Genomic DNA, 41888 nt, shown 5'->3' with positions numbered 1-41888 from the left:
TTCCATTAGGAGTCTTCCTCCTTATGGTTTAGGCTCTCCTTGTCGCAAGCGACATCCAAGAATATCTAAGAATATTTTAGAAAATATAAAGGTCGTTAGGGTATAAACGAACTCATTCTGTTTCCTAAGAAGCCACTACAAGCTCGTGCTCCCCTCCTTGGGAGGGGTCGGGGGAGGTTTCCATTAGGAGTCTTCCTCCTTATGGTTTAGGCCTCCTCGTCGCAAGCGACATCCAAGAATATCGGAGAAAATCTTAGAATATATAAGGGTTATCAGCTTATAAACGAATTCATTTTGTTTCCTAAGAAGACGCTCCAAGCTCGTGCTCCCCTCCTTGGGAGGGGCTGGGGGAGGTCTCCCAACCCCTTAACCCCTTTGTAAATAAAAATCCGACGACGGCGAACTCTATTTCCACTTCGTTCTTTTTCTTTTTCTTCGTCTTTTTCTTTATCTTGTTCTTAGTTCTTGTTCTTTAGAGAATTTAATATATTGATTTCCAATAAGTTAAAATGCAAAAGTTCCTTAATTAACATTTATTTCTTCGTTGTTTAAGGAATTTTCACTCGGAAGTTAAAACTAAACAGAGTGGATTTTCAGCCATTAACGCACCTCTTTTTGTTTATATTTTTCATTGTTTACAGGCATTCTGTTCCATAGGTAGGCAGCCATTGTTTACAAACCAACATGACTGTTCCCTGCAACTTGACTGATTTCATGCGCCAATCTGCGTCAGATGACCGCATGATTTGACGCAAAATGCAAGGCAATCTGCATCAAGTCAGCGCGTGATTTGGCCTTGTCAGCTGATGACCTGTTGCCCGACAACAAAGAACCCGACCCACCAGGACGGGTGAGTCGGGTTCTATGTTTTATCTGCATCGTATCAATCAGTCACCATATCCGGGTGTCTGCTCCAACAAGGTGTTGGTTGAAAGCGTCGTTTCATCAATAGGCCAGAGCAGTCGGGTATTGTTGGCTGTGGAATACTTCACGGCTTTATTGAACAGACGGATGTCGTGCCAGCGCTTTCCTTCGAACAGGAATTCACGCATACGCTCTTTCAGAACGGCCTCTTCTGCATTCTCATCACCGCCCACAAAGGTGTTATTGGCAAAGAAAGTGGTCAGAGCGGGAGTGCCACCCGTGCTGATTTCATTGGGATATTGCACCTCGGGATGAGCATTGAAATAGGCTGCACCATATGCACGGCTGCGGATTTGGTTGATTTCTGTTGCGGGATTTTGTCCCAACAGCACTTTGGCTTCGGCTATTCCCAACAGACATTCGGCATAGCGGTAAATGGGCTGGTCGTCATACCACGATGTTGATGAGCCACCGGGAAGCAGCGTTCCATGGAACTTATTGCAGATGTTGCCCACATAGGTCGTACCGTCAGTGGCATAGACATCGGCCAATGAGCCTGCTCTGCGCTTGTCGTTTCCGTTAAGATAGAGTTTTGTCCACAGCTGTTTGTCAAGCGGGAAGCGCATGACACCGGTGCCGAGGCTCAGGTTGAGATATTCAGACTGGCTGAATTGAATGGCATTCCCATCGGCATCGTGCAGTCGGTAGGCACTCACATTCTGCTTGTTCATCACCAAAGAGGTGTAGAGACCGTTCCACAATGTGGTCTCATTTTCGCGGTTGTGCAGGGCAAAGATGATTTCCTTGTTACCTTTCTTATTATATGCAAACACATCACTGAAGTTGTCGAGCAAGGCAACATCCGCGTGAGACTGCACTTCCTGATAGGCAGTTAAGGCCGTCTGATAGTCGGCAGTGCCTCCTCCCATCTGCTTTCCGCTCCACAAATACACTTCACCCTTAAGCATCTTGGTGGCTGCGAGCGACCAATACATGCGTCCGTCCTTGAAGGAATAGTCGTTGTTATAGGCAGTTTCAGAAGCCTGGATATCGGCTTTGATCTGCTTCATCACGTCAGCCGCAGGGTCTTGCTTGCGTGCAACCTTACTCAAATCGACCGTTTTGCCCTCCGTGTGCTGCAGATAGACAATCACATCTCCGTAGGTTCGGAGCAACTGGAAATAGAAGAAAGCGCGCAAACCGTGACTACTTGCAAGATATTTGTTCTTCTGCGCTTCGGTCAGATAGCCTGCTTCGTTCACTTTGTCAATCATCAGATTGATCTGATTGATGCCCGTATAGAGTCCTCCGTAGTTTCCAATTACGGCACTGCTCTTTTCAAGAGTGTTGTTCCAGAGGCGCTCATAGCCCTGCGGAGCCTCACCGCTGAAGGCTGTTCCGGTGTAGATGTTGCTGCGCAGCTCGCCCCAGATGATATATCTGTTGGCATAACTTCTCACCCATGAGTAGAGACCTTGATTGAAAGTCTGCACCTGGTCGGCATTCTTCCAGTAATTGGAGTCGGTGATACTGCTTGTGGGTTCCAGATCCATGCAGCCCGCGAGTGAAAGACTGATCACGGTGGCTGCTATATAAGAAAATATCTTTTTCATTGTGAATTGCTTTGTTTGATTAGAAAGTAATGTTGAGTCCAAAGATCAAAGTGCGTGGAGAGGGATAACGGCCATAGTCGAAACCGTCTGACGGTTCAGGCGAAGCACCGTCATATCCGGTGATATAGAAAAGGTTCTGACCTGTCAGATACACGCTGGCATTGCTCATCTGAAGTGCTTTGGTCCATTGCTTCGGCAGATTATAACTGAGGGTAATCTCACGCAAAGCCATGTAGTCGGCCTTTTCATAGAAGATAGAATTGCCACGCCAGATATTGTGTTTGTTCAGCTGGTCAGCGTAAGTGAAGACCGGATATTTGGAGTTCGGATTGTCTTCACTCCACATATCCTTCACCTTGTCAATGAGATTGAACTGTCCTTGGAACTGTCCCATGGAGCGAGCCTTGAGGTCATTGTAGATGGTATGGCCCAAAGCATAGTCGAAACGCGCATACAAAGAGAGGTTTTTGTAAGAGAGTGTGGTCGACCATCCACCTGTCACAGTGGGTCGCAGATTGCCCACCACCTTGCGGTCGAGCGTATTAATGATGCCGTCTCCATTGATGTCCTCCCAGCAAACATCTCCCGGTTCGATGGCTTTCCAGCCTGCTGAGTTCTTATAGAGCACACCTGTCTGTGGATTTACTTCGTCGGCAAGGCCTGGCCCGTATAGTTTTGCAACGTTGTCAATACGCTTGTTGGCATGCTGGCGTATGTCGTCCCAGTCGCGGAAGATGTGATCCTGCTTATAACTGTAGAGATCTCCGAGCTTTCCTCCTTCGCGATAACCGCCAATCCACTTTGTAGGTGTGTGGCCATTGGCATCAACCTTACCTGCAGCAACTTCCACTCCTTCGAGCTGGTTGAACGGACGTTCGCTCTTAGGCAACTTGATAATCGTGTTCTTGACGGTTGAGAGATTGAACGAAAGGTCCCAACGGAACCCGTTTCTCAAATGGACTGGTGTGGCACGCACTTCCATTTCAAATCCTTGGTTGCGCAGTTTTCCCAAGTTGGTCTGGATAGATTTGAAGCCAAGATACGAGGGAAGGTTCACACTTTGCAGCAGGTTGCTGGTGTTGCGCACATAGTAATCGAGAATGAAAGACAAGCGGTTCTTGAAGAATCCAAGGTCAAGACCGGCCTCAAAGGTGTGACTCTGTTCCCATTTCAGGGCAGTGTTCACCAACGAGCGGTCGTAGAAAGCCGTGTTCCCGTTGTAGTTTGTCAGTTGATCATACACACCATAGATATAGAAATCACCGATACCGCTCACGTTTCCATTGCTACCGTAGCTGATACGAGGCTTGATGTTGCTGATGACCTTCGACAGTTTGGAAGCTTTCCAGAAGTCTTCTTCCATCATGTTCCAGCCTAATGACACTCCAGGGAAGAAGCCCCAGCGGTTGTCTTTCAGTTTGGAGTTGCCGTCATAGCGGAAAGTAAATGAGAGCAGATACTTCTGCATGTAGTCGTAGTTGAAGCGTCCGAAGAGCGATTCTATGCGGTTGCGCGACTTGTATGAACCCGGGTTGTCATCCTTGTCGGCACCGGCATTGAGCGTAGGAATGTCATCTGTGGGCGAATTCTTGGTTGAAGCCCACAGCTTATAGTAGTTGTAGTCATAGTATTCACCACCGAACATCAGGTCAACATTGTGCTTGTCGGCAAACGTGTTGCGGTAGTTCAGAAAGGCATTCAGCTGTGTCTGCGTGTCTTTCATCAGATATCCGTACGAACGGCGCGTGGTGTTGATCTTGTTGGGATTGCTCTGCGTGTAGAAAGCTTTGTTGAAATTCTCCACCTGGTCTAACGTATGGTAGAGCGAAGCATTGGTGGTCAAGGTGAGATGTTTCGGTATCAGCGTCAGATCAAAGCCTATATTGTAGGTCTCTGCACGGTATCCGTTGCTCGAAGTGAGCTTGTCGTTCCAATACAGATAGTTGCCGTCTGAAGAGCTCCAACCTGGTGCCGGACTGCCATCTTTCAGGTAAGGGTTCCATGTCGGACGCTGAGAACGTGTGCGATAGAACAGAGATGACCACGAGTCTACATAGCTCTTAGGTCTCGTTCGCCATGTGTACTGTGCGCCGGCACGGACTTTCAGCCAGGGCTTGATTTGGTAATCACCCTTCACACTGCCCGTGAAACGCTTGTAAGACGTGTTGCGCACCACACCATCTTCATGATAATAACCCAAGGAGGCTACGAAAGAACCGAAGTTGTTGCCACCCGAGAAATTGAGATAATGGTCTTGTGTCGTGGTCTGGTCATGGAAAATAGCCTTTTCCAAGAGTCCGCTGTAGTCTTTGAACATCAGCTGTCGCTTGGGCGAGTCACTGAAGTAGGGGTCGTCCATGAGCTGCCAGCCCTCCTCTTCCAGCAGCTTCTTATGGTCGGGATTAGCTGCATCGTAGTATAACACATCCGTGCGTGGGGTGAAATTCGTGTAACCATAGCCCGAATAGCCATTCTGGGCATCTACATTTGCCGGTGTCCCGTGCCCTTTCATTGACGTTGCATAGCGTTTCATTCCCAAGCGGTTATAATAGATGTAATCGCGGGCATTCATGAAATCATAGTCATCACGCCGGAAGTTCACACCTACTTTCATGCGGTAGTTGATAGTCGATGTGCCGCGTTTTGCCTGTTTTGTGGTGATGAGAATAACGCCTCCGTTGGCCCTTGCACCGTAAATGGCTGTTGATGCGGCATCTTTCAGCACTTCCATCGACTCAATGTCCGAGGGATTGACCTCTGAAAGCGTACGCTCAACACCGTCAACGATGATCAAGGCTGGTGCACTTCCCGTAATCGAAGCACCACCGCGCAGAGTGATGGAGGGATCAGTTCCGGGCTGCCCCGAACCATTGAACACCTGCAAACCCGTCACACTGCCCTGCAGGGCACTGCCGGCATTGGCGAAAGCTGCAGCATCAAGCACCTTGCTGTCCATTTTTGAGATAGCCGTAGTCAGCGTTGCACGCTTCTGCTGTCCGCCATAACCCGTTATGACGACTTCGTTCAGCGCCTGCGACTGCTCTTTCATTTTCACCTTGAGAGGTTGTCCGTTCCATTTCACTTCCTGCGAATCCATGCCGATGTAGCTCAATATGAGCACACTTCCACGGTTCACATTCGGCAAAGTAAAATGTCCGTCGAAATCAGTCACCACACGGTTGTTCGTGCCTTTCACCAGGATTGTGGCACCAATGACAGGCTCTCCCTGCTCATCGGTGACCGTACCTGTGCACTGACTGTTTTGCTGTGTGTACTGAGTCGACAACTCATTTGCAGCCCATCCCTGCGTGGGCATGACAAGCGATGCGCCTAACCATAGCGCAAAGCTGATAGGTCTTTGGTGTAGAATCATTTGTATCAGTTACTTAAATGAATATATGGTTTGGTAGAAATAACTTTCATAGTATCGTGTTTTATGGCTCACTGCATGCTGACCTACGGCAGCATTCCACGTTTTCTCCTCTGAAGTATCACCCTCATTGCCACAGTTGGGAAGACAGAAAAAGTCAAGCGTCTTTCCTGCAAGATATCTTTATTCATATGTCCGCAGTGTTTTTGATTGTATAGATTTACGGCGTAAATATACAAAAAAAATCCAAATGCACCTAAGAAAATAAGGAAAATCGATAAAACTTGAATGAAATCGCCACGCAATCTGCGTCAAGTCAGCGTGTGATTTGCATCAAGTTACGTTGTAATATGACGCAGATTGCGTGGTGAAGTGACTGAGATTGATTTGGTTTCCAAAGCTAATGGAAACTAAGAGAACACAAATGAAAACGCATGAAATACCATTCCACATTTCCATTTTTGGCAAAATACATCGATAAAAGATACCATTTATGTGCAGATAATACAGCTATCTCTATATATTCTCCGAAATTCTAAGCTATATCTCAAAACGGTTATGAGTCATAAATCAATGTAAGATTAAAAAGAATATCAAGTAGTCTTGTGCTTGTTCGTTGATGCTCGCCCTCTGAAAAACATTGAATAATTTTCAAATATCATTGCTCTAAAATTTGGTTATGTCATGATAGATGCTTATCTTTGCACGTGAATTCGGGATGTAGCGCAGTTGGTAGCGCACACGTCTGGGGGGCGCGAGGTCGCCAGTTCGAGTCTGGTCATCCCGACAGAACAAATGCAAAGGAGTTGATAATCAACTCCTTTTGCTTTTTCTTTGGCCGAAGTCGGTAACATCGGTTCAGTCGAAATATGGGACAATAGATATTTAGTGGCGATTTCTTATGTTGTTTTCAAAGTTTTTATTTCCTTTGCAACATGTAAAACAATAAACTCTTTCAATTGTCTTTCATCGTTTTGTCTCAGGCGGTATCGAACTGCTTCATTATTATAGATACCGAACAAAATACTGCGAAGTTTCGTATTCACTTGGATGAAAAGGGGGATGTATGCTTTCTGCTTACAACTTATATAAACTCCATATCCTAAGCCTTTTACTCCCCTCTCCTTGGAGAGGGGCAGGGGGAGAGACCTTGTTTCTTTCTTATTTCTTAGCTGAGGGGTTGCAGTTTCTGCTTCCCTACAACCACAACACAGCCTCATTCCCCTCATTAAACAGCAGATCGAGGATGCTCATATTGGGTTGAAAGCCGTGTTTCTGCTGATAAACTTGATAGTAGGGGCGGGCAATAAAGTCGTTGTCAAGGCCTGGATGCTTGGGGCGAATGGCGTCGCGGAAGTCGTCGGTGAGGCTGTTCAGTTCGGCGTTTTCTGTGCAAGTATCTATCGGTTGAAATGCAGTTGTGAGCTGTATTTGTGGTCGAATGTCGAGCAGTTCTGTCATTTTCTCCGTGATAGCCATGTTAAAGTCGATGAGAAATGTCCACTTCTGTTCAAAGAATGGGCGCAAATCGTCCTCATAGTACATGAAGAAAGGACTTTCACCATAGGCCGAGCAGAGGGCATGCCAATGGATATGACGCCAGTTCCCGTGGTCAGAGATGCGGATATCCTGCATGGGCGTCTTCGAAAGTTGGTTGCCTTCGGGACATGAAACGGGTATAGAGAGTGCCTGCAGACCGTTGGTTGTCGGTATGACACAACGGTTACGATAGGTCTGTTTGACGAAGTTGTCGTGCTGTTCGATAAGGCATTGGTCATAGCGATGTAGCTTCTGATACCATTGAACAGGGCCAAAATAGGTGGAAGAAAGCAGGGCTGTTTTCAACATCTGAGCGAGTTTGAAAGTTAAAAAGAGGCAGTCTTGTCAGAAAGGCAGGTAGAAAAGGCGAGAAGCCGGCCCTATAATATCGTGGTAGGGCACGAGGGTTTGACCACTTCCTGTGCTGACCAAATAGGCATAACAATGCTCACAAAGGCATTTGTCGCAGCACACCATGGGGATAACGAAGCGCTTTTGGGCAATCGTCAAAGTGTCTCCGGGCAAGGCTCTGATGCGTCCTAAATGCTTTTCTTTCGTGCCGAAGACGATGAGTTGGCCCCGTTTATAGTTGCCATGTGCCAACATGTTCACCATCACTCGGTCGCCCTGGCGCAGCACGGAGGCTGCCGGGACACGGTAAATGGCGAAGGCAAAGGAGCGCACGACAATGACTAAAAACAGTGCAATCCCAAGACTGAGAAGCCAAGCACGTAGTTGTTGCATCATAAACGCCCCTTTCTGCACCGCCAACCTCATGGGAGGCAACAGGCGAAAAGGGGCATTCTTTACTTATTTTCTATTTGATGTTATCGACAAAATTAAAGAGACGACTCCAGCGAATGCCGCTGAAACCGGGATGATCAGGGTTGTGACTCCACCAGATGAATATCGGCTTGCCCACGATATGGTCTTCAGGAACGAAGCCCCAATAGCGGGAATCCGCGCTGTTATGACGGTTGTCGCCCATCATCCAGTAGTAATCCATCTTGAAAGTATAGCTGTGGGCAAGTCGTCCATTGATATAGATTTGTCCGTCTTTCACCTTCAAATCGTTGTGCTCATAGGCACGAATGGGACGCTCATAGACGGCGATATTCTTCATGTTGAGCTTCACTGTGGCTCCCTTCTTCGGTATCCACACGGGGCCATAGTTGTCGCGAGTCCAGCCCGTATAGGCGTTGAGAGGGTAGAGGTCGCCTGTCTGTGCATCGGTATTCAGGCGAATGTCAGCCACGATGTCCTTGCGGGCAGCAAGCTTTTTGGCTGCTTTCTGTGTCAAAGGCAAGTAGCCATATTGGTTAAGACTGGCCATATCCTCATTTGAAATGCCGAGTTCGTCCATCAGTTCCGTAGGCATCTGCCCCTTGAGTTTCACGTAGTAACTGTATTGAACGTTATCAGGTTCCTTGTTTGCCTTGCCATTCAGATAGACAATGCGGTTCTTGATCTGCAGCGTCTGACCTGGAAGACCGACGCAACGCTTCACATAATTCTCTCTGCGGTCAGTCGGACGGGTGATGATTTCACCGTATTCAACAGGATTGTCTTTCATGTATTTACGTCCCATGGCCATGACACTTTCGAGATAATCACGCTGTGCAACGGGGTTCATTGCCTTCAAATCGGGCTGTTCCATGCCCTGCGAAGCAAGCAGACTCTTGCCGATATAGGAGCAAAGGGCATAATAGTCCTGATCTTTATAGGTGTCGGCAGAGCAGAGCGTATCACCTGCGGGATAGTTGAAAACAACGATATCATTGAGCTTAACATGGCCTAATCCCTTCACGCGTCGATAGTCCCAATGAGGCCATTCAATATAGCTCTTGGTGTTGATGATCGGAAGTGTGTGCTGTGTCAGCGGCATGCTGAGCGGTGTTTCGGGGATGCGTGGCCCGTAACTCACCTTGCTCACAAAGAGATAATCGCCTGTCAACAGACTCTTTTCGAGTGAACTTGAAGGGATGACGAAGTTCTGAAAGAAGAACAGATTGATGAAATAAACGGCTACCAAGGCAAAGACGAGAGCATCAACCCAGCCCATGATGAAGCGTGTTGGACCTTCAGCGTCTTTCCACCACTGCCATTTGATCTTCTTAGAGATATAGACATCGTAAATAAAAGGCACCACAATCAGTCCCCACCAGCTGCCAACCCAGAAGAGAAACAGCAGGTAACAGAGGGTGACAGCAATGAATTTTCCCCATTGAACGCGTGGGTTAATCTTGGCTTTTTCCTTATCTATCATTGTATTCAGAATTTAAATAGATCGCTGGTAGTCAGCAATCCTGTATGATCTTTTGTGTATTCAGCGGCTAAGACAGCACCCAAGGCAAACCCTTTTCGGCTGTGTGCGTCGTGTGTTATCGTGATTTTGTCAGCTTCACTGTCGTAGCTGATGCTGTGAATGCCCGGTACTTCATCGCGTCGGATACTTGCAATAGGCAGTTCGTTGGCTGCAACGGCATTGCTTCCTTCCTCACTTCCGTCGGCATGATGCTGCAAACCTTTCACCCATTTGTCTTTTCTGTCGAGGTTTTCGATAATCTCTTCGGCCAGCGTTATGGCTGTTCCGGACGGTGCATCAAGCTTATGAACGTGGTGAATCTCCTCCATTGCAACGTCATATTGAGGAAATTGGTTCATAATCTTAGCCAAATAGCGGTTTACGGCGCTGAAAATGGCCACGCCAATCGAGAAGTTACTGGCCCAGAAAAGGGTCTGCTTGCCGTCTTTGGTCAGTGCTTCAACGTCGGCTTTATGGTCTTTCATCCATCCCGTTGAACCGCTGACAACTTTCACATTGTGGCTGAAAGCCTTGAGATAGTTGCCATATGCCGCCGTTGGATTGGTGAATTCGATGGCTACATCAGCGTTGATAAAGGCATCAGAGTCGAAGTCTTGCTGGTTGTCGGCATCGATTTTGCATACAATTTCGTGGCCACGTTGCAGGGCAATATCTTCAATCATGTGTCCCATTTTGCCGTAGCCAATCAATGCTATTTTCATTGTCTTATTGTGTTAAATGTTTCTTTTCACATTGTTATATATGGGGGCAAAGTTACTAATTTATCTGCTGATTTTATAAGTATTTGACGCATAATCTGTTGAAAAGTCTATTGTTTTATCAGTTTTTTTGTATTTTTGTAGAAAATATAGCTGCACTCGGCAAATTATGAAATCATTCACTTTGCGCTCGTTTGCAATATTTTTGAGAACATATAGTGCCACAAGATTATCATGGAATTGCTTTTGCATTACGTATGGAAACATAAGATGTTCCCATTGAAACCACTGAAAACAGTCGATGGAATGGCTGTGGAAGTGATTGATTCCGGCCTGCATAATCACGATGCAGGGCCTGATTTCTTCAATGCAAAGGTAAAGATTGGAGGCACACTATGGGTGGGAAACGTTGAGATTCACGACAAGGCAAGTGATTGGTTCGCCCATAAACACGACTTAGATGAATGCTATAACAACGTGATTCTGCATGTCTGCGGATGCGTTGACACTGTAGTAACAACGCAGAAAGGTGACCGTTTGCCTCAAATGGAACTCGAAATTCCTCCTTATGTCATGCAGCATTATCATGAATTATTGGCCTCCGACCAGTATCCTCCATGTTATAAAATCATACCGGAGCTAAGCCGTTTGATGCTCACTTCATGGCTCACGGCCTTGCAAACCGAGCGTTTGGAGCAGAAAACGGAGGCCATAAAGCAACGTGTAAAAGCTTGCGATGGCTCGTGGGAAGCAGCTTATTTCGTCACATTGGCACGCAACTATGGTTTCGGAATCAATGGTGAAGCTTTCGAACAGTGGGCATTAAGTCTGCCATTGCAGGTCATAGCACACCACCGCGACAATCTTTTTCAGATTGAAGCCCTGTTCCTTGGGCAGGCAGGACTGTTGAATATCGACGCCGTTTCTATGCGCCACCGCGATGAAGTGCTTGAGGAGGGTTACTTCTCCAAGTTGCAACGCGAATATATCTACCTTCAACACAAGTTTAATCTCAAGCCCATTGACTTTCATCTCTGGCGCTTTCTGAGACTGAGACCGCAGAATTTTCCTCATATCCGCATTGTACAGTTGGCCCAACTCTATGCCAAGCAGCAAGCAGGATTAAGCCAATTGCTTGACTGCACGACAGTGAAAGCCGCAATGGAATGCCTCCGAAGCAGTGTAACGCTTTATTGGCAGACGCATTACAGCTTTGGCATTTCGAGCGAATTCAGCGAAAAACAACTCTCCACTTCTTCGCTCCAACTGTTGATTATCAATACCGTTGTGCCGATATTATTTGCTTATGGGCGCCACGTCAGCAAGGAAACACTCTGTGAAAGGGCCTTTGATTTCCTCGAACAGCTGCGACCTGAGAACAACCATATCGTCAGAATGTGGCGCGACTGCGGTCTGCAGGTGATGCATGCCGGTGACTCTCAAGGACTGATACAACTGAAAAATGAATACTGTGACAAAAAGAATTGCCTGCAATGCAGGATTGGTTATAAATACTTAAAGCAGAAACTATGAGTAAATACATCTTTGAAACGCGCATGGAAGTGCGCGACTACGAATGTGATATCGAAGGTATTGTGAACAATGCCAACTATCTTCACTACACCGAACACACCAGACACTGCTTCTTGAAGCATGCAGGGCTGAGCTTTGCACAGATGCATGAGAAAGGAGTTGATGCTGTTGTAGCCCGTATGCAGTTGGCTTATAAGACGCCACTCCGCTGTGATGACGAGTTCATCTCACGCATGGGACTGCGCAAGGAGGGTGTGCGCTATGTTTTTAATCACGACATCTTCCGTGCTAACGACGAGCGACTTTGTTTCCATGCTGACGTAGAATTGGTCTGTTTAATCAATGGACGACTCGGCAACAGCGAAGACTACGACCGCGCCTTTGCCCCTTATTGGCAGACCGAAGAACAGAAATAACCTTGCCATGACAGCCCAACAGGAACAACTCAACACTCTGATTCTATCGCGCATCGGTTTCTATAACCTTGCAGGAATACTCGAAGTCTATCGTCGGGTGGGTGCCGCTACGCCTGTTATCGAACAGCATCGCGACATCAGGAGCCTCATTCCTGAGGCTTCACAGCGTCTTGTTGAGGCTTTTCAAGACATCAGTGCTCTGCAGAAATGGGCCGAAGCCGAACTCGAGTGGGCTGAAAACAACGGCGTGCAGGTGCTTTGTTTAGGCGACGAACGCTATCCCCGACGTCTCAGCGAATGCTGCGATGCACCGCTTGTGCTGTTCTATCAAGGCACGGCCGACCTCAACTGTCCACGCATTATCAATGTTGTGGGCACGCGACGCAGTACACTTTACGGGCAAGATCTTATCCGAAGGTTCGTCACCGACCTGAGAAAGCTTTGCCCCGACACGCTTATTGTGAGCGGACTTGCTTATGGTATCGACATCAATGCACATCGGCAGGCACTCGACAATGGCTTTGAAACCGTGGCTGTTCTGGCCCACGGACTCGACACACTCTATCCCCATGCGCATCGGGACACCGCGAAACAGATGCTCAATCAAGGTGGACTGCTCACGGAATATGCCACACATACCAATGCCGACAAACAGAACTTCGTGCGCCGTAACCGTATTGTTGCAGGCATGAGCGACGCCTGCATTGTCGTTGAAAGTGCCTCTCATGGTGGCGCACTCATCACGGCACGCCTCGCTACAGAGTACAATCGGGATGTCTTTGCCTTTCCCGGAGCTGTCGGAGCTGCCTATAGTGAGGGCTGCAACAACCTCATCCGCGACAATAAGGCAGCGCTCATCACGTCGGCTTTCGACTTCGTCAATGCCATGGGATGGCAGGACAATATGCTCAACCGCGCCCGAAACGAGGGCATAGAACGCCAACTTTTTCCCGAACTCAGCAGTGAAGAACAGCAGATTGTGACTGTGCTTCAACGCGAAAACGACCTGCAAATCAACCTCCTTACCCTCAAAACCAATCTTCCTATAGCCCGCCTTACCGCCCTTCTCTTTACACTTGAAATGAAAGGTGTCGTCAAGGCATTGCCCGGAGGCAGTTATCATTTGCTCGGATAGAATATATTTTGTAACTTTGCGGGCGTATGAAAATAGGCAAATTAGACTTTGGTGAGCGTCCGCTTTTCCTCGCTCCGATGGAAGATGTGACCGACATTGGCTTTCGAATGCTCTGCAAACGGTATGGCGCAGCAATGGTTTATACAGAGTTTGTGTCGGCAGATGCCATTATCAGAAGCATCAAGTCGACGCTTGATAAGATGACAATCAACGATGCCGAACGCCCCGTTGGAATTCAGATTTACGGTCGGGATGTCGAGTCAATGGTTGAGGCTGCGAAGATTGTTGAACAGGTGAAACCCGATTTGATTGATTTGAATTTCGGCTGTCCGGTAAAGAAAGTAGCCGGCAAGGGGGCCGGTTCGGGCATGCTTCGCAACATACCGTTGCTGCTTGACATCACGCGAAACGTGGTGAAAGCTGTCAGCACTCCGGTCACCGTGAAGACGCGTTTGGGGTGGGATAATGACAGTCTTATTATCACTGATTTGGCTGAACAACTGCAGGATTGTGGCATACAAGCGCTCACAATCCATGGCCGCACGCGTGCCCAGATGTACACCGGTGAGGCCGATTGGACCTTGATAGGCAAGGTGAAAAGCAACCCCCGAATACATATTCCCATTATCGGTAATGGCGACATCACTACTCCCGAAGAAGCCAAACGTGCCTTTGACGATTATGGTGTAGATGCGGTTATGGTGGGACGTGCCACATTTGGCCGTCCATGGGTATTCAAAGAGATGCGCGATTTTATTGATAACACCACATCAAGTCCTTTGACCATAGACGACAAAATCGACATTCTTGAGGAACAACTCCGTATTAATGTGGAACGCATCGATGAGTATCGAGGCATTATCCACACGCGTCGTCACCTTGCTTCGAGCCCTATTTTCAAAGGCATTCCCGATTTCAAACAAACGCGCATCGCCATGCTTCGTGCCACGAAAGTCGACGAACTGATTGCGATATTGGAGGAGTGTAGAGGGAAATTAAGGCCTTCTTCCGACCCCTTTGCTAAGGAATAAGGAGGGAAACAAAGCCTCACCCCCAACCCCTCTCCAAGGAGAGGGGAGTAATATGTTCGCTAATTATATTGTATTAAAAACTCCATTTCCTAAGCATTTCCCCCCCCTCTCCTTGGAGAGGGGTTGGGGGTGAGGCTTTGTTTCCCTCATTCCTTCTTAGCAAAGGGCTGGGGGTGAGGCCTTGTTTCCTTCCTTGTGCGATGCAACTCCATTCACTTTACGCGGCAAAGTGAATGGAGTTACCACGCATTTTGACGCAGATTACACGGTCATTTGACGCAGATTACACGATAACTTGACGCAAATTGCAACATACATTGACGTCAAAAAGCACAGGAATTTCAATCAAGAGAGGTAATGGGTTGAAGCACAACGCATTACAGAATATCTCCAAAACTCGCGTATTTCGGGCCGAGAAGAATTTGTTTTTGAATTTGTGGGTTATGCGAGGACAATTATAAAATAATTGATGAAGATGCAGGGAGTGAAATAAGAGCATAAAAAATAGGGGAAGCCAATCATTGACTGACCTCCCCGAACTATACATATATATCTATGGTGGTAGCTATTATAGATGTGAATTCGTGTTGAGAAAACATGCAGCGGATCACTCCGCTGCAGTCTTTACATAATGTTGTAAGTGCCAATCCCTGGCTGAATAGTCTTCATATTGTCCAAATGTAATTCCCTATCACGTACTCCTTTCATAGAATATCCAAACAATCTTTGTCGTAAAAGACATTGCAAAGATATATAATCTCTCTTTTTTTACCAATAGAAATTATATATAAGGTGATAGATGAAACTTATAGATATGTTCAGAAGTGCTATAAATAAAGAGGTTGGTAAAATCAGAATAACAGGATTTATTTGCCATTTCATGAGAAATAATGCCCGACTTCAGTATATTGTTCACGACCTATTAAGGTGTAAAGGAACACCTTTTTCAGTCTTTTCCATTTGGTTTTTGATGTTTTCTTGATTTCAGGCAGTGATTAGCTACATGCAGGATGCAGTTGCCTGCCATTTATTTTCAATGGCAAAGAAGAAGGGATTTTCCTTTTTTTTGTGTAAGTTTGCAAGTATAAATCATTTTTCTGTGCGTATGATGACATTCGAGTTTATCCTTCGTATCTTCGTGGCAGCCGTCTTAGGCGGGCTTATCGGTCTCGAACGTGAATATAGAGAGAAGGCGGCAGGACTGCGTACTCACTTTCTTGTTGCATTGGGTTCGGCCCTTTTCATGATTATTTCTGCCTATGGTTTTGAGGGCGTATTGAAAGACCCCAACATGCGTCTTGACGTATCGCGCATAGCAGCTCAGGTGGTTTCGGGTATCGGTTTCATCGGTGCCGGAACGATAATTTTCCAGAAAAATGCCGTGCGCGGGCTGACAACGGCAGCCGGAGTGTGGGTCACTGCGGCTATAGGTTTAGGCTGTGGTGCCGGACTTTATGTGCTCTCGGCAGTGGCTACGTTGCTTGTGTTGGTGGGAATGGAGGCATTTAATTATGTTCTTCGTCGGCTCGATCGTCATCATGAAAACAGTCAGGAAGATGTAAAAGCGACGAAAGAAAACAGAGAAGAGTGAAAGATGATGATGAAGAAGAGATTTCAACGCCTGCAGATGGGCAGTCTGTTGCTGTTGTTCGGTTGTGTGTTTTCAGTTTCTGCTGCCGACAAGGAGAGTGCCACGGCAAGACGATTGGCGCGTGAAGGCTATGTGAACATACAGAAGGAAGACCCGTCAATCCATGTGAGTCTGATGTACAGCAGGGCCGATAACTTCTGCGGCGTGGTGCTCTATGACGACCTCAAGGAAGCGTTTCTGCATCCCGAAGCCATGGCTGCACTGAAGAAAGCACAGGCTTATTTGAAGCAACTGCGCCCCGACTTGAGTCTGAAAGTCTATGATGCAGCCCGCCCGATGCGTATTCAACAGAAGATGTGGGACAAGGTGAAACACACGAATAAGGATATCTATGTGTCTAATCCTGCCCATGGTGGCGGTATGCACAACTATGGCATGGCCGTTGATATCACGCTCTGTACGCTGAAAGGTGACACGCTCGACATGGGAACGAAAATCGACTACATGGGCATGGCGGCCCATATTGACCATGAAGACCGGTTGGTAAGTGAGAAAAAGATAAGCCCAAAGGCACGTGAAAACCGTCAGTTGCTGCGCAAGGTGATGCGTCACGGCGGTTTTATTCCACTCAGAACGGAGTGGTGGCACTTTAATAAATGCTCGCGTGCAACGGCAAAGAAGTATTATAAAGTAATCCCTTAAGCAGGTTGTTATGCATCAATCAGACGGTTTCATGAAAAGAAATTGCAGGGAAAAAGCAAGCGTTGAGCCTCTGTTTTACCGTAGAGCATGAGACCTTTAGAACTGATGTCGCTATGAATTCTGAATTGTTTATCCGTCAGCATCGCTTGGATGATGTGCGCACGTTGGCCTTCCAAGCCGATAAATACCCCGAGGTCGACATGCCGTTTGCCCTCGAACAGATACAGGGGTGGCAGTTGGCACGGCGCAAACTGCCTGAATGGGCAGCTGAAGATGGTGTGCTGTTTCCACCTCATTTGTCGATGGAACAGTGTTCGAGTGAGCAGGCGGCACGTTATAAAAGCAGTGTCGTGGAGCGGCTGTTGACGGCAGAAGAACGGCAGAAAGGCATGATGACAGACCTCACCGGAGGCTTCGGAGTTGACTTTTCATATATGGCACGCAGTTTCGGAAAGGCGGTATATGTGGAGCAACAAGAACGACTCTGTGAGGTTGCACGCCACAATTTCCACTGCTTCGGACTGCAGCAGGCCGAGGTGGTGCATGGAGATGGGGGCGATTTTCTGCATAGTTTACAAGACAAGCAGGCGTTGATTTATCTTGATCCTGCCCGTCGTGATGCGCATGGAGGCAAGACTTACGCCATTGAAGACTGCTCTCCTGACGTGACTACGCTTAGTGATGAACTTGTTGAACGTGCCCGTTTGGTGATGATAAAGCTTTCTCCGATGCTTGATTGGCATGCTGCCGTGGTGCAAATGAAACATGTCTGTGAGGTGCATATCGTCAGTGTCGGTGGTGAATGTAAGGAGCTTTTGCTCGTCATGCAGCAGGGAGAAGCAGTGGAAAAGCGTCTTTTCTGTGTGAATGATGATGATGTCTTTGTCTGCAGGATAGGCGAGGAGCCACGTCGATGGCCTTTAGTTGAGGATTTAAGGTCTGTGCGTTGGCTCTATGAACCGAATGCTTCGTTGATGAAAGGAGGATGCTTCGGCAGTCTTGCTGAACGTTTCAAACTGCAGGGAGTAGGGCAGAATTCTCATTTATTCGTGTCTGAGAAGCGGGTGGAAGATTTCCCGGGACGCGGTTTCTATATAGAAGATATCACGTCGATGAACAGAAAGGAACTGAAAACAAAACTTGCAGGACTGACGAAAGCCAATATTGCGGTGAGGAATTTTCCGTTGAGTGCGGTCGAATTACGCAAGAAATTGCATCTCAAGGATGGCGGTGATACCTATCTTTTTGCAACCACTGTGGGCACTGTTCATACCTTAATAATATGCAAAAAACAAATGTAAATTTGGCTTTTTGGCTGAAATTGGCTACTTTTGCATGTTTAGAAGATAAATTAAGAGATACATGTCATCACTTGAGATAAGGAAGGTTGAGAACCGAAGAGACTTAAAAACCTTCATCGAATTCCATTATGAGCTTTACCAAGGGAATGAATATGATGCACCGACACTGTATAGTGACGATGCAAAGGTGCTGAACCCGAAGAAGAATGCAGCCTTTGAATTCTGCGAAGCAGAGCTTTATTTGGCCTATAAGGAGGGCAAGGTAGTTGGTCGTGTGGCTGCTATCATCAATCATAAAGCCAATGAAAAGTGGAACACAAAGGCCGTAAGGTTTGGTTGGATAGACTTTATTGATGACTTGGAAGTGAGCCGTGCACTGCTCGATGCCGTTGGGAAATATGGCAAGGAGCATGGCATGGACAACATTATCGGGCCACTTGGCTTTACCGATATGGACCCGGAAGGCATGCTTACCGAGGGTTTTGATCAGCTTGGAACCATGGCAACCATCTATAACTACCCTTATTATCCCCGCCATATGGAGCAACTTGGGGGTTGGGAAAAGGATAATGACTATGTGGAATACAAGCTCATTGTGCCTGAAAAGATGCCCGAGAAGTATCAGAAAGTGGCAAAAATGATTGAAACACGTTATGATCTTCATGTGCGTGCGCTGAAAAGAAAGGAGGTTTATAAAGGGGGATATGGTCATAAGATTTTTGAAATCATCAACGAAACCTTTAAGAATCTCTATGGATATTCAGAGCTGACAGACAAGCAGATCAAGCAATATGTAGACATGTATCTGCCTTTTGTCGATCTCAACTGGGTGCCGATAGTGGAAGACTGGAGTGTAACGCCTCATAAATTAGTGGGAGTCGGCATCACAATTCCTTCGCTGACGCGTGCATTACAAAAGCTTCATAAGGGCAGGTTGCTGCCTTTTGGCTGGTGGAATGTACTTCGTGTGTTGAAGTTTCATAAGACAAAGGTTGTCGATTTGTTATTGATTGGCGTTCTGCCTGAGTATCGTGTGAAAGGCGCCAACGCCTTGTTGTTCTCTCATTTGATACCTATTTATCAGAAATATGGCATTGAATGGGGTGAAACTCATGTTGAAATGGAAACTAACGGAAAGGTACAGTCGCAGTGGCAGTACCTTGAAACCGTGCAACATAAGCGTCGACGCTGTTACAAGAAACTGCTTTAAACATTCAGAGAAACCCCTTTAGATATCCTTAGAAAAGACAAATATGCCAGAGAACGAAACGATAAATGAAATTAAGAACGGGCAACAGGAACAGCCTGTTGCCTATACTGATGATAATATCCGACACCTCTCGGATATGGAACACGTGCGAACGCGCCCGGGTATGTATATCGGTCGTCTCGGAGATGGCAATCTCCCGGAGGATGGTATCTATGTACTTTTGAAAGAAGTCATTGATAATTCAATTGATGAATTCAAGATGAAAGCCGGCGACCGCATTGAAATCGAAGTGGAAGACAACCTCAGGGTGAGTGTCCGTGACTACGGACGAGGTATTCCGCAGGGTAAATTGGTTGAGGCAGTCAGCATGCTTAACACCGGTGGAAAATATGACTCAAAGGCTTTCAAGAAGAGTGTCGGACTGAATGGTGTAGGTATCAAGGCCGTCAATGCTTTGAGTTCGCACTTTGAGGTGAAGTCATTCCGTGATGGGAAAGTGCGTGAGCTGACATTCGAAAAGGGTGTGAAAAAGAGTGACAAAACCCTTGATACGAACGATGAAAACGGTACATATATCTATTTCGAACCCGACAATACGCTCTTCAAGGACTATAGTTTTCACAATGATATTGTCGAGACTATGCTGCGTAACTACACCTATCTGAACAGCGGATTGACCATTATGTATAATGGGCGTCGCATCAAAAGCCGCAATGGTTTGGCCGATTTGCTGAATGATAACATGACGAATGACGGTCTGTATCCTATTGTTCATATCATCGGAGAAGACATAGAAATCGCCTTCACACATACCAATCAATACGGTGAAGAGTATCATAGTTTCGTCAATGGACAGCACACTACGCAGGGGGGAACACATCAGAGTGCGTTCAAAGAGCATATTGCAAAGACGATAAAGGAGTTCTTCAACAAGAACTATGAGTATACCGATGTGCGCAATGGACTTGTTGCAGCCATTGCATTGAATGTTGAGGAACCTGTGTTTGAAAGCCAGACGAAGATTAAACTCGGCTCAACCCAGATGGCTCCTGATGGTGAAAGCATCAATAAATATGTGGGCGATTTCATTAAATTGAATGTCGACAACTATCTCCATATCCACCCCGATGTGGCAGAAGTGATAGAAAACAAGATCAAAGAAAGCGAGCGGGAACGCAAGGCAATGGCTGGAGTGACTAAGCTTGCACGCGAGAGAGCGAAGAAAGCGAACCTGCATAACAGGAAGCTTCGTGACTGTAGAATCCACTTCTGTGATGCCAAAAACGACCGTAAGGAAGAGAGTTCTATTTTCATTACCGAGGGAGATTCGGCCAGTGGAAGCATCACCAAGAGTCGTGATGTGAATACTCAGGCGGTCTTTTCTCTGCGTGGAAAACCACTCAATTCATTCGGATTGACGAAGAAAGTGGTGTATGAGAATGAAGAATTCAACTTGCTTCAAGCTGCACTTGATATTGAAGAAGGACTTGATACACTGCGGTATAATAAGGTGATAGTGGCTACTGATGCCGATGTTGACGGCATGCATATCCGCTTGTTGATAATAACCTTCTTCCTTCAGTTCTTTCCTGAACTCATCAAGAAAGGGCATGTTTACGTGCTTCAAACCCCACTTTTCCGCGTCAGAAACAAGCGCACGAAGATTAAGAACAAGCAGGTGGTTGCTGAAGCAGACACCCGATTGGACAGGAAAGAGAAGAAAAGTGACTTCATCACGCGTTATTGTTACACTGAAGAAGAACGTATCAACGCCATAAAAGACCTCGGGCCGGAGCCTGAAATCACACGATTTAAGGGGTTGGGAGAAATCAGTCCCGATGAATTTGTACACTTCATAGGCCCTGATATGCGTCTTGAACAGGTGACACTCCATAAGAACGACCAGGTAGGGAAGCTGTTGGAGTATTACATGGGCAAGAATACCATGGAGCGACAGAACTTCATTATTGATAATCTTGTTATCGAAGAAGATCTCCCCGAGGCTGATACCGACCCATTAGATTAATGCCCTTAAGCGGTGAAAAACCGCTGGGGCCAATGAAAAGAACTATATAATGAGAAAAGAACGCTATACAAAAGTCTGCACTCATGCACTCCATCAGGGAATGGCATGGGCCATTTTGTTTTTTATCCTGCTGTTACCTCAATCGTCAATGGCACAGCGAATAAATCTCGGAAGCGACTCTCCGATGCGTAAACTGCAGATTGCAGAAATGGCTATCACTAATCTCTATGTTGACAGTGTCGATGAAAAGAAACTCGTTGAAGACGGTATTCGTGGCATGATAGAGAAGCTCGATCCCCACTCTTCCTATTCAACAGCAAAGGAAACCAAGCAGATGAATGAGCCTTTGCAGGGTTCGTTTGAGGGTATCGGCGTACAGTTCAATATGGTGCAAGACACGTTGCTGGTTATTCAACCGATAGTAAACGGCCCGTCAGAACGTGTCGGTATTCTTGCCGGTGACCGCATTGTGAGTGTCAACGACACGGCGATTGCAGGCGTGAAGATGTCGAAAGAGGATATCATGAAGCGGCTTCGGGGCGTCAAGGGCTCAAAGGTGAAGCTTGGAATTGTGCGTCGTGGCATTGCCGGTACACTCAAATTCACCGTCATCCGGGATAAAATTCCAGTGAAAACTCTTGATGCAGCCTATATGATTCGGCCGCAGGTGGGTTATATCCGCATAGGAAGTTTCGGACTTACTACGTATAATGAATTCATGGATGCCGTTGAAGGACTGAAAGTCTTGGGCATGAAAGACCTCATTCTCGACCTTCAGGAGAACGGCGGAGGCTATCTTATGGCTGCTGTCCAGATAGCCAATGAATTTCTTCATCACGATGATTTGATTGTCTATACACAAGGACGCAGGGTGCCTCGGCAGGACTATCGCGCTGACGGAAAGGGCAAGTTGGTTGATGGAAAGGTGCTCGTACTCATCAATGAATACACGGCTTCAGCAGCTGAAATCGTTACGGGAGCTATTCAGGATCAAGACCGTGGTGAGGTTGTCGGCCGCAGATCTTTCGGTAAAGGCCTTGTACAGCGTCCGATAGACTTTGCTGACGGCAGCATGATCCGCCTCACGATAGCCCATTACTACACGCCTTCGGGCCGTTGCATACAGAAACCTTATAAGAAAGGTGAAGCGCTTGACTATGCTATGGACATTGAAAAACGCTTCAAACATGGTGAACTTTACAGTGCTGACAGCATTCATTTTGCCGACTCCCTGAAGTATAAGACCTTGCGAAAGCAGCGCATTGTCTATGGTGGAGGGGGCATTATGCCCGATTACTTCGTGCCTCTCGACACCACACTGTACACGCAGTTTCATCGCCAGTTGGCTGCCCGAAGCTATATCATCAATGCAAATTTGAAATATATAGATAACAACCGAAAGCAGCTGAAAAAGCAGTTTGCCACCTTTGGTGACTTCAACGCCCGCTATGAAGTGCCTCAATCGTTTGTCGATGACGTGCTCCAGATGGCAGCAAAAGACAAGATAAAGCCCAAGGACGACAAAGAATTGCAGGCCACCCTGCCCCAGTTGCGCCGCCAACTCAAGGCGCTTGTGGCTCGCGACTTGTGGGATATGAGCGAGTATTTCCAGGTTATCAACGAGACCAATCCTATTGTGGAGAAGGCTGTGGAGCTGATGAAATGACAAGCAAACGAAACAATCTAACTCTCTATCACTATAAACAATGACTTTTAATTACAAGATTTTACACATGTTGGTGGTTGCAGCAATGTCGGCTGCAATGCTCTTTTCCTGTCATTCGGGACAGCAGGATGCACGCCAGATGGCTGAAGCTATCGAAGATACTGCATCAAGCAAGGAAGCTTACTTCCGTACGATGACGAAGATTGCCTATGCCAAATATCTGAAAGGTGAAACGCAATCGAGCCTTGAATATGCCTATATCGCCCTCGGACGTTCTATCGAAGAAAGGTTTCAGAACTATGAAGCTACCCTCGCATTCCTTATTGGAATCAATAAAGCCAACATAGGGGAATACGATGATGCTGTGCCTTATTTCCGTCGTGCTATCAGCATTTTCAATGCTATGCCGACACCCCAAAACCAATGGAACGGCCTCTATCAGAAGGTCTATACCCTGCTCAATACCGAATTGGTGATGCAGAATGCGGGGAAATATGATGAGGCTTTGCGCATCTTACCCGACCTTAACCGCTCTTTTCGCCTCTTGGCGGAGTGCCCGGATACGGCATCTATGAAGGCCGGAGCCAACAGTACGTTTGGTTTTATGCCCCGCTCGGCTTTCAAATTAGCAAAGTCAAGTGAGACGACAATTCTTGAATTGCAACAGCAACAACAGGAAACTGAACTCAGAACCATGCGCATAGCCCTCATCATGGGTGGCGTTATCGTCCTGTTACTCATCTTTATCGTGTTCCGTATCGTGCGTTATAACCGTATTATCACACGTAAGAATGCATCGGCGGTGGATACTATCAACCGACTCCTACAATACCGTAAGGCGTTGATGGAAGAGCGCAGTCAGCATGAACAAAGTAAAGAAATAGAGGATGAGACAAAGGATTCTGAAACAGAAGAAAGTACTGTTGAGGATACAGCCAAACAGGAAGTGGATGTTGATCATGAACTTTTCGACCGTATTGCAAATATCATCATGGCTCGTAAGTTGTTCCTCCAACCGAAGCTGACACGTGAGGATATCATCAATGAAGTGTATGTTCCGCATAATAAGTTCGCCCAACTTTTCACCCGGTATGCCGGTATGAGCTTCACGAAATTCATCAACGACCTGCGCTTGGAGTATGCCGCACAGTTGCTTCGAGACCGTCCGGACTATACGATTGAGGCCATTGGAGAAGAATGTGGCATGCCGATTGCGCAGACTTTCTATCGTAATTTCTCTGATAAATTTGGTGTTACACCTTCTGATTTCCGTACTTTATCACAGAAAAAAGACAGAGAAAATCAGGTGAAATAAATAAAAAAGGGGCTAAAAATCAAGGAAAATACGCCGAAAATGAATATTTGTGAGAACATGTGAACTTTTGTGATACCCTCTTTCTGCTGTAATTTCTACTTTTGTATCGAAGGTTTAAGTTTTAGACTATTAAGTACTCAACTTTGTAAATTACAGCAACCCGTGAGGGCAAAAGTTATTTCATTTTTCGCATTCAAAAATTATTTGTTTAGAGAGTTATAATGAATCAGGTTCCATCATGGCAACATTTTGGGTATAACCAAAAACTTCTGAAAGAGTTACATGATGGACAACATAAAAGATATGCGGCCTGTAGAAGGTCGCATATCTTTTGCTTTTACAGCTTAGTAGTCATCAATAGTGACTACATTACTTGGGTTATACTTTTAGATTTCAATGAAAAATAAAATGGATTTACTTGCAATTATAAATACTTTGTATTACATTTGCATACACACATAATGATAAATGAATATGGAACATACAGTAACACGACAGGCCGCATCATTCAGACTGAATGCAGAATTGCTTGATGTTTTGAAGCGTAGAGCTAAGGAAGCCAACCGCAGTCTTAACAATTATGTTGAGAGTGTGTTGCTTGATGCCATGTATTTCGAGCCCAATGAAGAGACTATTGCAGCTATTAAAGAGGCTAAGTCAGGGAAAGAGCTTGAAACGCTTGATTTGAATGATTTTGAAAACTATATTCAATCTCTGTAGATTTGATGGAATTAAAGCTCTCCGGACAGTTTAAGAAAGATCTTAAACGGTATAAGCATAATAGGGAAAAGCTACGGGATTTAAAAAGAATCTTGACTTGTTTACAAGCTACAGGAGCTGTACCTTTGGCTTATAACCCTCATAAATTAACTGGAGAATATGAAGGATGCCTTGAATGTCACATTCAAAATGACTTCCTTTTAATTTGGTATGACAAGCAGAAGCCTATCATAAAACTATTGCGTTTGGGGCTACATTCCGAACTTTTCAAGAGATACTGACGCATGATGTGTTAGTATTTTCCATCTCAAAAAAATGTTTTTATATTGCTTTTGGCTTTAGGTAGTTGGCCAACTTCCGTCTTTCTATCCCTCTTCCAACGTTTTCAGCAGCGCTAAAGCCTTGTTTTCATTGGCCTCCATAATCTCTCGTTCACCCGGTCCTTTGTCGTTGATGCCGCAGAGATGCAGGATGCCATGGATGATGACACGGTGGAGTTCATCATCGTATTCCTTGCCGAATTGCTCGGCATTCGTGCGGACTGTGTCCAGACTGATGACGAGATCACCGCTGATAATGTCGTCTTCGTCGTAGTCAAACGTAATGATATCCGTGTAGTAATCATGGCCGAGATAGTCGTTGTTGACCTCGAGTATCTTCTCATCATCAACAAACATGTAGCCAATATCGCCCACTTTCCGACCGTAGGTTGCTGCGACAGCCCGTATCCATCGATTGATGAGGCGTTTCTTCATCTTAGGCATTCCTACGCCGTCTGTGTTATATGTAATCATAACAATATAGTTTTTATCCTCTTACAGCCTTTTTATTTCCGTGGCTTTGCTATCCACTCGTCGGCATCTTTACCGAAGAAACGCAACTCTCTGATGAGCGTACTGCTGATACTTGACAGCGAAGGGTCGGCAAACAACAGCAGAGTTTCAACGCCACTCAGCTTTCGATTGATTTCAGCCTGTTCGCGTTCGTATTCAAAATCCTTAACTGAACGCACACCACGGACGATGAAATGTGCACTCTCACGACGTGCCATGTCAACGGTAAGATCGTCATACGATTTCACTTCCACGCGTTCTTCGTCGCAATAAACGGCTTCAATGGCTTTCACGCGGGCATCAATTTCCTCGCTCGTATGCTTCAGTTTGCTCACGGCAACGGCTATCACTATCTTGTCGAACAGCGGTAGTGTGCGGTCAACAATGTTCTGATGACCGATAGTAAAGGGGTCGAAAGTACCCGTGAAGAGTGCAATTCGCTTTTCTGTTTTCATCTTCTGCAAAATTAATATATTCCTTTTTGAAATGCAAATCTTTTTATTCTGAATTAAAAAGGAAGCCTCACCCTCAGCCCCTCTCTATCCCTTTACCTTGCAATCTCAGTCACTTTACCACGCAAAATGCCTTTAGTTGCCTTGCTTCTTGACGCAGATTACACGGTCATTTGACGCAAAACGCAACGCTTCTCAACGTGATCTTGCATTGTGATTTGACTTGAATGCTGTAATGGTTTGATTGTCAAAGCTTTGCGAAGTGCTAAAAAACAACGCGCATTTGGAACGAGGAAAGGTTTCGTTTCAAATGCGCGTATTTTATAAGTAGATTTGTAAAGTTACTTGAACAGAATTAAAATATAATTCGTTTCATGTGATTAGTCCTTCGATAAACATTCAAATAATGTTTTTTTCTATGTGAAGCAAACTGCATCTTTAATGCACTTCGGGGGATTGAAAGCCAAGCCCCGAAAGGCACATGCGGTGCAAGCAATGCTGCAAGAACTATCGGATGACTTTCGTAAAGCTGCCGTTTTGTGTGGTAATCTTCACGATATAAGTGGCACGTGGCAGTGGAATAGCAATGTAATCTTGCCCCTGTGCTACTTTGTTAGCAATCGCCATACCGTTCAGACTGTAGACAGAAACGTGCTGTAAGCCCTTCTGTTTAACCTCTAACTGACCGTCTGCAAACTGCACGGAAGCCTTTTGTGTTACGTCGTTGATGCCATTTGTCACGTCGTCAGGATAGCTGTTATAGGGGCCATTGATAATAGAAACGAAGAAAGGTCTGCCTGCTTCGGGCCACAAATTAACCTCTTTGCCATCCACTTTGCCTATCAATGCAAGCTGATAACTACGGTTATTGATGATTTTCAAGTCGCTTGCACGGAGCAAACCACTAAGAATAGTGGCCGATTCATTATCAGCATTGAGAGTCATTGTAGCAGGATAGGTGCTCAAAGGAATACGACGAGCATCGTAGGTGTCAATGAGACAGAGAGTAACAGGGCCGTTATAATCAACATTCTCTCGTCTGTAAGCAATACAACCCACCTTGAACGGAGTGTTATAGCTCACGTCGATGTGCTCGTTTGGAATACTTGATCCAGAGTTGTCCTGTACAAAACCCATGACTTGGCGCAGTGGTTCACGACTTACATCGCGATTTTCCACTTTCACGACTGTAGCTTCCTGCCTATTGAAGTTAAGCACAACGCTCTCCTTATAAGTGTAATCTTTGATGACAGTCACGCGCAATGAATAGGTTCCTGCACGCATTTCTTCGCCCAACTGGAATGGCAGTTTGACGTAGGTTGTGGCAAACTCCTCGAACTCTACACTGTTTGGGGTCTTGAATGTTGCTATGGTATGTTTGTCACTATCGAGGAATTCAAGTTTGACTACACCGTCAAATATCTGCCCATTGAGTTTTCTCAAGGCTAAACGAGCCATGTTTGACTCTCCCGCATAGAGCTTCTTGTCGAATGTCGGGACAGCAGCGAGCTGGAAAGGATGCTCTTTTGACGGCAGTTCGCGATAGGTGATAGCGCCCTTTTTGATTTCAAGCACGATGCGGGGTGTCTTCTTCATCTTTGTCCATGCGCCGAATGTGCCGTCTGAATTGCGTGCAGCAGCAATGGGAAGAAGCGTATAAACGCCGTCAGAGAGCTTTGTAAAGTCGAGCTTGATGTCTACATTGTCAACCATAAGTCCGCTTGGTGACATCTTCCCATCATAGCCGGCAAACTTCGAGAAGGTATATCCGCCCTTACTATGATATTCTGTCGGGCAGGCACGAACTAACGAACCATCGGCTGCATAGATGCCAATGCCGAAGTCACCACAGAAGGGATTATTACTCTGATTAATGAAATGATGATACACAACATGGCTTTCGGTCGTTGTGTTTGTTGGTGGATTGCCAACAAAATGCATGTCACCTTCGAGGCTGAAAGCCAAGTTGGGCGCGTTTCCACGCAGTTGTTCATCGATAGGTGCAGTTCCATCTTTTTTAGGATGGGCTGCAATGACCACCAATTGCCTGCCGAATGTCAGTGCTCTTCCATTGAATTCTTTACCTGAATTGGCCACATTGAGCGCCGAAAGAGAGTAATATCCGTCGGCTTGTCCGTCCCAACCGAAGTTCATGTGAACCATTCCGTTGCGGTCGAAACCGTCGGCTACCCACGCATGTCCACTGGCATTGTTGCTTGCATTGCCCGAGATATAGAGGGGAAAACCTTTTCGAAGTTCGTTCTGTATAATCTCCAAGAAATTCGAAGAGCCTTCGTCCTGCTTGGCTACCATGGCTACATCGTAGTCGAAATTTGTGCGTAGTGCCTGTTCTGCGGCATAGTTTGAAGAACTGCTTGCATAAGGTGTGTACTGCATATGTACTGAAATGCCGACATCATTCATCAGTTTTGCCACGGCATCTGCCTGTGTATTGTTATATTTTCCAGAGCGATAATCGGGCAACATCTGTCCCCAATTGTATTCAGATTGCGAGAAATCGGCCGAGCGTTGTGTGTTGTTGTATTTCAACTTGTAGGTGTTTTGACCTTTACCTCGCTTGGGCCATTGGTGAAAATACATGATTTGAGCCATTGCAGTGGCTACACAACCGGTTACAAATCCTGACTGTTTGTTGTAAGGATAGCCTTGCCCCCAGTGTGATTTGAGCAGAGGCTTCACTTCATCGCCTGCAGAGCGCGTGGCAAGTGCACGGGTCTTGGCAACGGGGTGAAGTTTCAATTGGTCATAAACCTGCTGATAATGCTTCAGAAGAAAGCGTGCTTCGGGGTTCAGACGCGTTGTATCTAAGCTCCCATTACGGCTGTAAGCCAGCACTTCTCCCATGGCATCATTGCCCGAAACGATGACAAAACCGTTGCCGTGAGTGTCGTTATAGATATAATAAGGGGTGGAAACATGAGACCTTGTGGCGCGTGTTGGCACTGCTCTTAATGCTTTATGATCTATTTTTATATACCGTTTGGCAATGTCAAGTGCGGCCTTTGGCGTTATTTCCTTAGCATAAGCGTGTGTTGTGAAGAATAAAATAACAAGCTGAAAAACAATCAATGGGAATTTTCGATAAAGCCTGTTGCCTGCCTTGCAGGGGCTGAATGAATTGTGTTGTAATGTCATTTGAAGTCCGTTATAATGAAAAATCGCTGCAAAGGTAGGCTTTTTTTCAGACAAACTGGCATAAAACTTGTTTTTAAATGCTTTTTACTTCCGCTGTGAAATAAATGGAGTGGTGATGCCCATGATATCAAGATGCCTTTTTCTCTCTGTTTGGAGACACATGACTTACCTTGAAAATAAAATTCCCCGACATAGCCAATGCAGGACTTGTCGGGGGATATTATTTTGTAGTGTGAATGTTCTTCGTATTTTATTTACCCTGCTTTCTTTTATAAAGACGTGAAAGCAGTGATTAAACCGAATATCACTCCTGGTGCATTTGCTAAGGCCAGTGGCAGGTCGCGCTTCTCTTTGAAGAGTCCATAGCATACCCAAAGTGTGCAGTTGATAGATGCCATGAATGGTTGAATGAATGTACCTTTCTGTCCGTCAAGGTTGTTTTGGATCTGTGCAATATAGAAAACATACATCAAAACGGATGTAACCATACCAACCCAACCTAAATTTGTGAAGAACTTCTCTTTTGTCATAGTCTTGATATTTTGTTGAATGATTAGAAAACAACTTTCATAACGGTCTGCTTCCTAACCGCTATAACGGTAATCATAATAAAATATTGTGTATGAATACAACTTGCTTCATGACATTTTACTTTAGGGGTGGTGGTAATCGTAATAAGATATTATGTGTGAATACAACCTATGTGTAGTGCTTCATAGTTTGTTTTTCGGTCATTTCCCCTTTATTCCGTAATCAAGACTATACGTTTCTTCCGTCCTCTTGAAACCTGTTGTGTGGACCAAATAGAGCTAATTCACGGTATATCCTTATCGCTGTTAGCTAAATGTTTGCCGTTTTATTCAATTTCTTGTTGAGTTACCTTTTTTCTGATTAATACGACCCAATCGGGCGACTGCTTCTAGTTTGTGACAATTCTGCGTGGCTTAAGTCAGGAAAACAAATTCTAAAAGGTATTAGAAATCATCGTACAAGAAATTGGATAGAGCTTTCTTTGTATGAAGTTGAGAAACATAATAAGCATAGAATACAGGTATATCAATATTCTATTGCCATCACTCCGAAGATTGATATAGTCAAAACAGCAGAAGCTCACCTATATCGAAATACAGCCATTTGATGACAAATTACTGAACTGCAGAGTACATTATGGTATCTATGAGGACACACTTCGGTTTCTCCGGGCACGAAGCTTTATTCAAATCTATATAGTCAAGTTATGATGATATTGCGTTCCTCTGAGACTGACTATGGGTATCTAATGTATATTTCGGGGGTGATATATCATTTGTACAGACACAGATTACTTTCAACAGTGCTCCATGAATACTCCCCCTCTCTTTGGAGAGGGATTGTTGGTGAGGCTTTCTCACAACTCCACATGCTCCACTTCCACCTTCTCATGCAGGAAAATCTGAGCCGATTCCTTAAAGCGTTCGGGGTTCTCGGTCGTCAGATATCGGCAGGAACCGCCTTGAGTGAGTTGATGTTCCATGTCAGTATGCCGGCGGAGATAGTCCTGCAGACTCCCTGCTACATATTCACCTTGCGGGACGATACGCACGTCCGGACGCACATATTTCACGATTTTCGGCATCAGAATAGGGTAGTGTGTGCAGCCAAGGATTATGGTATCAATATCAGGGTCATGCAACATGAGTTCATCAATACGCTTCTTCACAAAGTAATCGGCGCCCGGACTGTCGGCTTCATTGTATTCAACCAAAGGTACCCAGAACGGACAAGCCACGCCCGTGACCTTGATTTCGGGCCATAACTTCTTGATCTCAAGGTCATAACTATGGCTTTTCACGGTTCCCTCGGTAGCCAGAAGCCCCACGTGGTTGTTCTTTGTCAGTGTGCCGATAATCTCTGCTGTGGGGCGGATTACACCCAGCACGCGGCGCGATGGATCAAGGTTGGGCAGGTCGTTCCGCTGAATACTGCGCAATGCTTTGGCCGAAGCAGTGTTGCAACCAAGGATAACAAGGTGACAACCTAATTCGAAAAGCTTCATTACGGCCTGCCGTGTGAACTGATAGACCACATCGAACGAGCGCGTACCATAAGGTGCACGGGCATTGTCGCCAAGGTAGATATAATCGTATTGTGGCAGCAGTTGACGGATACCATGAAGGATAGTGAGGCCTCCATAGCCCGAATCGAACACACCGATAGGGCCTGGTTTCTCTGGGAACATAGGCATCTTTTATTTCTTTACGGCGTCTTTCACCAGCGCATTGATGTCTTCACCGACGGCATTATTCACGTAGGGAACGGCATCATTGTCTGTGTTGAGGATGAAAGCATAGCCACGGTCTGCACCGATACGGGCTACAATTGCACGCAGGCGAACTTTCAAAGCAGCCTTACTTTCGGCATCTGCCTGGGCAAGCAAGCGTTTCGATTCGTTCTTGAAAGCTACGTTCTTCTCCATCATCTCTTGTAGTTCGGCCTGTCGTTTTTGCAGAATAGAGGGCGCAAAGTCACGCTGTCCATCGAGAAACTGCTCGTATTTCTTATTGAAATCGTCTTCAACGCGCTTACCTTCTTCTTCATATTTTGCACGCAGCGAGGCCATGTCGCGCTCTGCAATGGCGTATGCAGGCATAGCTTTCAATGCTTCTGAAAAACTGAAATAACCATATTTTAATGGTGTCTGTGCGCTGGCAGTGAGCGTCATTGCCATGAAAGCGAATGCGAGAAATAGCTTTTTCATCTTTTTCTTGATTTATATTGTTTTGTGAAATCCGTAGATTTGCTTATTGATTTACAGCACGAAATGATGTTTTCAGCCCTGTTTCAGCTCCTGATATTCACAGAATTGCAACAGGAAACATGACGACATCCTTCGTATAATTTGTTGCGAAGATACAATCTTTTATTGAGATTTCAAAGTTTTTAGAATGGAATTGTCTTTGCAAAAGGTGCGGAAGGCGGTGCTTCTGTATGGTATCAAACTTGATACATCTGCTGTATCATTAGGCTTTCGGAGGCTTTACAGCACTCCACACCTGCGATTTCCTTCGGCTTTCCCCAAGATATCATTAACAATTTGCATGCTGTTTTCTTCATCTACTTGCAAATCATGAAGCATAATTCATTATTTTTGAAAAATACAGACAATCTTCTTTATAAATTCTGTGTATTCAAAACGCGGGTCATCCTCACTTCAAATACGTGCTGTTTTGGGGAAACTTATAACATGTTGGCATTTATGGAATTACGAAAATCAAGGCAAATGATGAGGTGAAATCATATTGAAAAACCATGCGATTTGCGTCAAATTACAGTGTAATCTGCGTCAAGAAGCAAGGTAACTAAAGGCATTTTGCATGGTAAAGTGATTGAGATTGCAAGTTAAAGGGATGGAGACAAGGCCTCACCCCCAACCCTTTGCTTTCCTCGTTTCGCAAGCTCAACGAACAGCGACCGTTGGTTCTCCAAGGAGAGGGGAGTGATGTGTTCTCTAATTATATTCTATTTGTACTCTATTTCCAAAGCACATTACTCCCCTCCCTCTTCGGGGAGGGGTTGGGGGAGAGGCTTCCTTTTCTCCTTATTTCTTAGAAAGGAGCTGGGGTGAGGCCTTATTTACTTCAGTTTATTAAGCTGTGCTTTCACTTCTGCGGTGACATCTTTGCTCAGCGTATCACTGATGTAAGGAATGCCGGAGCTTACATCCATGATGTAAACATAGCCACCAGCCTTGCCAACAGCCTTGATTGCATTCACCAATTTGGTTGTGATAGGCTGCATTTTCTCCTGCTGTTCCTTGGAAAGTGTCTGCTGGTTGTCCTGCAATGCCTGCTGATACTTCTGATAGAGAGTATTAAGTTCTGTTTCTGTCTCCTGCTGCTTGGTGGCGTTCATGGTAGACTTGTTCTTGTCATACTCCTGACTCTTGCGTTGCAATTCGTCCTGCATGGCTTTGAGATCGTTCTCAAACTGCTTAGCCTTTGCCTCCATTTCGCCACGTGCCTTGATGAATTCAGGCATCTGAGTCATCACTTCCTGTGCGTTGATGTGGCCGAATTTCTGTGCAAATGTTGCTATAGGAGCGAACATCAACATCATTAAAAGAATCTTTTTCATTTTGTTTTCGTTTAATTTGTTGTTATATAATTATTCCTGTTTGAATGTTCAAATGGTTGTATTTTGCCTATCGGCTATAGCCTAACTTAAGCAAGACTTCGTTTGAAATGTCGATTTTCGGACTGCCGAAGATAATGCCTTGGTCGCTCGAACGGTCGACGACAAGACTGTAACCGCGCAGTTCGGAGATTTCTTTCACGGCATTGTAGACCTCTTCTTGAATGGGGGTCATCAGTGCTTCACGTTTCTTGAAGAGTTCACCTTCGGGGCCAAAGTATTTCTTCTTCAAGTCGGCAGCAGCCTTTTCTTTATTCATGATCTGCTCCTGCTTGGTCTTTTTCTGCTCTTGAGAGAGGAATACCGACTCGTTCTGATAGTTTTTGTACATTGTACTTGCCTCTGTATTGAGTGCTTCCACCTCGGCCTGCCACTTCTTGCTGACTTGGTTCAACTGCTCGTTGGCACGTTCATAGGCAGGAATGTTCTTGAAGATATACTCCATGTCGACCAATGCGAACTTCTGCGCAGCGGCAGATAGAGGTAAAAGGGTAAGAAGGGAAAGGAGTAAAAAGATACCCAATCCTTTTTTGAATATTGATTTTTCCATGTTTGTTTGTTTTTAGTTGACGAGTAGACAGTAGACGAGCAAACGAGTTGCCGGTCGGTTTTGTCTATCAATCAGTTTGAAATCAGTATGAGAAACATTTTCAAGTATGTCTGGAACACAGTGAGTACATCACTCGTAAACGCGTTAACTTGTCCACTTGTCCATAGACTTAGAATTCTTGTCCGAGGATGAAGTGGAACTGACTGCCACCTTTCTTCTTGTTCACATTGTCCTTATCGAAGCCGTAAGCCCAGTCAATACCCATCAAACCAACCATTGGAAGGTAGATGCGGACACCGAGACCGGCACTGCGCTTCATGTCGAATGGATTGAAATATTTCGTGTCTGACCAGGCATTACCTGCTTCGACAAAGCCCAATCCATAGATAGTCGTGTTTCCTAAGAGGAACGGATAGCGCAATTCGAGTGTGAAACGGTCGTAGGCATAGCCATTGTAGGCGAGTGAACCGTTCTCATAACCGCGCAGTCCGATAGTCTCATCAGCATAGCTTGAAGAGGTTCCGCTCATGCCATCTCCACCCATATAGTAGGTTTCAAATGGACTCTTCTTGTATTTGTTGTAGCTGCCTAACAAGCCCATCTCAATGCGTGTCATCAGCACGAAGCACTTCTGACCACCGCTTAATGCCGTATAGGTCTTGGCCTTGAACTTCCACTTGTGGTATTCTACCCAACGATATTTCTCCTGTTGCTCGGCAGAATATGTCGGAGAATAGGGGTTCATGGCTAAGTTCTTATAGTCTTTATGACTCCAAACACTCCATGGTGGAGTGAGCGTTACACTGGCTGTGAACTCTGAACCATGGCGTGGGAAGAGTGGGTTATCGGTAGAAGTGCGGCTCAGCGAGATGCTCAGGTTGAGGTTGTTGGCTGCACCATTGTTCATCAGGAAGTATTTCCAGTTCTTCAGTTGATAGCGCTGATAAGCCAATTGTGCCGAAAGCACGAAGTAATCATCAGGCCAACGCAGTCGCTTTCCCCACCCCAAGCTTATACCATACATGCGCATGTAGGTGTCGGGGTCATAGTAGTTTTCGTAGTAGTTGTTGTTATAATTGCCGTAACCATAGCCATAACCGCCATAATAGGAGTTCAGATAGTTTCGGCGATAAGCATCGTTGTAGTAGCTGCTTGACACGTCGGTCATCTTGCTGAAATAAAAACCAACACTGAACTGATTAGGGCGTTTGCCACCAAACCAGTTGGTTGAATAGCTGGCGTTATAGCTCTGGTAGTAGTATGCGTTGGTCTGTGCGCTCAGACTCAGCACCTCTCCGTCACCGATAGGCATGATACCGCGGTGTTCTTTGTTCTTTCTGAAGAGGTTAGCCATGGAGAAATTGTTGAGTTTCAAGCCAATCTTACCGATTACACCAGTCTGTCCCCAACCCAAAGAGAACTCAATCTGGTCGTTGCTCTTCTGCTCGAGGTTGTAGTTAATGTCTACAGTTCCGTCCTCGGGATTAGGCTTTACATCGGGTTGACTGCTCTTTTCGGGGTCGAAATGTCCCATGGACTGAATCTCTCGAAGCGAACGCATGAGCGCTTCACGGGAGAACAAATCGCCCGGCTTTGTGCGCAACTCACGGCGGATAACGTTCTCATAGAGACGCGTGTTACCATTGATGCGCACATGGCTCAGATAGGCCTGTGGTCCCTCAGTGACACGCATTTCAAGATCAATAGAGTCGCCATCGATGTTCACTTCGGTCGGATTGATGCTTGAGAACACATAGCCATGGTTATAATAGAGGTTGGCTGCAGCATCTTCGTCTTTGGAAACTCGCTTGTCGAGAAGCTTCTGATTGTACACATCGCCCTTTTTCATTCCCAAGATACTGTTCAGTTGCAGGGTGGAATAAACCGTGTTGCCTACCCAGGTGATGTTGCGGAGGTAGTATTTCTGACCTTCGTCAATCTTCACATAGATATCAACATGTTTGGGGTCTACATTCCAAACGCTGTCTTTCAGAAGGGTAGCATCGCGATAACCATATTCGTTGTATTTCTCAATGAGGTTCTTCTTGTCGGTAGCCCAGCGTTCAGGCGTGAACTTCTTTGCCTTGAGGAACGAGCTGAGTTTGCCCGCCTCGTGGATTTTGGCAAAGGCACCTTTCTTGAACAAACCACCTTTAATCTTCGATGAAGTCAAGGCCTTGTTGCCTTCAATGATGATGCTACGCACCTTCATCTTCTCTTTCTTATCGACAATGACGTCAAGAATTACGTTGCCTTTATTGGCAACATCGTCTCGCTGATTAATCGTAATCTCTGCATTCTTGAAGCCTTTGTCGTCGAAATACTTCTTGGCAAGGATCTTCGCGCGGTCTATCATGTTGGGCGTAATCTGCGAACCTTTGAGCAATCCCAACTTCTTTTCCATGTCTTCGCGCTCGCTTTTCTTCAGTCCTTCATAGTTGATGACCGACACACGTGGGCGTGTTTTCAGTGCAATATGTAGGTAAATCTTACGTCCAACGATAGAGTCGGCAGAAATCTGAACGTCAGAAAAGAGTCCATGACGCCAATAACGCTTCACGGCATTGGTGATTTCTGTGCCGGGAACTGTAATCTCCTGACCAACCTGCAGGCCTGATATACCTGTCAGCATATAGTCTTCATAGCCCTCAATGCCGGAGATATTGATACCTCCGATAATGCAGGAGCGAGGTGTTCCGGCATAGGAGATGTCCGGATGGAGTATCTTATCCTGTGCAAAGGCAGGGACACTGCAGGTCATTCCCGCTGCCAATATGAAAAAAGCTTTCTTTATATTGTTCATTATAAAAGATGTTTCTTGTTGCTGTTACATTCCTATTTGGTTACTTCGGCTTCCACCTGTGCTTCTGTCTTGCCAAATCTGCGCTGGCGATTCTGGTAGCTCTGAATGGCTTTTTGCAGGTCGCCTTCGCTGAAATCGGGCCAGTAGGTATCGCAGAAATACAGTTCTGAATAGGCAATCTGCCATAGCAGATAGTTGCTGATGCGTAGTTCTCCGCCCGTACGTATCAGTAGTTCTGGGTCGGGCATGAAGTTAGTTTCCAGATGATGACTGATCATTTCTTCCGTGATGTCGGTCGGCTGGAGAGGCTTGTCCGTATTCTCAATGAGGATATTCCTCATGGCTTGCACAATTTCCCAACGTGCACTGTAGCTTAATGCCACGACCATCGTCATTGCAGTATTGCCCTTGGTGTGTTCTTCTGTCTCACGAAGTTTCTGCTCTACTTCGGCAGGAAGTCGCTTTCTGTCACCGATAACACGAAAGCGCACATTGTTCTTCATGAAGATTTCATCCTCAAGTGACGTGAGCACTAATCCCATGAGTGCACTGATTTCGTCAGCAGGACGGTTCCAATTCTCTGTAGAGAACGTGTATAGAGTAAGGAACTTCACTCCCAAGCGCGTAGCTTCTGATGTGATTCTACGCACGGCATCCACTCCGGCTTGGTGCCCGTAGCTGCGAGGTTTCCCTTTTTCTGAAGCCCAACGTCCATTGCCGTCCATGATGATAGCAATGTGTTTAGGGATTCTTGTCATATCTAATGAAGCTGTCATATCTTCTTTTCTAATCTTTATTACATGTTGTACACTTCGGCATGAAGCTGTAGCTGAGCGTCAGTTGCAGCACGGAATAGCAGTCAGTGTTCTTGAACATTCCCGAGGATGTGATGCCGTAGGGGTCATTTCTTCCATCAAGTTTGTCGCTCATGGAGAAGTGCATAGCCCATTCCACGCCCACATTTATACGCTGTCCTACCTTGTATTTAAGGCCCAAGCCAATAGGAACGTTTGCTGCGAAGACGCTTGAACCGTCACCACCGGCGTATGTTCCGCCGAGTCCTAAGAAGACAAAAGGCGTCAATCTCTTGGCTCCATAGTAGTCATGTCCTGTGCCGTAAGGCCAGAAGTTGTATTCATACGTGAGACTTACATCTGTCAGTGTACGACTGAAGCTATAGGGGGTAATCCCCGTGGAGGGATAAACGGTTTTGACATCTCGTTCATCCCCTTTCAGTTTTCCAAACGATGCAGCTAACCTAAGTCCCATATATGGGTTCAGATTGCGGCGGACAAGCAACGTTGCCATCGGCTGGAGGTCGCGCGTGAGCACATTGTTATAATCACCCAGATAACCTAAGAAACCCACACCTCCGCCTATCTCCATGAGATATTCGTCGTCGGTCTGGGCATTCATGTTAAGCATTGCAGCCAGCATCAACAGCAGAAGTGTTGCCTTTCGCATTTCTACAGGTTATTTCTTTAAGAGCAAGCCGGCGAGGTTCCCCTTCCAAATACGACCACTTCCTCCGGCAATCAGCCAGAGATTGTTGTTTTCATCTATCGTCATTGTGAAAGAAGTTTCATTGCTTTCGAAGTTTGCCGGCAGAGACAAACGGTCGTCTTTCTTCCATCCGGTGCCTTTACCTTTGCTGATAAAGAAACTTTCAAAGGCCTTAGCCTTATATTTCCCGATGCCCTTTCCACCAAAGGCTATCAAGTCTTCTCCCATTTTTGCCACCTGGAGATTGGTCAGGCTGGGAGCCATATAAGGCTGGTTATCCTGACCGTAGAATATCCATGACTGTGCAGATTGACTCGAGTTAAGTTGTTTTCCCCATACCAACGCGCCGTAAACATCATTCCCTGACGGAGGATTTCCTATCAGAACAAGGTCGTAAGTGCCTGTGTTCACCTTTGAGGAGAAGCTGAACAGGCTGATGTTCTGGCTTGGCAATTCGGTCGAATTGCTGGCCAGGGTTTCAGATTGCCATGTCGTTCCGCCGTCTTTTGACATCAGAATGCCACCATCGGTAATGCCATAGAGATTGCCATTGGCTCCACCTGCGAGTTGTTTGAGTACAACAGCTCCCCTTGTTTCCCATGTTACACCGTCTCTGCTACGCTGAATACGGCTGTCACTGTACGTATAAAGATAGCCATCAGAGACTGTCAAGTTACTGTAGGCCTTTAGATCAAGGGGGATATTCGGTGTGAGTTGCTGCCAACCACCTACGTCATTGTTGGGTGTTGCATAGAGTTTGGTGTTGTTACCTTCTGTCCCCATGACGTAGATTTTGCCGTTCAAAGTCACAGCTTTCATGGCTAAAAGTACGCCCAAGCGGTCATCCTGACCATTCGTCTGCTCCCAAGCGAACTTGCCTACGTCTACCTTATGCACGTTTACTTTTACTGTATAGCTGCGGTAGGACTTTCCATCCCGACTGTAAACACGGAACTCCCGTGCTTGAGAAAAGTCTATGGAGTCGGCTGTGGAGAAGTATTTCAGCGAGTCGGAAGTCAGTTTCTTATAGAGAATAGCGCCCCCGTTCTTGGCCGAAATCGTGCATAATATTTTGCTTGCATTAACGCCATAAGGCAGAGAATCCACATTGTAAATCTCCTTGTTGATTTGATCTATATAGAATTTATAGTTACTGCCAGTCAGTTTTACTTGGAAGATAGTGTCTGCACCTTTCTTAGTTTTACCATGTTTAGGGTATTTCAGATTTCCCAAAGAAAACGCTGTGATGGCCGTATCACTATAAGTGATGGTCTCATTATCATCGCCTTTCAAGCAAGATGCAAAGACAAACAGGGCCGAGAATAGCGCCACAAAGAGTATAAGTTTCGTTTTCATTCCACCTTATTTAATGTTGTTTTTACTGCAACAGCACATTACCGCACAAGTTTTTGGTTGCAAATTTAAGCAGAATTCTGCAAATAGTCCACTATTAAGTGCTATTATTATGTAAAATAATGATTATTCTTCCGTTTTTTAAGTTTGTTTTACAAAGCGCAGAATATCATGGTTTAACGGTGAGGCAAGTATGCTTTATGCATAATTTGTCAATTCTTCTTATAATCAGATTTCGCAGGATTAACCGGATATATTATTGCTGGAGAGAATAAATAACACTCTGGTTAAGGATAAGCAGTCAAAATAATTATAGGCAAAGATTTGTCTCAAGCAGATGTAGTCCATATCAGCTTGCTTTGTAATGTGACTTAGATTACATTGCGTTTTGACTCAAGTTACGCTGTAACTAATCAACGAAAATGGAGAAAAATCGATATTGATGTAAACTAGCTGATAATGAGTATGAAATGCTCTGATTTGCATGATACATCTCTATTCGTAAAAGGCAGGAAAGTGCAGATTTAGGCAGAAGTTCAGTTACCAAAGCATTAACTTGTTTTGATGTAGGTAACGATGGTGCAGTATTCGGTAACTGAATTATTTTCGCTCGTGTGGCTGTTGCTGCGGTCGGCAGTTTTCTGCGTAAGTGAGGAACGCTTTAATTCGGGTAACTTTACCCACAAATATTAAAGCGTATGAAAACAGAGAAAATGAAGGTGTTACTCTACCTTAAAAAGAGCAGTTTGGATAAGTCGGGCAAGGCTCCGATTATGGGACGAATAACGATTGGACGTTCCATTGCCCAATTCAGTTGTAAACTCTCCTGCAATCCTAACTTTTGGAATCCCCGTGAGAGCAGGATGGATGGTAAGAGCCGCGATGCGGTGGAGATTAACGAGAAGTTGGAGAATTTGCTACTCTCCATTCAATCGGCTTACCAATCATTGATTGCCAAAGGTTGCCCATTTGATGCAACCGATGTAAAGGAGCAGTTTCAAGGCAGCGTGCAGGCAAGATGTATGCTTATCGAAAGATTGGATATGCTCATCAAGGAGAAAGAAAGTCATATCGGTATAGACATCAAGAAAGAGTCTATGTCCACCTATTATTCCACTCGAAAACGATTACAGGAGTTTATTCTGAAGAAGTATAATGTTTCAGACATGGCGTTCTCCCAATTGACCGAGAACTTCATATATGAGTTCCGCCAATACTACTTGGGGGTATGTGGCTTCCAAGAAAGTTCTTTCTTCGCAGTGGCATCACATTTGAAAACGGTTTGCAGGTTGGCTTACCGTGAGGGAATAGCCTATACACTGATGTTTGACAAAGCCCACATAGAAAGAGGAGATAAGAAAACGCCGAAGGCACTCAACAGGGAAGCCTTGGAGAAGTTAAAGGTTCTCCGCTTTGATGATTTGGAGGAGGAAATGGAAACGGCAAGGGATATTTTTCTCTTTGCCTGTTATACCGGTGCTGCGTATTGCGATTTGATGGAACTAAGCAAATCTTATCTTGTCCGTGATGACGAGGGAAATTTATGGCTGAAGTTCTATCGTCAGAAGACAGGGGTACTATGCCGCATCAAATTGCTGCCCGAAGCCATCAGGTTGATAAAAAAGTTTCACAGCGATGAAAGGGAAACATTGCTCCCCTATGTCAAGTACAAGAACTATCAGACCTGCCTGAAAGCCCTACGGCTACGTGCAGGTATCCCGTTTCTCTTTACCACGCATACAGCAAGGCACACCTTTGCCACCCTTATTACCTTAGAACAGGGCGTACCGATTGAAACGGTGAGTAAGATGCTCGGGCATACCAATGTAAGCATGACCGAACGCTACGCAAAGGTAACACCCCAAAAGCTCTTTGAGGAGTTCGCTCGCTTCCTTTCTTTCACAGAAGATATGCAGTTGGTGATTTGACCAATTGCTTTCATTCAACAGCATTTTCAATAAAAATATACATACAAAACCATCAAGACAATGAGAAGTACATTCAAGATACTG

32 protein-coding genes and 1 tRNA gene are annotated in these 41888 nt (G+C 45.6%); 15 read left to right on the top strand and 18 right to left on the bottom strand.

The window, feature by feature from the left end; genetic code table 11:
- Positions 1–887: 887 nt before the first annotated feature.
- Positions 888–2477 carry a SusD family outer membrane lipoprotein NanU gene (gene nanU, locus HMPREF2983_RS07815; protein ID WP_070667631.1) on the bottom strand — a complete coding sequence of 530 codons (1590 nt, stop codon included), beginning with the start codon at positions 2475–2477 and terminating at the stop codon, positions 888–890.
- Between the two features lie 19 nt (positions 2478–2496).
- A complete protein-coding gene (locus tag HMPREF2983_RS07810; RefSeq protein WP_070667630.1) occupies positions 2497–5850 on the bottom strand; it encodes a SusC/RagA family TonB-linked outer membrane protein in 3354 nt (1117 codons plus the stop codon).
- Positions 5851–6561: 711 nt separating this feature from the next.
- Here HMPREF2983_RS07810 and HMPREF2983_RS07805 point away from each other — a divergent pair.
- Positions 6562–6634, top strand: a tRNA-Pro gene (locus tag HMPREF2983_RS07805).
- A 410-nt stretch (positions 6635–7044) separates the two neighbouring features.
- Here HMPREF2983_RS07805 and HMPREF2983_RS07795 read toward each other — a convergent pair.
- Genes HMPREF2983_RS07795 through dapB form a run of 4 tightly spaced genes read right to left on the bottom strand, consistent with a single transcriptional unit; the run spans position 7045 to position 10413 of the window.
- Positions 7045–7695: a WbqC family protein gene (locus HMPREF2983_RS07795; protein WP_070667628.1), complete on the bottom strand. Its 651-nt coding sequence runs from the start codon at positions 7693–7695 to the stop codon at positions 7045–7047.
- A gap of 36 nt (positions 7696–7731) precedes the next feature.
- Positions 7732–8163 carry a S26 family signal peptidase gene (locus HMPREF2983_RS07790; RefSeq protein ID WP_070667627.1) on the bottom strand — a complete coding sequence of 144 codons (432 nt, stop codon included), beginning with the start codon at positions 8161–8163 and terminating at the stop codon, positions 7732–7734.
- Positions 8164–8203: 40 nt separating this feature from the next.
- Entirely contained in the window at positions 8204–9652 is a 1449-nt protein-coding gene (gene lepB, locus HMPREF2983_RS07785; protein ID WP_004377888.1) for a signal peptidase I, read from the bottom strand.
- A 5-nt stretch (positions 9653–9657) separates the two neighbouring features.
- The gene (dapB, locus tag HMPREF2983_RS07780; RefSeq protein WP_070667626.1) at positions 9658–10413 is read right to left on the bottom strand and encodes a 4-hydroxy-tetrahydrodipicolinate reductase; all 756 of its coding nucleotides are present in this window, start codon (positions 10411–10413) and stop codon (positions 9658–9660) included.
- Between the two features lie 267 nt (positions 10414–10680).
- On the opposite strand from dapB, the gene HMPREF2983_RS07770 reads away from it, so the two are divergent.
- From HMPREF2983_RS07770 to HMPREF2983_RS07710, 13 genes are all read left to right on the top strand, one after another.
- Positions 10681–11943, top strand: coding sequence for a DUF2851 family protein (locus HMPREF2983_RS07770; RefSeq protein ID WP_070667624.1), 1263 nt, complete (start codon positions 10681–10683; stop codon positions 11941–11943).
- Positions 11940–12359: an acyl-CoA thioesterase gene (locus HMPREF2983_RS07765; RefSeq protein ID WP_004373214.1), complete on the top strand. Its 420-nt coding sequence runs from the start codon at positions 11940–11942 to the stop codon at positions 12357–12359. Before HMPREF2983_RS07770 ends, HMPREF2983_RS07765 begins: the two co-directional genes overlap by 4 nt.
- Before the next feature lie 7 nt (positions 12360–12366).
- Positions 12367–13494: a DNA-processing protein DprA gene (gene dprA, locus HMPREF2983_RS07760; protein ID WP_070667623.1), complete on the top strand. Its 1128-nt coding sequence runs from the start codon at positions 12367–12369 to the stop codon at positions 13492–13494.
- A gap of 26 nt (positions 13495–13520) precedes the next feature.
- Complete coding sequence (gene dusB / locus HMPREF2983_RS07755; protein WP_070667622.1) at positions 13521–14525, top strand: tRNA dihydrouridine synthase DusB; 1005 nt, start codon at positions 13521–13523, stop codon at positions 14523–14525.
- Between the two features lie 1105 nt (positions 14526–15630).
- Positions 15631–16116, top strand: a complete 486-nt coding sequence (locus tag HMPREF2983_RS07750) for an MgtC/SapB family protein (RefSeq protein ID WP_070667640.1) — start codon at positions 15631–15633, stop codon at positions 16114–16116.
- A 3-nt stretch (positions 16117–16119) separates the two neighbouring features.
- On the top strand, positions 16120–16818 hold the full coding sequence (locus HMPREF2983_RS07745; protein ID WP_070667621.1) for a M15 family metallopeptidase: 699 nt from the start codon (positions 16120–16122) through the stop codon (positions 16816–16818).
- Between the two features lie 113 nt (positions 16819–16931).
- Entirely contained in the window at positions 16932–18119 is a 1188-nt protein-coding gene (locus HMPREF2983_RS07740) for a THUMP-like domain-containing protein (RefSeq protein ID WP_070667620.1), read from the top strand.
- 61 nt (positions 18120–18180) lie between these two features.
- On the top strand, positions 18181–19329 hold the full coding sequence (locus HMPREF2983_RS07735) for an N-acetyltransferase (protein WP_070667619.1): 1149 nt from the start codon (positions 18181–18183) through the stop codon (positions 19327–19329).
- 43 nt (positions 19330–19372) lie between these two features.
- Positions 19373–21355, top strand: a complete 1983-nt coding sequence (locus HMPREF2983_RS07730; RefSeq protein WP_070667618.1) for a DNA topoisomerase IV subunit B — start codon at positions 19373–19375, stop codon at positions 21353–21355.
- 49 nt (positions 21356–21404) lie between these two features.
- A complete protein-coding gene (locus HMPREF2983_RS07725; protein ID WP_070667617.1) occupies positions 21405–23021 on the top strand; it encodes a S41 family peptidase in 1617 nt (538 codons plus the stop codon).
- Between the two features lie 40 nt (positions 23022–23061).
- The gene (locus tag HMPREF2983_RS07720; protein WP_004377856.1) at positions 23062–24336 is read left to right on the top strand and encodes a helix-turn-helix transcriptional regulator; all 1275 of its coding nucleotides are present in this window, start codon (positions 23062–23064) and stop codon (positions 24334–24336) included.
- Between the two features lie 468 nt (positions 24337–24804).
- The gene (locus tag HMPREF2983_RS07715) at positions 24805–25056 is read left to right on the top strand and encodes a hypothetical protein (RefSeq protein WP_004373445.1); all 252 of its coding nucleotides are present in this window, start codon (positions 24805–24807) and stop codon (positions 25054–25056) included.
- A 5-nt stretch (positions 25057–25061) separates the two neighbouring features.
- Entirely contained in the window at positions 25062–25337 is a 276-nt protein-coding gene (locus HMPREF2983_RS07710; protein ID WP_070667616.1) for a type II toxin-antitoxin system YafQ family toxin, read from the top strand.
- A gap of 84 nt (positions 25338–25421) precedes the next feature.
- Here the strand turns inward: HMPREF2983_RS07710 and ybeY are convergent, their stop codons facing one another.
- The 12 genes from ybeY to HMPREF2983_RS07650 form a co-directional block, all read right to left on the bottom strand.
- Positions 25422–25850 (bottom strand): rRNA maturation RNase YbeY, encoded by a 429-nt coding sequence (gene ybeY, locus HMPREF2983_RS07705; RefSeq protein WP_004373441.1) that lies wholly within the window; start codon positions 25848–25850, stop codon positions 25422–25424.
- A gap of 32 nt (positions 25851–25882) precedes the next feature.
- Positions 25883–26344, bottom strand: a complete 462-nt coding sequence (gene coaD, locus HMPREF2983_RS07700) for a pantetheine-phosphate adenylyltransferase (RefSeq protein WP_070667615.1) — start codon at positions 26342–26344, stop codon at positions 25883–25885.
- Positions 26345–26848: 504 nt separating this feature from the next.
- Positions 26849–29497, bottom strand: a complete 2649-nt coding sequence (locus HMPREF2983_RS07695) for a thiol protease/hemagglutinin PrtT (RefSeq protein ID WP_070667614.1) — start codon at positions 29495–29497, stop codon at positions 26849–26851.
- A 269-nt stretch (positions 29498–29766) separates the two neighbouring features.
- Positions 29767–30027, bottom strand: coding sequence for a SemiSWEET family transporter (locus tag HMPREF2983_RS07690; protein WP_004373438.1), 261 nt, complete (start codon positions 30025–30027; stop codon positions 29767–29769).
- 857 nt (positions 30028–30884) lie between these two features.
- On the bottom strand, positions 30885–31721 hold the full coding sequence (gene murI / locus HMPREF2983_RS07685) for a glutamate racemase (RefSeq protein WP_070667613.1): 837 nt from the start codon (positions 31719–31721) through the stop codon (positions 30885–30887).
- Positions 31722–31724: 3 nt separating this feature from the next.
- Positions 31725–32234: an OmpH/Skp family outer membrane protein gene (locus tag HMPREF2983_RS07680; protein WP_004378270.1), complete on the bottom strand. Its 510-nt coding sequence runs from the start codon at positions 32232–32234 to the stop codon at positions 31725–31727.
- 875 nt (positions 32235–33109) lie between these two features.
- On the bottom strand, positions 33110–33610 hold the full coding sequence (locus HMPREF2983_RS07675) for an OmpH/Skp family outer membrane protein (RefSeq protein ID WP_004378239.1): 501 nt from the start codon (positions 33608–33610) through the stop codon (positions 33110–33112).
- A 67-nt stretch (positions 33611–33677) separates the two neighbouring features.
- Positions 33678–34217 (bottom strand): OmpH/Skp family outer membrane protein, encoded by a 540-nt coding sequence (locus HMPREF2983_RS07670; protein ID WP_070667612.1) that lies wholly within the window; start codon positions 34215–34217, stop codon positions 33678–33680.
- Between the two features lie 169 nt (positions 34218–34386).
- Positions 34387–37020 carry a BamA/OMP85 family outer membrane protein gene (locus HMPREF2983_RS07665; RefSeq protein ID WP_070667611.1) on the bottom strand — a complete coding sequence of 878 codons (2634 nt, stop codon included), beginning with the start codon at positions 37018–37020 and terminating at the stop codon, positions 34387–34389.
- Positions 37021–37052: 32 nt separating this feature from the next.
- The gene (locus HMPREF2983_RS07660) at positions 37053–37796 is read right to left on the bottom strand and encodes an isoprenyl transferase (protein ID WP_070667610.1); all 744 of its coding nucleotides are present in this window, start codon (positions 37794–37796) and stop codon (positions 37053–37055) included.
- 10 nt (positions 37797–37806) lie between these two features.
- On the bottom strand, positions 37807–38484 hold the full coding sequence (locus tag HMPREF2983_RS07655) for a type IX secretion system protein PorG (protein WP_070667609.1): 678 nt from the start codon (positions 38482–38484) through the stop codon (positions 37807–37809).
- Positions 38485–38493: 9 nt separating this feature from the next.
- Positions 38494–39879: a DUF6242 domain-containing protein gene (locus HMPREF2983_RS07650; protein ID WP_070667608.1), complete on the bottom strand. Its 1386-nt coding sequence runs from the start codon at positions 39877–39879 to the stop codon at positions 38494–38496.
- 695 nt (positions 39880–40574) lie between these two features.
- Here HMPREF2983_RS07650 and HMPREF2983_RS07645 point away from each other — a divergent pair.
- Positions 40575–41804, top strand: a complete 1230-nt coding sequence (locus HMPREF2983_RS07645; RefSeq protein WP_070667607.1) for a site-specific integrase — start codon at positions 40575–40577, stop codon at positions 41802–41804.
- Positions 41805–41888: the final 84 nt, after the last annotated feature.

Source organism: Prevotella sp. HMSC077E09, assembly GCF_001814685.1.
Lineage (GTDB): Bacteria > Bacteroidota > Bacteroidia > Bacteroidales > Bacteroidaceae > Prevotella > Prevotella oris.
Note: the sequence above shows the minus strand (reverse complement) of the source record. Positions and strands in the feature narration are given on the sequence as shown.

What these genes read in the sequence shown, in the direction of transcription:
- nanU (WP_070667631.1), bottom strand. Translation starts at nt 2,477, where the DNA reads ATGAAAAAGATATTTTCTTATATAGCAGCCACCGTGATCAGTCTTTCA.
- HMPREF2983_RS07665 (WP_070667611.1), bottom strand. Translation starts at nt 37,020, where the DNA reads ATGAACAATATAAAGAAAGCTTTTTTCATATTGGCAGCGGGAATGACC.
- ybeY (WP_004373441.1), bottom strand. Translation starts at nt 25,850, where the DNA reads ATGATTACATATAACACAGACGGCGTAGGAATGCCTAAGATGAAGAAA.
- HMPREF2983_RS07765 (WP_004373214.1), top strand. Translation starts at nt 11,940, where the DNA reads ATGAGTAAATACATCTTTGAAACGCGCATGGAAGTGCGCGACTACGAA.
- coaD (WP_070667615.1), bottom strand. Translation starts at nt 26,344, where the DNA reads ATGAAAACAGAAAAGCGAATTGCACTCTTCACGGGTACTTTCGACCCC.
- HMPREF2983_RS07680 (WP_004378270.1), bottom strand. Translation starts at nt 32,234, where the DNA reads ATGAAAAAGCTATTTCTCGCATTCGCTTTCATGGCAATGACGCTCACT.
- HMPREF2983_RS07710 (WP_070667616.1), top strand. Translation starts at nt 25,062, where the DNA reads ATGGAATTAAAGCTCTCCGGACAGTTTAAGAAAGATCTTAAACGGTAT.
- HMPREF2983_RS07720 (WP_004377856.1), top strand. Translation starts at nt 23,062, where the DNA reads ATGACTTTTAATTACAAGATTTTACACATGTTGGTGGTTGCAGCAATG.
- HMPREF2983_RS07750 (WP_070667640.1), top strand. Translation starts at nt 15,631, where the DNA reads ATGATGACATTCGAGTTTATCCTTCGTATCTTCGTGGCAGCCGTCTTA.
- HMPREF2983_RS07660 (WP_070667610.1), bottom strand. Translation starts at nt 37,796, where the DNA reads ATGACAGCTTCATTAGATATGACAAGAATCCCTAAACACATTGCTATC.
- HMPREF2983_RS07795 (WP_070667628.1), bottom strand. Translation starts at nt 7,695, where the DNA reads ATGTTGAAAACAGCCCTGCTTTCTTCCACCTATTTTGGCCCTGTTCAA.
- HMPREF2983_RS07725 (WP_070667617.1), top strand. Translation starts at nt 21,405, where the DNA reads ATGAGAAAAGAACGCTATACAAAAGTCTGCACTCATGCACTCCATCAG.
- HMPREF2983_RS07770 (WP_070667624.1), top strand. Translation starts at nt 10,681, where the DNA reads ATGTTCCCATTGAAACCACTGAAAACAGTCGATGGAATGGCTGTGGAA.
- HMPREF2983_RS07690 (WP_004373438.1), bottom strand. Translation starts at nt 30,027, where the DNA reads ATGACAAAAGAGAAGTTCTTCACAAATTTAGGTTGGGTTGGTATGGTT.
- HMPREF2983_RS07735 (WP_070667619.1), top strand. Translation starts at nt 18,181, where the DNA reads ATGTCATCACTTGAGATAAGGAAGGTTGAGAACCGAAGAGACTTAAAA.
- HMPREF2983_RS07695 (WP_070667614.1), bottom strand. Translation starts at nt 29,497, where the DNA reads ATGACATTACAACACAATTCATTCAGCCCCTGCAAGGCAGGCAACAGG.
- HMPREF2983_RS07650 (WP_070667608.1), bottom strand. Translation starts at nt 39,879, where the DNA reads ATGAAAACGAAACTTATACTCTTTGTGGCGCTATTCTCGGCCCTGTTT.
- HMPREF2983_RS07715 (WP_004373445.1), top strand. Translation starts at nt 24,805, where the DNA reads ATGAATATGGAACATACAGTAACACGACAGGCCGCATCATTCAGACTG.
- dapB (WP_070667626.1), bottom strand. Translation starts at nt 10,413, where the DNA reads ATGAAAATAGCATTGATTGGCTACGGCAAAATGGGACACATGATTGAA.
- murI (WP_070667613.1), bottom strand. Translation starts at nt 31,721, where the DNA reads ATGCCTATGTTCCCAGAGAAACCAGGCCCTATCGGTGTGTTCGATTCG.
- HMPREF2983_RS07790 (WP_070667627.1), bottom strand. Translation starts at nt 8,163, where the DNA reads ATGAGGTTGGCGGTGCAGAAAGGGGCGTTTATGATGCAACAACTACGT.
- HMPREF2983_RS07645 (WP_070667607.1), top strand. Translation starts at nt 40,575, where the DNA reads ATGAAAACAGAGAAAATGAAGGTGTTACTCTACCTTAAAAAGAGCAGT.
- lepB (WP_004377888.1), bottom strand. Translation starts at nt 9,652, where the DNA reads ATGATAGATAAGGAAAAAGCCAAGATTAACCCACGCGTTCAATGGGGA.
- dprA (WP_070667623.1), top strand. Translation starts at nt 12,367, where the DNA reads ATGACAGCCCAACAGGAACAACTCAACACTCTGATTCTATCGCGCATC.
- dusB (WP_070667622.1), top strand. Translation starts at nt 13,521, where the DNA reads ATGAAAATAGGCAAATTAGACTTTGGTGAGCGTCCGCTTTTCCTCGCT.
- HMPREF2983_RS07670 (WP_070667612.1), bottom strand. Translation starts at nt 34,217, where the DNA reads ATGGAAAAATCAATATTCAAAAAAGGATTGGGTATCTTTTTACTCCTT.
- HMPREF2983_RS07730 (WP_070667618.1), top strand. Translation starts at nt 19,373, where the DNA reads ATGCCAGAGAACGAAACGATAAATGAAATTAAGAACGGGCAACAGGAA.
- HMPREF2983_RS07740 (WP_070667620.1), top strand. Translation starts at nt 16,932, where the DNA reads ATGAATTCTGAATTGTTTATCCGTCAGCATCGCTTGGATGATGTGCGC.
- HMPREF2983_RS07655 (WP_070667609.1), bottom strand. Translation starts at nt 38,484, where the DNA reads ATGCGAAAGGCAACACTTCTGCTGTTGATGCTGGCTGCAATGCTTAAC.
- HMPREF2983_RS07810 (WP_070667630.1), bottom strand. Translation starts at nt 5,850, where the DNA reads ATGATTCTACACCAAAGACCTATCAGCTTTGCGCTATGGTTAGGCGCA.
- HMPREF2983_RS07745 (WP_070667621.1), top strand. Translation starts at nt 16,120, where the DNA reads ATGATGATGAAGAAGAGATTTCAACGCCTGCAGATGGGCAGTCTGTTG.
- HMPREF2983_RS07675 (WP_004378239.1), bottom strand. Translation starts at nt 33,610, where the DNA reads ATGAAAAAGATTCTTTTAATGATGTTGATGTTCGCTCCTATAGCAACA.